This window comes from Dysosmobacter sp., from assembly GCF_052306735.1.
Taxonomy (GTDB): Bacteria; Bacillota; Clostridia; order Oscillospirales; family Oscillospiraceae; genus Oscillibacter.
This window is the reverse complement of the sequence record NZ_DAWBAJ010000001.1, coordinates 1-55,769: the sequence shown is the minus strand read 5'-3', so window position 1 is coordinate 55,769 and position 55,769 is coordinate 1. Positions and strand designations below refer to the sequence as shown.

At 60.5% G+C, this 55,769-nt stretch carries 55 protein-coding genes, 2 tRNA genes and 1 pseudogene (1 of these 58 running past the window's edge); 32 read left to right on the top strand and 26 right to left on the bottom strand.

Annotated features, from left to right (window positions below; genetic code table 11):
* Window positions 1-826: the 3' portion of a type I glyceraldehyde-3-phosphate dehydrogenase gene (gene gap, locus ACT67G_RS00290; RefSeq protein ID WP_325245051.1), read on the top strand. The gene continues 200 nt to the left of window position 1, outside the view; the window shows 826 of its 1,026 coding nt (coding positions 201-1,026); its start codon lies beyond the left edge, outside the window; its stop codon occupies window positions 824-826.
* A 123-nt stretch (window positions 827-949) separates the two neighbouring features.
* Here gap and ACT67G_RS00285 read toward each other — a convergent pair whose 3' ends face one another.
* The 18 genes and pseudogenes from ACT67G_RS00285 to recJ all read right to left on the bottom strand — a co-directional run bounded on the left by ACT67G_RS00285 (window position 950) and on the right by recJ (window position 16,949).
* Complete coding sequence (locus ACT67G_RS00285; RefSeq protein ID WP_443662592.1) at window positions 950-1,648, bottom strand: PIN domain-containing protein; 699 nt, start codon at window positions 1,646-1,648, stop codon at window positions 950-952.
* A 164-nt stretch (window positions 1,649-1,812) separates the two neighbouring features.
* Entirely contained in the window at window positions 1,813-2,361 is a 549-nt protein-coding gene (gene hpf, locus ACT67G_RS00280; protein ID WP_325245055.1) for a ribosome hibernation-promoting factor, HPF/YfiA family, read from the bottom strand.
* A gap of 316 nt (window positions 2,362-2,677) precedes the next feature.
* Window positions 2,678-3,151, bottom strand: a complete 474-nt coding sequence (locus ACT67G_RS00275; RefSeq protein WP_325245057.1) for a S1 RNA-binding domain-containing protein — start codon at window positions 3,149-3,151, stop codon at window positions 2,678-2,680.
* Window positions 3,152-3,271: 120 nt separating this feature from the next.
* Window positions 3,272-3,577 (bottom strand): FtsB family cell division protein, encoded by a 306-nt coding sequence (locus ACT67G_RS00270; RefSeq protein ID WP_443662591.1) that lies wholly within the window; start codon window positions 3,575-3,577, stop codon window positions 3,272-3,274.
* 217 nt (window positions 3,578-3,794) lie between these two features.
* Window positions 3,795-4,040 (bottom strand): annotated as a pseudogene (gene yabQ / locus ACT67G_RS00265) (spore cortex biosynthesis protein YabQ); the annotation flags it as partial.
* A gap of 5 nt (window positions 4,041-4,045) precedes the next feature.
* Entirely contained in the window at window positions 4,046-4,327 is a 282-nt protein-coding gene (locus ACT67G_RS00260) for a YabP/YqfC family sporulation protein (protein WP_325245061.1), read from the bottom strand.
* 48 nt (window positions 4,328-4,375) lie between these two features.
* The gene (locus ACT67G_RS00255; protein ID WP_325245063.1) at window positions 4,376-4,621 is read right to left on the bottom strand and encodes an RNA-binding S4 domain-containing protein; all 246 of its coding nucleotides are present in this window, start codon (window positions 4,619-4,621) and stop codon (window positions 4,376-4,378) included.
* Window positions 4,622-4,686: 65 nt separating this feature from the next.
* On the bottom strand, window positions 4,687-4,962 hold the full coding sequence (locus tag ACT67G_RS00250; protein WP_325245064.1) for an HU family DNA-binding protein: 276 nt from the start codon (window positions 4,960-4,962) through the stop codon (window positions 4,687-4,689).
* A gap of 60 nt (window positions 4,963-5,022) precedes the next feature.
* Window positions 5,023-5,829, bottom strand: coding sequence for a nucleoside triphosphate pyrophosphohydrolase (mazG, locus tag ACT67G_RS00245; RefSeq protein ID WP_325245066.1), 807 nt, complete (start codon window positions 5,827-5,829; stop codon window positions 5,023-5,025).
* A 91-nt stretch (window positions 5,830-5,920) separates the two neighbouring features.
* Window positions 5,921-7,537, bottom strand: coding sequence for a putative polysaccharide biosynthesis protein (locus ACT67G_RS00240; protein WP_443662590.1), 1,617 nt, complete (start codon window positions 7,535-7,537; stop codon window positions 5,921-5,923).
* A gap of 84 nt (window positions 7,538-7,621) precedes the next feature.
* Window positions 7,622-8,446, bottom strand: coding sequence for a purine-nucleoside phosphorylase (locus ACT67G_RS00235; RefSeq protein WP_443662589.1), 825 nt, complete (start codon window positions 8,444-8,446; stop codon window positions 7,622-7,624).
* A gap of 12 nt (window positions 8,447-8,458) precedes the next feature.
* On the bottom strand, window positions 8,459-8,860 hold the full coding sequence (locus tag ACT67G_RS00230) for a hypothetical protein (protein WP_443662588.1): 402 nt from the start codon (window positions 8,858-8,860) through the stop codon (window positions 8,459-8,461).
* A 24-nt stretch (window positions 8,861-8,884) separates the two neighbouring features.
* Entirely contained in the window at window positions 8,885-9,817 is a 933-nt protein-coding gene (locus tag ACT67G_RS00225) for a uridine kinase family protein (protein WP_325245074.1), read from the bottom strand.
* Window positions 9,818-9,832: 15 nt separating this feature from the next.
* The gene (gene hemZ / locus ACT67G_RS00220) at window positions 9,833-11,302 is read right to left on the bottom strand and encodes a coproporphyrinogen dehydrogenase HemZ (RefSeq protein WP_443662587.1); all 1,470 of its coding nucleotides are present in this window, start codon (window positions 11,300-11,302) and stop codon (window positions 9,833-9,835) included.
* A 16-nt stretch (window positions 11,303-11,318) separates the two neighbouring features.
* Complete coding sequence (locus tag ACT67G_RS00215) at window positions 11,319-11,933, bottom strand: MBL fold metallo-hydrolase (RefSeq protein WP_325247031.1); 615 nt, start codon at window positions 11,931-11,933, stop codon at window positions 11,319-11,321.
* Between the two features lie 10 nt (window positions 11,934-11,943).
* Window positions 11,944-12,390, bottom strand: coding sequence for a D-aminoacyl-tRNA deacylase (gene dtd / locus ACT67G_RS00210; RefSeq protein ID WP_325247030.1), 447 nt, complete (start codon window positions 12,388-12,390; stop codon window positions 11,944-11,946).
* A gap of 258 nt (window positions 12,391-12,648) precedes the next feature.
* Entirely contained in the window at window positions 12,649-14,853 is a 2,205-nt protein-coding gene (locus ACT67G_RS00205) for a RelA/SpoT family protein (protein WP_325247029.1), read from the bottom strand.
* On the bottom strand, window positions 14,850-16,949 hold the full coding sequence (gene recJ, locus ACT67G_RS00200; RefSeq protein WP_325247028.1) for a single-stranded-DNA-specific exonuclease RecJ: 2,100 nt from the start codon (window positions 16,947-16,949) through the stop codon (window positions 14,850-14,852). Before recJ ends, ACT67G_RS00205 begins: the two co-directional genes overlap by 4 nt.
* A 273-nt stretch (window positions 16,950-17,222) precedes the next feature.
* Between recJ and ACT67G_RS00195 the strand changes: the two genes are divergently transcribed.
* A complete protein-coding gene (locus ACT67G_RS00195; RefSeq protein ID WP_443662586.1) occupies window positions 17,223-18,725 on the top strand; it encodes an S-layer homology domain-containing protein in 1,503 nt (500 codons plus the stop codon).
* A gap of 70 nt (window positions 18,726-18,795) precedes the next feature.
* Here the strand turns inward: ACT67G_RS00195 and ACT67G_RS00190 are convergent, their stop codons facing one another.
* From ACT67G_RS00190 to ACT67G_RS00180, 3 genes are all read right to left on the bottom strand, one after another.
* Window positions 18,796-19,206 carry a hypothetical protein gene (locus ACT67G_RS00190; protein WP_443662585.1) on the bottom strand — a complete coding sequence of 137 codons (411 nt, stop codon included), beginning with the start codon at window positions 19,204-19,206 and terminating at the stop codon, window positions 18,796-18,798.
* Window positions 19,207-19,397: 191 nt separating this feature from the next.
* Window positions 19,398-20,732 (bottom strand): glucose-6-phosphate isomerase, encoded by a 1,335-nt coding sequence (locus ACT67G_RS00185; RefSeq protein ID WP_325245700.1) that lies wholly within the window; start codon window positions 20,730-20,732, stop codon window positions 19,398-19,400.
* A gap of 146 nt (window positions 20,733-20,878) precedes the next feature.
* The gene (locus tag ACT67G_RS00180) at window positions 20,879-22,018 is read right to left on the bottom strand and encodes a D-alanyl-D-alanine carboxypeptidase family protein (RefSeq protein ID WP_443662584.1); all 1,140 of its coding nucleotides are present in this window, start codon (window positions 22,016-22,018) and stop codon (window positions 20,879-20,881) included.
* 145 nt (window positions 22,019-22,163) lie between these two features.
* Here ACT67G_RS00180 and ACT67G_RS00175 point away from each other — a divergent pair.
* The 6 genes from ACT67G_RS00175 (at window position 22,164) to ACT67G_RS00150 (ending at window position 24,612) form a co-directional block, all read left to right on the top strand.
* Window positions 22,164-22,237, top strand: a tRNA-Gly gene (locus tag ACT67G_RS00175).
* A gap of 244 nt (window positions 22,238-22,481) precedes the next feature.
* On the top strand, window positions 22,482-22,940 hold the full coding sequence (locus ACT67G_RS00170; RefSeq protein WP_443662583.1) for a hypothetical protein: 459 nt from the start codon (window positions 22,482-22,484) through the stop codon (window positions 22,938-22,940).
* Complete coding sequence (locus tag ACT67G_RS00165; protein ID WP_443662582.1) at window positions 22,933-23,427, top strand: hypothetical protein; 495 nt, start codon at window positions 22,933-22,935, stop codon at window positions 23,425-23,427. Before ACT67G_RS00170 ends, ACT67G_RS00165 begins: the two co-directional genes overlap by 8 nt.
* Entirely contained in the window at window positions 23,427-23,645 is a 219-nt protein-coding gene (locus ACT67G_RS00160; protein WP_325245756.1) for a hypothetical protein, read from the top strand. Before ACT67G_RS00165 ends, ACT67G_RS00160 begins: the two co-directional genes overlap by 1 nt.
* Window positions 23,646-23,666: 21 nt before the next feature.
* Window positions 23,667-23,873, top strand: coding sequence for a holin (locus tag ACT67G_RS00155; RefSeq protein ID WP_325245708.1), 207 nt, complete (start codon window positions 23,667-23,669; stop codon window positions 23,871-23,873).
* Window positions 23,866-24,612: a peptidoglycan recognition protein family protein gene (locus ACT67G_RS00150; RefSeq protein WP_325245710.1), complete on the top strand. Its 747-nt coding sequence runs from the start codon at window positions 23,866-23,868 to the stop codon at window positions 24,610-24,612. Before ACT67G_RS00155 ends, ACT67G_RS00150 begins: the two co-directional genes overlap by 8 nt.
* A 118-nt stretch (window positions 24,613-24,730) precedes the next feature.
* Here ACT67G_RS00150 and ACT67G_RS00145 read toward each other — a convergent pair.
* Window positions 24,731-24,807: transfer RNA gene (locus ACT67G_RS00145), tRNA-Val, on the bottom strand.
* 113 nt (window positions 24,808-24,920) lie between these two features.
* Between ACT67G_RS00145 and ymfI the strand changes: the two genes are divergently transcribed.
* Entirely contained in the window at window positions 24,921-25,655 is a 735-nt protein-coding gene (gene ymfI / locus ACT67G_RS00140) for an elongation factor P 5-aminopentanone reductase (RefSeq protein ID WP_443662581.1), read from the top strand.
* Between the two features lie 142 nt (window positions 25,656-25,797).
* Here the strand turns inward: ymfI and ACT67G_RS00135 are convergent, their stop codons facing one another.
* Complete coding sequence (locus tag ACT67G_RS00135; RefSeq protein WP_443662580.1) at window positions 25,798-28,857, bottom strand: S-layer homology domain-containing protein; 3,060 nt, start codon at window positions 28,855-28,857, stop codon at window positions 25,798-25,800.
* Between the two features lie 218 nt (window positions 28,858-29,075).
* Here ACT67G_RS00135 and ACT67G_RS00130 point away from each other — a divergent pair, with 218 nt between their 5' ends.
* Together ACT67G_RS00130 and ACT67G_RS00125 are read left to right on the top strand one after the other, a co-directional pair.
* Window positions 29,076-29,288: a zinc ribbon domain-containing protein gene (locus tag ACT67G_RS00130; protein ID WP_325245716.1), complete on the top strand. Its 213-nt coding sequence runs from the start codon at window positions 29,076-29,078 to the stop codon at window positions 29,286-29,288.
* Between the two features lie 18 nt (window positions 29,289-29,306).
* Window positions 29,307-29,492, top strand: a complete 186-nt coding sequence (locus tag ACT67G_RS00125) for a ferredoxin (RefSeq protein ID WP_443662579.1) — start codon at window positions 29,307-29,309, stop codon at window positions 29,490-29,492.
* A gap of 74 nt (window positions 29,493-29,566) precedes the next feature.
* Here the strand turns inward: ACT67G_RS00125 and hemW are convergent, their stop codons facing one another.
* Window positions 29,567-30,775 carry a radical SAM family heme chaperone HemW gene (gene hemW / locus ACT67G_RS00120; RefSeq protein ID WP_443662578.1) on the bottom strand — a complete coding sequence of 403 codons (1,209 nt, stop codon included), beginning with the start codon at window positions 30,773-30,775 and terminating at the stop codon, window positions 29,567-29,569.
* 127 nt (window positions 30,776-30,902) lie between these two features.
* Here hemW and spoVAC point away from each other — a divergent pair, with 127 nt between their 5' ends.
* Entirely contained in the window at window positions 30,903-31,346 is a 444-nt protein-coding gene (spoVAC, locus tag ACT67G_RS00115; protein WP_325245722.1) for a stage V sporulation protein AC, read from the top strand.
* A gap of 65 nt (window positions 31,347-31,411) precedes the next feature.
* Here the strand turns inward: spoVAC and ACT67G_RS00110 are convergent, their stop codons facing one another.
* Window positions 31,412-32,089: a FadR/GntR family transcriptional regulator gene (locus ACT67G_RS00110; RefSeq protein WP_325245724.1), complete on the bottom strand. Its 678-nt coding sequence runs from the start codon at window positions 32,087-32,089 to the stop codon at window positions 31,412-31,414.
* Window positions 32,090-32,426: 337 nt separating this feature from the next.
* On the opposite strand from ACT67G_RS00110, the gene ACT67G_RS00105 reads away from it, so the two are divergent.
* The 13 genes from ACT67G_RS00105 (at window position 32,427) to dctP (ending at window position 45,415) form a co-directional block, all read left to right on the top strand.
* On the top strand, window positions 32,427-33,194 hold the full coding sequence (locus tag ACT67G_RS00105; RefSeq protein WP_325245726.1) for an MBL fold metallo-hydrolase: 768 nt from the start codon (window positions 32,427-32,429) through the stop codon (window positions 33,192-33,194).
* Between the two features lie 29 nt (window positions 33,195-33,223).
* Entirely contained in the window at window positions 33,224-33,700 is a 477-nt protein-coding gene (locus ACT67G_RS00100) for a PPC domain-containing DNA-binding protein (protein WP_325245728.1), read from the top strand.
* Window positions 33,701-33,795: 95 nt separating this feature from the next.
* Window positions 33,796-34,764, top strand: a complete 969-nt coding sequence (locus ACT67G_RS00095) for a thiamine pyrophosphate-dependent dehydrogenase E1 component subunit alpha (RefSeq protein ID WP_443662631.1) — start codon at window positions 33,796-33,798, stop codon at window positions 34,762-34,764.
* The gene (locus ACT67G_RS00090) at window positions 34,761-35,741 is read left to right on the top strand and encodes an alpha-ketoacid dehydrogenase subunit beta (RefSeq protein WP_443662577.1); all 981 of its coding nucleotides are present in this window, start codon (window positions 34,761-34,763) and stop codon (window positions 35,739-35,741) included. The genes ACT67G_RS00095 and ACT67G_RS00090 overlap by 4 nt, the downstream gene beginning before the upstream one ends.
* Window positions 35,742-35,755: 14 nt before the next feature.
* Window positions 35,756-37,012 (top strand): dihydrolipoamide acetyltransferase family protein, encoded by a 1,257-nt coding sequence (locus ACT67G_RS00085; protein WP_443662576.1) that lies wholly within the window; start codon window positions 35,756-35,758, stop codon window positions 37,010-37,012.
* A gap of 16 nt (window positions 37,013-37,028) precedes the next feature.
* Window positions 37,029-38,756: a dihydrolipoyl dehydrogenase gene (gene lpdA / locus ACT67G_RS00080; protein WP_325245733.1), complete on the top strand. Its 1,728-nt coding sequence runs from the start codon at window positions 37,029-37,031 to the stop codon at window positions 38,754-38,756.
* Window positions 38,757-38,899: 143 nt separating this feature from the next.
* Entirely contained in the window at window positions 38,900-39,484 is a 585-nt protein-coding gene (locus ACT67G_RS00075) for a LysE family transporter (protein ID WP_325245735.1), read from the top strand.
* A gap of 66 nt (window positions 39,485-39,550) precedes the next feature.
* Window positions 39,551-40,276, top strand: coding sequence for an SdpI family protein (locus ACT67G_RS00070; protein ID WP_325245737.1), 726 nt, complete (start codon window positions 39,551-39,553; stop codon window positions 40,274-40,276).
* Between the two features lie 180 nt (window positions 40,277-40,456).
* Window positions 40,457-41,107, top strand: coding sequence for a FadR/GntR family transcriptional regulator (locus tag ACT67G_RS00065; protein WP_325245739.1), 651 nt, complete (start codon window positions 40,457-40,459; stop codon window positions 41,105-41,107).
* A 121-nt stretch (window positions 41,108-41,228) separates the two neighbouring features.
* Window positions 41,229-42,239 carry a lipoate--protein ligase gene (locus tag ACT67G_RS00060; protein WP_443662575.1) on the top strand — a complete coding sequence of 337 codons (1,011 nt, stop codon included), beginning with the start codon at window positions 41,229-41,231 and terminating at the stop codon, window positions 42,237-42,239.
* A gap of 237 nt (window positions 42,240-42,476) precedes the next feature.
* Complete coding sequence (locus tag ACT67G_RS00055; protein ID WP_326215673.1) at window positions 42,477-42,989, top strand: TRAP transporter small permease; 513 nt, start codon at window positions 42,477-42,479, stop codon at window positions 42,987-42,989.
* Window positions 42,989-44,296, top strand: a complete 1,308-nt coding sequence (locus ACT67G_RS00050; protein ID WP_443662574.1) for a TRAP transporter large permease — start codon at window positions 42,989-42,991, stop codon at window positions 44,294-44,296. The genes ACT67G_RS00055 and ACT67G_RS00050 overlap by 1 nt, the downstream gene beginning before the upstream one ends.
* A gap of 81 nt (window positions 44,297-44,377) precedes the next feature.
* On the top strand, window positions 44,378-45,415 hold the full coding sequence (gene dctP / locus ACT67G_RS00045; RefSeq protein ID WP_443662573.1) for a TRAP transporter substrate-binding protein DctP: 1,038 nt from the start codon (window positions 44,378-44,380) through the stop codon (window positions 45,413-45,415).
* A gap of 123 nt (window positions 45,416-45,538) precedes the next feature.
* Here dctP and ACT67G_RS00040 read toward each other — a convergent pair whose 3' ends face one another.
* Window positions 45,539-46,258, bottom strand: a complete 720-nt coding sequence (locus tag ACT67G_RS00040) for a GntR family transcriptional regulator (RefSeq protein WP_443662572.1) — start codon at window positions 46,256-46,258, stop codon at window positions 45,539-45,541.
* Between the two features lie 314 nt (window positions 46,259-46,572).
* Here ACT67G_RS00040 and ACT67G_RS00035 point away from each other — a divergent pair, with 314 nt between their 5' ends.
* The 7 genes from ACT67G_RS00035 to ACT67G_RS00005 form a co-directional block, all read left to right on the top strand.
* On the top strand, window positions 46,573-47,541 hold the full coding sequence (locus ACT67G_RS00035) for a thiamine pyrophosphate-dependent dehydrogenase E1 component subunit alpha (RefSeq protein WP_325245750.1): 969 nt from the start codon (window positions 46,573-46,575) through the stop codon (window positions 47,539-47,541).
* A 20-nt stretch (window positions 47,542-47,561) separates the two neighbouring features.
* Window positions 47,562-48,542 carry an alpha-ketoacid dehydrogenase subunit beta gene (locus ACT67G_RS00030; RefSeq protein WP_443662571.1) on the top strand — a complete coding sequence of 327 codons (981 nt, stop codon included), beginning with the start codon at window positions 47,562-47,564 and terminating at the stop codon, window positions 48,540-48,542.
* 68 nt (window positions 48,543-48,610) lie between these two features.
* Window positions 48,611-50,152, top strand: coding sequence for a 2-oxo acid dehydrogenase subunit E2 (locus ACT67G_RS00025; RefSeq protein ID WP_443662570.1), 1,542 nt, complete (start codon window positions 48,611-48,613; stop codon window positions 50,150-50,152).
* Window positions 50,153-50,361: 209 nt separating this feature from the next.
* A complete protein-coding gene (locus ACT67G_RS00020; protein ID WP_443662569.1) occupies window positions 50,362-51,675 on the top strand; it encodes an alpha-amylase family glycosyl hydrolase in 1,314 nt (437 codons plus the stop codon).
* A 335-nt stretch (window positions 51,676-52,010) separates the two neighbouring features.
* A complete protein-coding gene (locus ACT67G_RS00015; protein ID WP_326215666.1) occupies window positions 52,011-54,005 on the top strand; it encodes a DNA gyrase/topoisomerase IV subunit B in 1,995 nt (664 codons plus the stop codon).
* A gap of 21 nt (window positions 54,006-54,026) precedes the next feature.
* A complete protein-coding gene (locus ACT67G_RS00010; RefSeq protein WP_443662568.1) occupies window positions 54,027-54,413 on the top strand; it encodes a hypothetical protein in 387 nt (128 codons plus the stop codon).
* Between the two features lie 38 nt (window positions 54,414-54,451).
* Window positions 54,452-55,769, top strand: a 1,318-nt coding sequence (locus tag ACT67G_RS00005; RefSeq protein ID WP_443662567.1) for a DNA gyrase subunit A, incomplete at its 3' end; no start/stop codon positions are given.

Sequence of the window (55,769 nt, the reverse complement as noted above, 5' to 3'; positions counted from 1 at the left end):
CCTCATCATCAACGGCAAGAAGATCCGGGTCTACAGCTATGACGACGCCTCCCAGATTCCCTGGGATGACTGCGGCGCCGAGTACATCATCGAATCCACCGGTGCTTACTGCACCGTGGAAAAGGCCTCCGCCCACTTCAACCACGGGGCCAAGAAGGTCATCATTTCCGCACCTGCCAAGGACGATGTGACCCCCACTTTCGTCATGGGCGTCAACCACAAGCTCTACACGCCGGATATGGATGTGGTGTCCAACGCCTCCTGCACCACCAACTGCCTGGCTCCCATGACCAAGGTCATCAACGACACGTTCGGCATCTCCCAGGCTCTGATGTCCACCATCCACGCCGCCACCGCCAAGCAGAAGGCCGTGGACTCCCGGGCAGGCCGTGACTGGCGCACCGGCCGCAGCGTCATGGGCAACATCATCCCCTCCACCACCGGCGCCGCCAAGGCGGTGGGCGTGGTAATCCCTGAGCTCAAGGGAAAGATGACGGGCATGAGCTTCCGGGTGCCCACCAACGACGTCTCTGTGGTGGATCTCACCGCCCGGCTGATCCAGCCTGCCAGCTACCACGATGTGTGCGTGGCCATGGAGAACGCCGCCCGCAATTCCATGAAGGGCATCATCACCTGCACCACCGACCAGGTGGTCTCCTCCGATCTGACGGGCTTTTCCGAGACCTGCATCTTCGATGAGACTGCCGGCATCATGCTGGACGACAACTTCGTCAAGCTCATCGCCTGGTACGACAATGAATGGGGCTATTCCAACAAGATCCTGGATCTCATGGCCCACATGTACGCCGTGGATCACGCAGATTAAACCACCAAGCAAAGCACCCGCTCTTTGAGCGGGTGCTTTGCTTTTCTCAAACGGGCACCGGCAGCGTGGACGGCAAAATAGGAAAAAGCGTGCCCGTTCCATGGGGCACGCTTTTTTGCATCTTCAGCCTGCGGGGGACTCCGCGGGTTTCTTCCGGCGCCGCCCGCCCCGGTGGGTGCGGGTGGTTTTGACGGTTTTTTCTGCCGGGACGTCAGGCTCCGCGGCAGACTCCTGGGGGGCTGCCTCCACAGCGGGAGCCTGGGCCGTCTGACCGCCCTTGCCGCTGGAACGCTTGCGGCGGCGGGGGGCGGCGGGCTTCTCCTCCGCCGGAGGCGGGGCGAAGAGCGTTTGCAGGTGGGCATAGGCCAGGGCGCCCTGCACCGGGCCATACTCCCGGGTCAGGGAGGCGGAGAGCTCCTCCAGCGTGGCGGAGCGCAGCAAAAACGCCGCCTGCAGGCAGCTCTGGATGGAGGGGCGCAGGGCCACCTCCTGGAAGGTGTCGGCGTAGCGGGCCCGCAGGGCGCTCATGGCGGCCTCATACCCCTTGTCCTGGCTGATGACGTAGGCAAAGTCCGCCTCGCCCCGGCCCACCAGCACGCCCAACTCCGTGATGATCTGGAAGTCAATGGAGTTTTTCCCGCCCTTGACGCTCTCCAGATACTGGACCTGGGCCCGGGTGCTGCCGCAGAGCTTTTTGACACTGGCCAGGGACTGGCCCTTTCCGTAAAAAATCAGGACGGTATCCTCGGCAGTGAGGGCTTCAATGCCCTGAAGCCCGGTACCGATGTTGTTGTCTCCGTCCACTAAAAAAATCATTTTCATGAATCTAAATTCTTTCTTTTTCAAAATTCAGCGCCCGCGGAGGCGGACGCTGGTATTAGTATAACAAATGCGGCGAAAAAACGCAACCCTTTCCGAAAAACACGGCTTTTTTCAACCGAAAGGGACAAAAAAGGAGGGGCCTGAGGCCCCTCCTGATTGTGCGGTTATTCCTCGTCGTCGGTGACGATGAGACCGTAGCCGCCATTCTTGCGGCAGTAGACGATGCACAGGCTGTCGTCGGCACTGTTGCGGAAGACGAAGAAGCTGTGATCCAGCAGGTTCATCTGCAAAATGGCCTCCTCCGTGCTCATGGGCTTGACGGAGAAGCGCTTGGTGCGGACGATGTTGAACTCCTTCTCCTCTGCCACCTCGAAGTCGTCGGTGGGAGCCGGAGGCGGGAAGCCCTCGCTGCGCAGGCGCTTGGCAAGGCGGGTCTTGTTCTTGAGGATCTGGCGCTCGATATAACCCACAGCGGCGTCGATGGCGCCGCGCATATCACCGTCGGGGGCCTCCGTCTGGGCGCGGAGCAGCGTGCCGCCGCCGCGGATCGTGACTTCCACGGAGCAAAGATGCTCTTTCTCCACAGAGAACGTGACATATGCGGTGGTGTCCTCCTCCCGGAAGTAGCGCTGCAGCTTGTTGATTTTCTTTTCAGCGTACTCCTTGATGGAGTCATTGAGGGTCACTTTCTTGCAGGTAAAGGCGTACTTCATCGAAATCGCTCCTTTCGTATGAAAGAGAGGACGAGAGTGTTCTCTCTTTTATACAGTATAACATACCATCACATCTTTGCAAAGGGGAAATCCGGCTGCATCCGCAAATTGTTTCCGCCTGAGCGGATTCGCCAAAAGAAGTGGGGATTCGGCAAAAGCTCCTGTTTACACAGCAGGGGACGGGGGTGTATCATAATACAGGAAGCTTTCCAATATCCCACCCGTTTGGGCCGCACGGTGTTTGACGCCGGGCGGCTCCTTTTTATCTATCTCCGGATAGAAAATGCCCGCCGGAATTTCCGGCGGGCATTTGCAATTATCTTCTTCTGCGGCCGCCGCCCCGCTTGCCGTCGATGCTGCGGTTGAGATCGGCCATCTTCCCCTCGGAAGAGGAGAGGAACTGCTTGAGCTTATCCTCGAAGGACTGATCTCCGGAGGGAGGCAGAGGCTGCTGAGCGCCCCGGGAAAAAGAACGGGACTGCGGAGCAGGGCGGGGCGCACCTTCCGGCCGGGGACGCATGGGGGGACGGGGGCCCCGGGAGGCAGGACGCTCCGGGGGAGGCAGGGTCTTCTTGATGGAAAGATTAATCTTTCCGTTGTCTGTGGACAGGACCATGACCTTGACAGTCTGTCCCTCCTGTAAAAAGTCGTGGACGTCGTTGACAAAGCTGTTGGCGATCTCCGAGATATGTACCAAACCGGACCGGCCGCCCTCCAGTGCGACAAACGCGCCGAATTTGGTGATGGAGGTCACCTTGCCCTCCAAAATGCTCCCAACCTGAAGCTCCATATGGTTTTTTGTTTCTCCTTCCGGTGATATGACGGGCAATGCCCGCGCTGAGTTAAAAAGACCGGTTCCAGATCCGGCAGGGAGAGCACGGGACCGCCTCTCCTCGCCGCCCGGCACCGGTCAGTTGCTCACATCGTAAAACACACGCTCATTGGGGGAGACCACGCCCAGTTTCTCCCGGGCCAGGTCTTCCATCTTTTCCTGGGTGGCACCCTCGGCGATGTCTGCCTCCAGGGTGTCGTTTTCCTCCTGCAGGGCGTTGACCTGCTGTTCCAGTGCGGCCCGCTGTCCCTGGGCCTGCTCCACCTGACCTTTGAGCTGCAGCAGCTGCCAGCCCAGACCGGCCAACAGGGCCAGAATCACGAACTTGGTCAGGACACCGGCGCGGACGTGCTGCTTTTTGTTTCTGCCGCGTTTTTGTGCCATAGCCGGCGCCTCCTTTGTGATAATGGCCGGAATCTCCGCCTTTTGTTATTGTATAACACTTTCCTGCAAAATAAAAGAGGTTTTTTCCCCGAATAAATATTTTTTTGCATAGATGTCCGGCAGAGAGGACCGGCTGCCAAAGGAGGTGCAGCAAAAACAGGACACTTCCGCACCAGAAATCCCACACCGGGCGCAAAAAGGGGGCCGGCAGCGTGAAATAGAGGACGGCGCCGCCGGCGGATCCCAGCAGCACATAGCCCCGCAGCTGTCCCTGGGCCTGGTGCAGTACGAATAAAAACACCGACACGATCAGCAGCAGGCAAAAGCATACGTCCAGCGCGGCGGTCAGGCGCGGGATCCGCACCCGGAAAGCCCGCAGCAGATCATACACCAGGGCTGCGGCCACGCCCAGCAGGATGGACTGGCCGAACAGGGTCAGCTGCTGGGAGATGTTGATTCCCATGGAGCTCACCCCAGGAGCCGGCGGAAAAAGCCCGGGCGCTCCGCCTCTCCCTCTTCATAGGCAATGGAGTCGATGCGTCCGTCCACATGCAGCTCCCCGCCGTCCAGGGACAGCTTGTCGATGTGCAGGTTCTCTCCGGTGACCACCAGAACCCCGGCGGCGGTGGACATGATGATGCCGGTCTCGTCAAAGCGTTCCACATCCTCCACGCCGGAGACCGTGAGGTGTTCCCGGCCCGTCAGCTCCAGGCGGTGCGCCGCCTGGGGGACCGTGTTGTAGTCGTTCATGCGCGTCCCTCCCCTTGTGTCCACTATATGGGGAGGAGCAGGGAAATATTACCGGCCGACTTCCCGGTACAGCGCCGCCGCGTCCGCCTGGCGGACGGTCTCCTGGACGGAGAGCACCTCCACCGTGACGGAGCGCACGCCGAACTGCATGGAAATCCGGTCCCCCACCTGCACCTCATAGGAGGCCCGGGCAGGTTTGCCGTTGACGGTCACCAGACCGTTGTCGCAGGCCTCGTTGGCTACAGTCCGGCGCTTGATGAGGCGGGAGACCTTGAGATATTTGTCAAGACGCATGGGTTACCTCCAAAACAGGACTGCCGGCACCCCGGTGCCGGCAGTCGTTGATCCAAAAGGGAAACTTACTTGGCCACGGCGTCCTTCAGGGCCTTGCCGGCCTTGAACACGGGCACCACGGAAGCGGGAATCTGGATGGACTCCTTGGTCTTGGGGTTGCGGCCGATGCGCTCGGCGCGCTTCTTCACCTCAAAGGAGCCGAAGCCCACCAGCTGCACCTTCTCGCCCTGGGTCAGGGCCTCGGTGATGGCGTTGAAAGTAGCGGTAACGACAGCCTCGGCGTCCTTCTTGGAGACCTCGGCAGAAGCGGCCACGGCGTTGATGAGTTCAGCTTTGTTCATGGATGAGTTCCTCCTATAAAATGTTGTCAACAAATTTATTCTTAACGCGCTTGTCGGCGTTTAAGACCGTTGGGCTTTGGCGGCTTTCCACAGTGCCACCAGTTCCTCCTCCGTATATTCGGCAAGGGGCTTGTCCGCCAGCGTTTCCACTTTGCGGAAGGTGTCCGCGTATTTGTCGCAGGCCCGATGGAGGGCATCCTCCGGATCGGCGCCGGTCATCTGGCAGACCTTGGCTGCGGCAAAGAGGGTGTCCCCCAGCTCTTCCCGGACGCCGTGGGGAGCGTCCATGTCCCGCTGGGCTTCCAATGCCTCCCGCAGCTCCCGGACCTCCTCCTCCAGCTTGGTGAGGGCCCCCAGGGCGTTGTCCCAGTCGAATCCGGCCTTGGCGGTTTTGCTCTGCACCTTCTCCGCCCGCCAAAGGGCGGGCAGGGTGTGGGGAACGGATTCCACCGCATCGGCAGTGGAGGCCTGTCCCTTTTCCTTGCGCTTGAGGATCTCCCAGTTTACCAGAACCTGATCGCTGGTGTCCGCCTGCATGGTGCCGCCGAAGACGTGGGGGTGCCGGTAGACCAGCTTCTTGGCCACACCGTCCACCACGTCCGCCATGGTGAAGCGGCCCCGCTCCTCCTCCATAATGGCGTGGAACACCACCTGCATCAAAACGTCTCCCAGCTCCTCACACATGGCAGCGGGGTCGTCCCGGTCGATGGCGTCCAGGGTCTCGTACGTTTCTTCCAGAAAATTCCGTCGAATGGAGGCGTGGGTCTGCTGCGCGTCCCAGGGGCAGCCCCCGGGCGAGCGCAGCAGGCGCATGATCTCCAGAAAGTCCTCGTAGTCATAGCATTCCTTACATTGAAAATCTACCATAAGACATCTGCCTTTGCAAGAAAATTCATCGTGAAACCGCCTGATTTTTTGGCTTTTTCGGGGTTCAGGCGGCCTCATCAATGGGTGTACCTTACTTTAAGTGTAAAAGTTTTATAATCCTGGCGCCGTAGGGGACGGATTTGAGATCCTCCGCCCGGAGGATCCGCAGGGCGATCACCAGGATGAAGTACACCACCACGCCGGCGCAGATGCCCACCAGGGTAGCCAGGGCGTTGGCGCTGTATGCGGAATGGCCGCCGGAGAGGGCCCGATCCACAAAGCCGTAGACCGCCCAGGCGGCGCCGCCCATGAGAACGGAGGCGATGACGGGTTTGGTGAACAGCTGGAGGTAGTGGGGCTTTTCCGGAGAGTATTTCCACACAAAGAAGAGGTTCAACCCGGAGATCACCAGGTAGCAGCACAAGGTGGAGATGGGGGCGCCGTGGATGTTGATATCCGGGTTGCCCACCAGAACGTAGTTCATGACAATCTTTACCACGCCGCCTGCAATCATGGTGCAGATGGGGATGCGCTCATGGCCGCAGGACTGCAAAATGGCATTGGTGAGGGTCATAAGGCAGATGAAGATGCAGGCAATGCCCAGCACCTGCAGGTGGGGGCCTGCGGCAATGGCGGCGTCCTGCTGGGCGGGATAGAGCATCAGCAAGATGGGACCGGAGAGGACGCTGAGCCCCACGCCTGCCGGGATGGCCAGAATGGCAATGAGCCGGAAGGCGGAGGAGATGATGCGGTTGGCTCCGGCACTGTCCTTCCGGGCCATGGCCGCCGCCGCAAAGGGGATCAGGCTCATGGTGACGGGATAGACAAAGGAGGGGGGCAGATTGATCAGGTCCATGCCGAAGGTGTACTGCCCGTACAAGGCGGTGGGAGTTTCCGTCAGCAGGGAGGAGATGGTCTCCAGCCGGCCCAGGACGATCTTGGAGTCAATGAGGGTGATGATGCTCATGGCGGAGTTGCTCAATGTGATGGGCACGCCGATCATCAAGACTTTCTTCATCAGTGTGCTGCTGCTCTCCGGTACGTCCAGAGATTCCGTCCGGTCCCGGTGGCGCAGCAGGTAGAAGATCAAAAACACCATGGAGAGCACCGTGCCCACGGTGACACCCAGGATGGCACCGGCGGCGCTGATCTCCACGCCCTTGCCCAGCTGCAGGAAGTACCAGGCCAGGGACAAGCCGATGCCCAGCTTGCACAAAGCCTCCAGGATCTGGCTGACGGCGGTGGGGGTCATGTTCCCCTGACCTTGGGTGTAGCCCCGCATGCAGGCCAGAAGGCACACGCAGAACACTGCCGGAGACAGGGCCCGGATAGACCAGAAGGCCAGGTCGTCGTTCATGAAGGACGCCAGCTGGGCGGAGCCAAAGAACATAAACAGGGAGAACACCAGCCCCAGGCCGAAGAACAGCCAGATGGCAGTGCGGAAGATCTTGCGCTTTTCGTTCTCCCGGCCCAGGGCATGGGCCTCGCTGGTGAGCTTGGAGATGGCCAGAGGCAGTCCGGCAGTGGAAATGGTCAAAAGCAGGTTGTAGATGTTGTAGGCAACGGTGAAATGGGCCTTGCCCTCGTCGCCAATGATGTTGCCCAGGGGAATCTTATAAATGGCGCCGATGATTTTCACAATGGCCACAGCGGCGGCCAGAATGGCGGCGCCGCCCAGGAAAGACTGCTTTTTTTCACGATTTGACATGGGGAGTTTACCTCGAAATCATCAAAAGAATACGCAAAGAGAGACGCAGGGCCCTCTCTTTGAACTTATGCGGCCGGGTACGCTTTATAACCGCTCCAGGCACGCCTTCACCAGGGCGGTGAACCGGGGGCCGGCTGCCGCAGCCGCGGCAATGACCTCCTCCCCGGAAAGAGGTTGGTCCAGCACCCCGGCGGCCATGTTGGTGCACAGGGTGAAGCCCAGCACATCCATGCCGCAGTGGGCGGCGGCGATGGCCTCCGGTACGGTGGACATGCCCACCGCGTCCGCTCCCAGGATCCGGGCGGCACGCACCTCGGCAGGCGTTTCGTATTGGGGGCCGGGGAAGAACATGTACACGCCCTGGCGCAGGGGGATATGCAGCGTCTGGGCCGCCTGCCGGGCAGTTTGCTGGAGGGCCGGGGTATAGACATGGCTCATGTCCGGGAACCGGGGGCCCAGCTCCTCGATGTTGGGCCCCGTCAGGGGGCTGGCGCCGAAGAGCTTGATATGGTCGGTGATGAGCATGATGTCCCCGGCGGAGAAGGTGGTGTTCACTGCCCCGGCAGCGTTGGTGACCACCAGGGTGTCCGCCCCCAGCAGGCGCATGAGCCCCACGGGATAGGCCACGTCGGCAAAAGACCAGCCCTCATAGGTGTGGAGCCGGCCCTGCATGACGGCCACGTCCTGCCCGGCAAGGCGGCCGAAGACGAAGCGGCCCGCGTGATCCGGTGCGGTGGAGATCTTCATGTGGGGTACATCCGCATAGGGCACCATGACCGGGGATTCCACCTCGTCCGCCAGAGCGCCCAGGCCGGAGCCCAGAATCACCAGGCAGCGGGGAGAAAAGTTCCCCAGGTGCCGGCGCAGAACGTCCGCACTCTCCTGGTACTGCTGCAGGGTATATGCCATGGTGTGCCCTCCTTACAGCTTGCCGCCGCAGGTGCGGCAGTAGAGGTCGCCTTCCTGGCTGGGAGCGCCGCAGGTGGGGCACACGGGGGTGGATTCCTTTCCCCGCAGACGGGCCTCCTCCTCCCGCAGCGCCTGGATCTGGGCCTTGAGGCCGTCGATCTCCTCCAGCTTGGCAAGCAGGACTTCCGAGTCGGTGGGGGTACCGGTGTGGGTGGCGTAGAGCAGTCCCCCCGCGTCCTGGAGGCATCCGCGCACATCCCCCTCCAGTCCCGCGATCTTGGCCCGCACCCGGGCCACGCTCAAAAGCTCCTCCGCCTTTTTGCCTGCGCCGTAAGCGGCGTCGGCGGCGGTATCCCCCGCCTGCCGGGCAGTCCGGCGGACCAGATTCAAAACTTCCCGCAGCTGTTCGTCCATAGGTGCCTCCTTTATGACGGATGGTCAGTAGCTGTATGTGCTGCCGCCGATAAACTCCCGCACCAGGGAGTCCGGGGCGATGCAGCTCTCGTCCATGGCCTCGATGCGGTCATAGGCCTTGAGGATCTCGTCCACCTCCTGGTACTTGCCCCGGGGGATGGCCTCCAGCAGGGGCACCACGAAAGGCTTGAGCACCGCAACTTCGCAGGCCAGGGAGGAGTCGAACATCAGATTGGCGTTTTCCTTGTAGGGAGAGATGTAGAGCTTCTCGCCCCGGCGGACGTTGGACCACATCTTCAGGGTAAAGGCGGCGTCACTGCCCCGGAACTTGTAGTCCCGGACGATGCGCCGGCAAAGCCGCAGCCAGGGATGCTGGAAGACCACACTGCCGTCGTCGTCCACCACGTTGGACCGGGCGGCGATGTAGAGCTTGAAGGCGTGGGGGTTCTTGCCCACAATGATGTCGTTGAGGGCGTGGATGCCCTCGAAAATGGCCATCTCATCGGGCCCTAGGTGCAGCGGCTGGGACAAAATGTCCGAGCGCATCTGCCGGGAGAATTCGTACTTGGGCACATGGATGGTCTCCCCCCGGTCCAGCATGGAGAAGTGGCGGTTCAAAAGCTCGATATCCAGGCAGAAGGGGGACTCATAGTCGATGTTGCCCTCCCGGTTCCGGGGAGCCGTCTCCGGGTCGATGGTGTTGAAGTAATTGTCCATGGAGATGGTATGGGTCTCAATGCCCATATGCTCCAGAGCCTCTTCAATTTTCAGGGCCGTGGTGGTCTTGCCGGATCCGGAGGGGCCGGAGAGCAGGATCACGTGGGATTCGGTACGGTGTTCGGCGATCTTGCGGGCGGCGTTTTCCACCTTCTGGTGGAAAATCTCATCGCACTCCTGGGCAAAGGCCTTGGGGTCAGAGCGGACGGCTTCGTTGATCTGTGTCAGAGAATACGGCATGTTGAAAGACTCCTTTCACAGTGTTTCATAAAAAGCGGCAAAGGCGGCCTGGTTGGCAAGGCACTTCTCCGGCCGCTCGATGTACTCCTTGGGATACTTCACGTTGAACACCCGCTGGATATGGTTGGTGCCGAATTCCACCATCTTGGTGGAACCGCCGGCCCCGAAAGACAAAATGGAGCACAGCTCCGACATGATGTCCACGTTGTACCAGCACTCCGCTCCGGGACGGCACCAGCCGGTGTTTTCAAAGCTGCCGGACATGTATTTTTGCCGGTAGAGGTAATAGGGATGATACCCGGCCCCGCGCAGGACGGGAGCAGCGTAGTCCAGCATTTCCGTCACCGTCTCCGGTCCGGGGACCCGCAGCCCCTCCGTCAGGATGCGGCTGCCCTTTTTCAGAGCCAGGGTGTGGACGGTGATATTATCGGCTCCCATGGTGAGGCAGCCGTCCAGGGAGCGGCGGAAGCCCTCCGCCGTGTCCTCCGGCAGCCCCGCGATGAGATCCATGTTCACATGGGCGAAGCCGTACCGGCCCACCAGGTCCATGGCCCGGCGGATATCCTCCGCCGTGTGGCGGCGGCCGATGGCCGCCAGCACCCGATCCTCCAGCGTCTGGGGGTTCACCGACACCCGGTCCACCCCGTGGGAGCGGAGCACTGCCAGTTTTTCCGGCGTGATGGTGTCCGGCCGGCCGGCCTCCACCGTTCGCTCCGTGCAGTCCGTAAGGTCGAAGGATGATTCAAAGGCGGTGAGCACCGTGTCCATCTGCTCCGCCGTCAAGGTGGTGGGGGTGCCGCCGCCCATGTAGAAGCTGCGCACCCGCAGCCCCGCCCGGCGGACCATCTCGCCGCCGGCGCGCAGTTCCGCCGCCAGAGCTTCCACATAGGGGGGTACCAGGGCAAAGCTTTTTTCCACAGACTGGCTCACAAAGGAGCAGTACACGCAGCGGGTGGGGCAGAAGGGAATGCCCACATAGATGTCGATGTCCCGGGGGGAGAGCCGCCGGATGGCCCGCAGGGCCGTCTCCCCGGTCTCCAGGGCCAGGGCGGAGCGCTCCGGTGTGACGAAATACTCCTTCTCCAGCATTTTCCGGGCTTCCTCCGGGGATTTTCCCTCCGCCAGAGCCCAGGTCACCGGTTTGTCGGGCCGGACGCCGGTGAGCATGCCCCAGGGAGGCGTGGCGCCGGTGACGTCCCGGGCCGCCAGGAAAAAGCAGCGGGCCATGGCGTGGCGGCGCTGGCCCTCCTTTTCAAAGTCCGTGCCGGAAAGGGGCGCGGTCAGGGTGCGGGCGGCGGACTTGCCGCCCAAGGCCAGTTCCACCGTGATGCGGCAGCCTTCCGTCTCCTCCGCCAGAGTGACCACAGCCCAGTCGTCATCTCCGGGACAGATGGGCTCATAGACGGGCAGTTCGCCGGGGAACAGGGCCATGAGGCTCTGCTCCACAACATATCGCTCATCGTGGCCGTTGAGTACCAATTTCATAATAATTCCTCAAATATCATGCCCGCAGGGCCTGCATGAGATAGGGGTTCCACTTGCGCTCCGAGTCCAGGTCGGAGGGTTCCATATGGCCGGGGAGAACTTTCAGATTCCCCTCCAACCGGCCCAGACGGCGCAGGGAAGCCAGGATGGTAGTCATGCTGCCGCCCAGGAAGTCTGTCCGGCCGCAGGAACCGGCGAACAGGGTGTCGCCGCAGAAGAGCACATCACCGCAGCGCAGCGTCACAGATCCCTCCGAGTGGCCGGGTGTGGCCAGGACGGAGACCGTCAGGGTTCCCACGGTGAGGGTGTCCCCCTCCCCGTAGTCCACAGTATTGGGAATAGTGGGGAAGAGCTGCATGGCGTAAGCATCATCCGTGTACTGGTCCTTGTGGTTCAGATATACGGGGATGTCCGGCCACTTCTCCCGCAGGGCGGCTACGGCGCCGGTGTGGTCATAGTGGCCGTGGGTCAGGAAAATGGCGCAGGGGGTGCAGCCGGTCTCCGCCACTGCGGCGGCCACCCGGGATGCTTCCCCGCCGGGATCGATGACGGCGCAGACCTTGGCGGTCTCGTCGCACAAAAGGTAGCAGTTGGTGCCGATGGGGCCCACCTGCAGGGATCTGATCTCCATGATATGCTCCTTACTTGGTCTGTTCCGTGTCAAAGAGGATGGTAACGGGGCCGTGGTTCAGGGATTCCACTTCCATTTTGGCGCCGAATTCCCCGTGTTCCACGGTGAAGCCCCGCTCCCGGCAGTGGGCCATAAACCGCTCGTAGAGGGGAATGGCCACATCCGGCTTGGCGGCCCCGGTGAAGCCGGGGCGGCGGGAGGAGGTGTCGGCGTAGAGGGTGAACTGGGAGACCACCAAGAGGCTGCCGCCCACCTGCTCCAGGTTCCGGTTCATTTTCTCATTTTCGTCTTCAAAGATCCGCAGGTTACAGATCTTGTCCGCCAGTTTGTCGGCGGTTTCCGCCGTGTCGTTGGGGCCCACCCCCAGGAGGACCAGGAAGCCCTCCCCAATCTGGCCGTTGATTTTCCCGTCAATGGTGACGGAGGCATGGTGCACCCGGGTGACCACTGCGCGCATACGCGGTACTCCTCTCATAGAAAGAATAGCATTGGAAACAAAGGACCTGGCAGTTGGTTTCCCTGGGGGAAACCAAAGAAATCCAATCATTTTCGCCGCGGCACCCTCCAGAGGGGCTTCTCTTGCTCCTGCGGGGCAATTCACCTTCTGTACGTGGCGAAAATTCCCCGACTTCAGCCGCCTTGGGCGGCGTTCCCCAGTGACCGATGTCACTGGGGAGGGGGGAGATCGAGGGGGGACAGCGTCCCCCTTCGAGGTTTATCCTGCCGGCCGGTTCACTTTCAGCACGCCGGAGATCTGGTTGAGCTTGTTCATGACGGTCTTGAGATGGGCGTCGTCCCGGACTTTGATCTCCAGGCGGATCATGGCAAAGTTGTCCTCAGTGCTGCGGGAGTTGACCCCCAGCACAAACGTATTGGTGGTGGAGAGGGCGGCGGAGACATCCAGCAGCAGGTTGCTGCGGTCCTTGCACACCACTTCCAATGTGGTGGGATAGCTGTCCAGGGTGTCGGAGCCCCAGGTGACCTTGATCCAGCGGCCCTCCTGCCCCGGGGCGCTGCGCCGCTCCGGCGAGGCATTGGGGCAGTCCGCCCGGTGGACGGAGACCCCGTAGCCCCGGGTGATGAAGCCGATGATCTCGTCTCCGGGGACGGGAGTGCAGCACTTGGAGAACTTCACCAGGCAGTTGTCCAATCCCTCCACAATGATGCCCTGCTCGCTCTTGACCCGCTTGGGGGCAGGCGTTTTGGCGGGCTCGTGCTTGGCGGGGGGCTCCTCGATGACCTTTTCCGCCTGCTGCTGCTTCTGCACCCGGTTGAGCTCGCCCTGCATCCGGCTCACCGCTTTTTGCGCGGTGAAGCCGCCGTAGCCGATGGCGGCGTACATATCGTCCAGTGTGGGATAGGAGACCCGCTTCAAAAGGGTGGGGAGGATATCGCTCTCCGTCACCATGCGGATGGTGAGGCCGCAGTGCTTGAGCTCCGCCTCAAAGGCGGCCCGGCCGTTGGCAATATTTTCCTCTTTCTTTTCCTTTTTGAACCACTGGCGGATCTTGCTGCGAGCCTCGCTGGACCGGGCAATCTTCATCCAGTCCCGGCTGGGTCCCTTGGCGCTCTTGGAGGTGAGGATCTCCACCACGTCGCCGTTTTTCAGCACGTGATCCAATGTGACGATGCGGTTATTGACCTTGGCGCCGATCATGTGGTTGCCCACGGCGGAGTGGATGGCGTAGGCGAAGTCGATGGGGGTGGCGCCGCTGGGAAGGTTCTGCACGTCGCCGCCGGGCGTAAAGACGAACACCTCGTCGGCAAACATGTCGATCTTCAGGGAGTGGATATAGTCCTCGGCGTCGGCGCCCTCCTGGTTTTCCAGCAGCCGGCGCACCCACTCGTACTTCCCTTCGGTGCCGGCGCCCTGCCCGCCCTGCTTATACTTCCAGTGGGCTGCAACGCCGTACTCGGCCACCTCGTGCATCTCCTTGGTGCGGATCTGTACCTCAAAGGGGATGGCGTCGGTGCCCATGACGGTGGTGTGCAGAGACTGGTAGCCGTTGGGCTTGGGCGTGCCGATATAATCCTTGAACCGGCCCAGAATGGGCTTGTAGAGATCGTGGATCACACCCAGCACGTTATAGCAGTCGCCCACATTCTCCACAATCACCCGGAAGGCAAAGAGGTCGAAGATCTCGTCCAGGGATTTGTTCTGGTTGAACATCTTGCGGTAAATGGAATAGGGGTGCTTCATACGGCCGTAGACGATGTGCTGGATGCCCAGTTCGTTGAGGCGGTCGTCAATCTGGATCTGGGTGCGGTGCATGAAGTCCTCGTACTCCTGGTGCTTGGCCTCCAGCTTGGAGACGATCTCCTCATATCCCACGGGATCCAGGTATTTCAGGGACAGATCCTCCAGCTCCCACTTGATGCGCTGCATGCCCAGACGGTGGGAGATGGGGGCATAGATCTCCATGGTCTCCAGGGACTTCTGCTTTTGCTTCATGGGAGTCTGGTACTCCATGGTGCGCATGTTGTGGAGCCGGTCTGCAATTTTGATGAGGATGACCCGGATGTCCTTGGACATGGCGATGAGCATTTTGCGCAGGTTCTCCATCTGCTCATCTTCCTTGGTGGCGTACTGGATCCGGGTCAGTTTGCTGACGCCTTCCACCAGGTCGGCAATGGTGGGAGAGAAAATGCGGGCCACATCCTCATGGGTGGCGCCGGTATCCTCGATGACGTCGTGGAGCAGGGCGGCCATAATGGACTCCGAGTCCAGACGCAGTTCCTCCGCCACGATCTGAGCCACCGCCAGAGGATGGATGATATAGGGCTCTCCGCTTTTGCGCTTTTGATCTTTATGGGCCTCCTGGGCAAATTCAAAGGCGGCCCGGATCTGGGCAAAGTCCGCCGAAGGGTTGTAGCTGCGGACGGTCTTTTCCAGATTGTCGTATTGTTCCAAAACGGTCATGGCGTTTCACCTCGATTCCGATTGGCTGCCCCCGGCAGCCGGGACAAATAGGGGGAGGCAAACAGATCCACCTTCTGGCGGGTCTGCCGCAGTTTGACCAGCAGGGTGCCGTTCTCCCGGGTCAGGGACAGCAGCCCCCGCTCGCTGAAGACGGCCAGAGCCAGGGCGGCCCGCAAAAAGCTCTCACAGCCGCCGCCGTCCGCCGCCAGCTGACGCAGGAAGGGAAGCTCCGCCTGGGGGCCGCAGCAGCCTTGGCGCAGCCGCCGCTCCAGCGCCAGATAGAAGGCGCCGAACTGGTCCCGGGAGGCACCCAGCCGGGTGGCCTCCTGAGGCGTGACGGGGTCACCCTCCACCAGCCGGTCCAGCAGGGCCAGGGCCTCCGCCTCGTGGCGGCTGGGGGTCAGGGAGGGGCGGATGTCGATGAGCTGGAGCTGCAGCGTGGTGTTCCCCCGGAAGGTGTTGGCCTGCAGGTGGAAAGCAACATCCACCCGGCTTCCGGCGCTGATGCCGCACTCCTCGGCTGTGACGGAGAAGAAAATAGCGTCGAACCGGCTGACGCCCTTGGAAAGGCGCAGCTTGAGGTGCTTGCCCTGGCCCACGGACTGCACCGCGTCCACCGTGGCTCCCAGCAGGGCAAACACGGGACGGGGGTTGCCGGCGCCGTAGGGTTCCAGATACTCCAGCAGCTGAGCCTGTTGGAGCGTCATCTCCCCGGGGGAGGTGATGGGGGCGTCAATGGCCAGGGAACTCACCGGCAGCACTCCGCCGGAGGCGGAGCGGACATAGCGGTTCATCCTGGCCCGGAAGGCGGGGATATTGGACTCCTGGATGGTGAAGCCCGCGGCCAGCTCGTGGCCGCCAAAGCCCTCCAGCAGATCCGAGCAGGACTCCAGCGCCGTGAAAAGGTTGAAGCCGCCGTAAGAGCGGCAGGAGCCCTTGCCAATACCGTCTTTCAGGTGGATCATGAAGCTGGGACAGGCGTATTTTTCACTGAGACGGGAGGCCACGATGCCCACGACACCCTGATGCCAGTCCTCGCTGGCCAGGACCAGGGCGCTGCGCTCCTCCGGGCCCAGGGAGTCGATCTGGTGAATGGCGTCGGCACAGATGGCCTGTTCCACCGCCTGACGTTCCCGGTTGAGGTCGCACAGCTCCCGGGCCAGTTCCTCCGCCCGGGCGGGATCATCCGTCTCCAGCAGGTCGGCGGCCAGATCCGCGGCCCCCATGCGCCCGGCGGCGTTGATGCGGGGGGAGAGGACAAAGCCGATCTGAATGGAGGAGATGGGCTTGCCGGCAAGCCCGGCCTCTTTGAGCAGGGCGTGAACGCCCACGAAGTCTGTGTGGGGCAGAGCCTCCAGCCCGCAGTAGACGATGGTGCGGTTTTCCCCCTCCATCCGCATGACATCGGCAATGGTGCCGATGGCGGCCAGGGTGCAGTACCGGGCGAACAGGGCGTCCTCCCGGCTCTCTCCTCCCAGGGCCAGCACCAGCTTCAGTGCCACGCCCACGCCTGCCAGGTGCTTGAAGGGGTAGGGGCAGTCCGGCCGGTGAGGGTCTACCACTGCCACCGCATGGGGCAGGTCCTCCTTGCACTCATGATGGTCCGTTACCACCACATCCATACCCAAAGAGGCGGCGTATTCCACCTCGTCATTACCGGTGATGCCGCAGTCCACCGTCACCATCAGCGTGGCGCCCTGGTCATAGAGCCCCCGGATGGCGTCCCGGCTGAGGCCGTAGCCGTCCTCGATGCGGCGGGGGATATACCGCAGGCACCGGGCGCCGCAGCGGCGCAGATAGTCGGTTAAAAGGCAGGTGGAGGTGATGCCGTCCACGTCATAATCACCGAAAACGGCGATGGTCTCCCCCTGGCTGATGGCCCGCTGGATGCGGGCGACGGCCTTGTCCATGTCCCGCATCAGCATGGGGGAGAGGGTCAAAGAGCGCTCCCGATCCAAAAACGCGGCGGCGGCCTCCGGCGTGGTGACACCCCGGGCGGCCAGCACCGTGGAGAGCAGATATGGGTATCCCGCACTGCGCAGGAGGGCCACGTCCTGTTCTGCGGGCTGGGTGATGTTCCATTTTTTGAACTTCATGGGACGCTGCCTCCTTTCCGGCGCAAAATGCGTATAAGAAACCATAATAACTAAATGATTATAGCAGATACTCCCACAAAGGTAAAGAAAAAATGTGTGTTGACAGGGGCGGCGACAGGAACCGACGGCTCTCATTTGACGGGAGAGCATTTATTTGGTACAATAGCCCGAGATTTCCGGCAGATTTTACCGCGTTTTCCGGATGTTGGAGCGCTTTGACGCCCCCGGAAATGCCGCCGGAGGTCAAATCACACAAAAGGAGTTGCAATGCGCATGAAGATGCAGATTCAGCGGATCGCCGTCTGGGCGCTTTTGGTGTGCCTGCTGAGCGGCGTGGCGCCGGTGCCTGCGGCGGCCGCTTCTTTCCGGGATGTGCCGGCTGCCAGTTGGGCAGCGCCTTCCATCCAGCGCTGCGTCCAGCAGGGCTGGTTCCAGGGAGAGAGCGCCACCACCTTCGGTATGGGGCATCCCATGACCCGGGCTGCTTTCGCAGTGGTGCTGTGCCGCTTTTTCGACTGGGAGATGGTGACACCCCAGAAGGGCACCTATGAGGATGTGCAGGACCCTGACGCCTGGTATTTCAGCGCGGTGGAGACTGCCTACGCCAACGGGGCCATTACCCGCCAGACCGATACCTTCCGCCCCGCGGATTCCATCACCCGGGAGGAGATGGCGGCCATGCTGGTGCGGGCCCTGGGCTACGGAACTATTGCGGGCCTCGCCCAGGCGGTGTCTGCCCCCTTTACGGATACCACCACCAATGCCGGGTATATCGCTATGGCTTATGAGCTGGGGATCGTCAACGGCACGTCGGGCACTACCTTTGCGCCGGACCGGGCAGCGACCCGGGAACAGGTGGCGGTGATCCTGGATCGCCTGGATCAAAAGCTCTCCGGTACCACGCTGTCCCAGCTGGGCATCGTGTCCTCCGTAGAGGATGCGGCAGCCCTGGAGGATCTGGATGTGGTGGCGGTGTCCGCCGCCAGATTCACCTACAGCGGCCAGACCCAGGTGAATGTTGTCATGGAGGAGGAGACGCTCTCCCGGATCCGCGCTGCCGTGGAGCAGTCCGGCGCCACGGAGCTGCTGCGGGTCTCCGGCGGAAGCCTGGCCCTGAAGGGAACGCCGGCTACCACCGCAGAGGCTCTGGCAGCCGCTGTGCGGCAGGGCAATTATGACGGGATCCTGCTGGATATTTCCAGCTTGCAGGATAACCAGCAGACTCAGTTGACCAAACTGGTACAGCAGACCGCCGCCAAACTGGGAGATAAGCTCCTCTATGTCATGGCGGACGCGCCTGCCGGGGACACCGGTGACACAGGTGCCTATGATCTGGCGGCGCTGGGCCGTGCCGCGGACAAGCTGGTGCTGCGGGTAGAAGCATACGAAAAGACCGGAGAGGAGCTGGCAGTGGCACCGCTGGAGCCCATGGAGGAGCTCTACAGCGTTCTGGCCCGCCTGGACGGTGTGGTGGCGCCGGAAAAGCTCAGTGTGTGCATCTCCACCCGGGGCGTGTGCTGGACAGGAGAAAAGCGCAGCGGCACCATGGACGCCCAGGAGATCCGCGCCCAGGCGGAGGACGGTGCCGAGGGCTATTACTCCAGCCGCTATGAGGCCGCGTACCTTACCTGGGAGAAGGGCGGCAAGCAGGCGGTGGTATGGTATCTGGACAGCCGGGCCATGGAGGTTCGGGAGCAGCTGCTGAGGCTGTTCGGCGTGGGTCAGGTGTGCTTCCAGAACGTGACGGAGCGTACCACACAGCTGCCGGAATTCTGAATTCGGGCAAAGTCCGAAAGACGCCAAAAAGGGGAGAGGCCGGAGGCCTCTCCCCTGGTATTTTCAAATCTTACAGATAGCGCTGCATCCCGTCGGTGGCAACGGACTTGTCCGCGCTGATGGTGACGGTGAACTTGATGCCGTTCTTTTCGCCGAAGGCATCCAGCCAGTTGAGGAAGCTCTCGGTATCCTTGCCGACCTCGGCACCCACGGTTTTGCACAGATTGTCGATGAACACGTGGGAGATATCATAATTGCCTGCATACAGGCCGCTGATGAAGCCGCGGAAGAGATCGTAGCTGTTGAGCTTGTACTCCTGGGCGTCGATCAGGCGGATGTGGTAGTGGATGTCATACGTCATATTGCGGTTGGCCTCGATGCAAACCACGTTGCCGGGCTCGTCCTTCGCCGCATTGTTGATCAGTTCGATGAGCTGCTTGGTCTTGCCGGAACCCTTGACGCCCATAATTAATCTGACCATATTGAATCACTCCTGTTCTTTTAAATTGCTGGGGGAGGGGGAGTTTGCTGATTAAATCTTATCATACAATCCTGTAAAATACAATGCAAAAATGAACTTTCAAACTTTGTTCATATTGGTCATTGACAGTTTTTGGAGACCGGAAAAACAAGACTGCCTGCCGGAGGAAATCCTCCGGCAGGCAGTGCTGTTTATTGTGCCAGCTTGGCCTCCAGCTCGGCCTTGCGGTCCTCGTAGCCGGGCTTGCCCAGCAGGGCAAACATGTTCTTCTTGTAGGCCTCCACACCGGGCTGGTCAAAGGGGTTCACATCCAGCAGATATCCGGACAGGCCGCAGGAATACTCAAAGAAGTAGATGAGCTCGCCCAGATCACCGGCGGACTTGCCGTCGGTCTCCACGATGACATTGGGAACGCCGCCCTCGGTGTGGGCCAGAAGGGTGCCCTCCATGGCGCGGTCCCGGATGAAGTCCATGTCCGCCCCAGCCAGGAAGTTCAGGCCGTCGCCGTCGGCTTCGTCCCGGGGCACAGCCAGCCGGCACCTGGAAGCACCCAGGCGCACCACCGTCTCAAACATCAGACGCTTGCCCTGCTGGATGTACTGGCCCATGGAGTGCAGATCCGCGGTAAATTCCACGCTGGCAGGGAACAGGCCCTTGCCGTCCTTGCCCTCGCTCTCGCCGTAGAGCTGCTTCCACCACTCGGCCATGAAGCGGAAAGCGGGATCGTAGCAGGCCAGCAGTTCCACAGAACGGCCGGAGCGGTAGAGCTCATAGCGAATGGCGGCGTACTGCCAGGCGGGGCAGTCGAAGCCCGTGACGCCGCAGCGCTCCATCATCCGGGCGGCTCCGGCCATCAGCTCGTCGATGTCCACGCCGGCCACGGCGATGGGCAGCAGGCCCACGGCGGTGAGCACGCTGTACCGCCCGCCCACGTCGTCGGGCACCACGAAGGTCTCCCACCCCTCGGCGTCGGCCAGGGATTTGAGGGCGCCCCGGGCCTTATCCGTGGTGGCGATAATGCGCTGCCGGGCACCGTCCTTGCCGTACTTCTTCTCCAGGGCTTCCCGGAAGAAGCGGAAGGCCACGGCGGGCTCGGTGGTGGTGCCGGACTTGGAGATGACGTTTACGGTAAAGTCCACGCCTTCCAGCAGATCCAACACCTCCTGCATGGAGTCAGCAGAGAGGCCGTTGCCCACGAAGTAGATGTTGGGGGTGTTCTTCTTCTTAAGGTTATAGTTGGGGGAGCACAGGCACTCGATGACGCCCCGGGCGCCCAGATAGGATCCGCCGATGCCGATGACCACCAACGCCTGGGAGTTGGACTGGATCCGGGCAGCGGCCGCCTTGATGCGGGCAAACTCCTCCTTGTCGTAGTCCCTGGGCAGGTGAACCCATCCGGTGAAGTCGCCGCCGGCGCCGCTGCCGTTTTGCAGCTTGTCGTGGGCAATCTTCAGACGGGGAGCCAGCGCCTCCTCATAGGGCATGGGCAGGAAGGACTTCATATGAAAAAGCTTGACGTTCAGCATAAGAGATCGTCCCTTCTTTTGTATTGGGCGGCTTCAGGCCGCCCGGAAATTTTTTCTGCGACAACAGTATAGCATCCCGCCGCCCGGTGGGCAAGAGAAAAGCGTCGCTCCGGGATGGAAAGCGGAAAAAGTTTCCAGAAAGGCACTCACTGCTGGCTTGGCGCGCCGGCGCAGAGAAAGGCGGTGCGCAGTACCCGGGAGAACATCTCGCGGTATGTGATCCGGGGGACGTCTTCCCCTGCCAGCAGAGGAAGTTCCGCCACGGGGGTCTCCCCGCTGAAAAGCTGCAGGGTGCCCAGCTGGTCTCCGGCGGCCACCGGGGCTTCCACGGACTCCGCCAGGGTGATGGTTTGGGTGAGCCCCGCTGCCAGGGCCTTTTCCAGCACCAGGGTACCGCCCTCACCCACCACCGGCTGCACGGTGGCCTGAGTGCCCAGAGACACCGGCACCGGCGCCAGAGGGGTCTCCGGAACGGCGTGGATCAGGGTGTAGGTGGAAAAGCCCATGTTCAAAAGCGCCTGGGCATCCTCAAAGCGCTGGGCGGAGGTGGGGGCCTTGAGGATCACGGAGATGAGCTCCATGCCATCCCGCTCCGCCGTGCCGGAGAGGCAGTAGAGGGCGGAGTCGGTGGAGCCGGTCTTCAGGCCTGTTGCGCCGTTGTAGAAGCGGATGAGCCGGTTGGTGTTCGCCAGCTGGGAGGCGCCGTCCCGCAGCGTATCCATCCAGATGGTGGTGTACTGGCGGATGTCCGGGTGATGCAAAATCAGCTCCCGGCTCATGAGGGCGATGTCATAGGCGGAGGTGACATGGCCCTGGGCGGGCAGCCCGGTGGCATTTTTGAAGGTGGTGTCGTTCATGCCCAGCTCCGACGCCCGCTGGTTCATCCGCTCCACGAAAGCCTCCTCACTGCCGGCCACCGCCTCCGCCAGTGCCACGGCGCAGTCGTTGGCGGAGACTACACACACGGCTTTGAGCATATCCGAGACCGTCATCTGTTCGTTTTCCTTCAGCCAGATCTGGGAGCCGCCCATGGAACAGGCGTGGGCCGAGGCGGTGATCACGTCGTCGTAGTGGAGCTGTCCGGAGTCAATGGCTTCCATGGTCAAAAGCAGCGTCATAATTTTCGTGACGCTGGCCGGTTCCAGCTTTTCGTGTTCGTTTTTGGCAAAGAGTACGGTGCCCGTCTCCTTTTCCATCAGCAGCGCCGAGGGCGCCGAAAGGTCCAGCGCTCCCACGTTGACGGTGAGACACAGCACCGCGCACACCAGGGCCAACAGTTTTTTCATGGCGATCCTCCTTTTCCCGTTGGCTCATCTTATGAGAGAAATGGGACGTTCATGCCCCTGCGGGAAGCCCCACAGAAGAGTTCGCCATTTTTCTTGTTGCAAAAGCGGAAAAGTTTTGCTATAATACACTTCGACTTCAAAAGATGCGGCTGTAGTTCATCGGTAGAACGGCAGCTTCCCAAGCTGCATAGGTGGGTTCGACTCCCATCAGCCGCTCCAGCTCGTCGCAGGCGATCATTCGCCTGCGACGATTTTTTTGTTTTGGCAGAAAGCTGCGAGACCTTTGCGGGAGAAAAACGGACATCCTCAGGGATGTCCGTTTTTTATATAAAAATTTTGCCTCTGCTTGCACGAATCTGTGCAAGAGAGGCGGCTCGGGGCCGTTTATCAGGAGCGGCCCCGCCCTGGGACCATCGGGACCCGGCGGGAGCTCCCAATCATGATCATGAGAGGAGGAACAATCATGAGTCTTTACGGACAGACCTGGAGGATCAACGGCGTCACGGCCGGACTGATTCTGCGGGGAAGTGCCAACGGCCGCTACAAAGTGGTCATTGAGCGGGAGTTTGCAGAACTCCCCCAGATCGAGGCCATCTCCTGGGAAAAGCCCGCGGTGGAGCATCTGCGCTCGGACCGCCCAGAGGAGACAGGCCTGCCGGAGGGGTACAGCTTTGATGTGGTGCGCATCACCTATGACAGCGCCACCCGCAGCTATACCGTGGAACTGCAGGTGCAGTCTCAATATCTGGGAGACGTCAGCGGCTACCAGACTCAGATGGCCCAGCTGCAGGCCCAGGCGGATACCCTGGCCCAGCAGGCAGAGGCGGCCCAGGCGCAGGCAGCCCAGGTAGAACTGGAGGCCCAGGAGAAAGAGGACGGCCTGATGGCCGCCTATCGGGAGGGGGTGGAGAGCGGTGAGTGAAGTGTATGAGCTGGCCAATGAGGCCATGCGGGCCAAGGGCGCCGCAGACGCTGCCAGTCTGCGCAGCCAGGCAGCTTCCCTGGATGGTACGGCGCTCATTGCCCGGGAGGAGGCCATCCCCCAATATGACCCACAGAAGGATTACTCCCTCTGGCCGGTGGGTGCGCCTGTCTGGGAGGAAGTGGACGGGGAGCGCCAGGTCTTTACCCTGATTACCCCCCACAACGCGGCCAATTATCCCGGGGAGCTCCCCTCCAACACACCGGCTCTTTGGAGCATTACCCACACCAAGGATCCCGCGGCTGCCAAGCAGTATACGGCGCCCAACGGCACCAGCGGTCTTTGGATGAGCGGCGAGGTGTGCTTGAAGAATGGACATCTGTGGAAGTCCACACAGGACAACAATCCCTATCCGCCTGGAGAAACGGGCACCGAAACCTTCTGGGAGGATCTGGGCGCGGCGCCGGAGGAAGATGACGGGCTGTGATGGAGAATATCCTGACGGCACTGCTCTCCGGCGGCGTGACGCTGCTGGGAGTCATTATTTCCAACAATCGCCATCAGGCGGTGACGGACACCAAGGTGGAGGAGCTGACCCGGGAGGTGCGGGAGCACAACCATTTCGCCCAGCGTGTCCCGGTGGTGGAGGAGCAGATCAAGGTCATCAACCACCGGATCTCCGACCTGGAGGCATATCACAAATAAAAATCATGGAGGAGGGCTGATATGAGCGGAAAGACCAGAACGTGGATCAAGGCCGCGGCAGTCCGGGCCGTCAAAACGGTGGCTCAAACGGCGGCAGCCACCATCGGCACCGCGGCGGCGCTGGGAGAGGTGAACTGGATCATGGTGATCTCCGCCTCTGCTTTGGCGGGCCTGCTGTCCCTGCTGACCAGTGTGGCCGGCTTGCCGGAAGTCAAGGACAATGTATAAGCTGATTGAGCAGCTGGCCAACCCCGGGAACTATGGCGGATCCCGGAAAGCCAGCCAGATCAAATATCTGGTGTATCACTACACCGGAAACGACGGGGATCGGGCGGCCAGCAATGCCGCCTATTTCCAGACCCATGTGGTGCAGGCCAGCGCCCACTATTTTGTGGATGATACCTGCGTGTACCGCTCCGTGCCGGAGCTGCGTGCGGCCTGGGCGGTAGGCGGCAAAAAATACGCCAATGCGGATCTGACCGGCGGGGGGACCATGTATGGCAGGATCACCAATACCAACTCGTTGTCCATTGAACTGTGCGACACCGTCCGCAACGGGGTGTATCAGGCCAGCGAGGCCACCCTGGCCAATGGGGCGGCCCTGGGCCGGGAGCTGATGGAGCGGTATCACATCCCCCTGGAAAATGTGTACCGTCACTTCGATGTGACGGGCAAGCACTGCCCCAGCTATCTTATCTCCGCTGACAAGTGGGCGGAATTCAAGGCAAGATTGGAGGAACCGGATGTGCGGTATCAATATTTGAAGGAAGTGCCGGAGACGTTCCGGCCCACGGTGGAGCTGCTGATGAACGCGGGGATCATCCAGGGGGACGGCAGCGATCCCACCGGAAACGGCGACGTCATCGACCTGGGCCATGACCAGGTGCGGACGCTGGTGTTCTGCTACCGGGGCGGCGCCTTTGACAGTGCCCTCCGGGCGGCGGGACTTCCTCCAGCGGTGAAATAAGAGGCTCGGAGAGCGCATAAACACAGGGAGGGCCGGCAGTTCTGCCGGCCCTCCCTGCTGTTTTCTATTCCCGAAAAAAAGAAAATAAAAAAGCACCCGCTATTGCAGGCGCTCTTTTTGGTGGACGATACAGGACTCGAACCTGTGACCCCCTGCACGTCAAGCAGGTGCTCTAGCCAGCTGAGCTAATCGTCCGAAGCGAACAAATATAAGATACACGAAGAAAACGGTTTTGTCAACACTTTTCTTGCATCCGTCCAAAAATTTTGTTACACTGGCGTAAAACATCCGAAGAGGGGGAACGGCACATGAGAAAAGCGGCACTGGTGACCGGGGCATCCCGGGGGATCGGACGTGCCATCGCCTGGGAGCTTGCCCGGGAGGGGTGGTGCGTGGGGATCAATTACCACACCCATGGCCGGGAGGCGGAAGAGCTGGCGGCCGCCATCCGGGAGGCAGGGTGCGACGCTGTGGCCGTAGCCGGCGATGTGGCGGATCGGGCCCAGGCAGCAAAGATGGTCCGGGCCGCGGAGGCGGAGTTGGGCCCCATCTCTTTGCTGGTGAACAATGCGGGCATCTCCTACCAGGGGCTGTTTCAGGATCTGACGGACGCGCAGTGGGAGCGGAGCTTTGCCGTCAATGTGGGAGGCGCCCGCAATGCCATTTTGGCGGTGCTGCCCCGGATGATCTCCCAGCAGCGGGGATGCATCGTGAACATTTCCTCCATGTGGGGGCTGCGGGGTGCCTCCTGCGAGGTGGCCTACGCCTGCACCAAGGCGGCCATTGTGGGCCTCACCCGCTCCCTGGCACTGGAACTGGCACCCTCCGGCATCCGGGTCAATGCCGTGGCTCCGGGGTGTATCCAGACGGACATGCTCAAAGAGCTGGGAGAGGAGACCTGCTCCATGCTGGCTCAGGAGACCCCTTTGGGACGGCTGGGAACGCCGGAGGATGTGGCCCAGGCAGTGGTATTTTTGGCCTCAGAGAAGGCCTCTTTCATCACAGGGCAGATCCTCACCGCCGACGGCGGCTTTACGGTCTGAGAGCGGGGAAAGTTACACACCCGGCACTTTTTTGCGAGCCATTGTTTTTAATGCGTGCATGGTTCGGCGTGTGGCATATAGAAAAGACAGGGATCGGCAATTTGCCGATCCCTGTCTTTTTGTGCCCGGGGAGCGCCCGATCTCACATGAGGTTGTAGAGGATCTTGGCCATCTGGCCCCGGGTGATGTAGGCGTTGGGCAGGAACGTGCCGTCCGTATAGCCGCTGATGACTCCCTGGGCCACCATAGTCTGGATGTAGTAGGTGGCGTAGGCGGGGATGGAGGCGGCATCGGTGAAGGTCAGGGCCGCTGTGGCATAGCCCTTCTGCTGGGTGCGGCCGATCATGGTGGCGGCCTGGGCCCGGGTGAGGCTGGCGCCGGGATTGAAGTAGAGCCGACCGTCAGAGCCGGTGGAGCCGTTGATGATGCCCTCGCTGTACAGTGCCTGGATGGCAGGTACCGCGTACGCCGGGATAGAGGCGTTGTCCGCAAAGGGAAGGGTGACGCCGGCATAGTCGGCCTCATTGAGCCCCAGATACCGGAAGAGCATCACGGAGAACTGGGCCCGGGTGATGTTCTGGTTGGGGCGGAAGGTGCCGTCGTCATAGCCGGTGGTGATACCGGCGGTGTAGAGGTAATCCACGTAGGTGGCGCCCCAGTAGTTCTGGGTATCCGTGAAGGAGGGCTTCCAGTCGGCACCGGCAGGCACGTCATAGGAGGCGCGGCCGATGTTGCCGGAGGCGTCCCGGGCGGTGACGGTGAGGCGGTGGGGCTTGCCGTCGGAAATGATGGGGGTGGAGAGGACGCCGGTCTGGGCATTGTAGTTGAAGGACTGGGCCTTGCCGTCCCAGGTCACCGTAATGGAGGACTGGGGCAGCACGCCGTCCACCGCATCGGAGATGGTGGCGGTGAGGGCGGTGCCGTCGGCCTTGACGGTAACAGAGGGCACGGTGGTGTCCACGGTGTTGTTGAAGGAGGCCACGATATGGTCAATGTAGATGGTGCCCTTGGTGGGAGTGGTAGGCACGCCGGAGAGGGTGCCGCCCAGGCCGTCATCCACCTGCGTGGTGGAGCCGGCGCTGACATTCAGGCCCTGGATCTCAAAATGCTCCGAGGTGATGGGGACGGAGATCTGCTTCCAGCCGGTGAAGTCCAGCTTGGTGATGAGCTGGCTCAGCCAGGTCTTGGTGCCGTTGCTGTAGAAGAAATAGAGGTTATTGCCGGAGCCGTCGCCGTAGACCCACATATTCAAACTGGTGTACATGGTGGGGATGTCCGTTTCGGCAAAAGCACGCCACTCGGCGCCGTAATTCAGGGATTCCAGCAGGGTGTAATCCAGCTTGGCGGCGCTGCGGCCCAGCTTCACATAGTCGCTGGCGGAAGTCAGGCTCAGATCGGCACCGTTGCCGGTTCCCTGGAAGATGGTGGGGGAGCCTTCAAAGTCCTCCACGGTCTGCAGTGCCAGGTTGGAGACGGTGATGGTGACGGAGGTGCTCTTGCCGCCGGCGGAGACCGTCAGCGTTCCGGTGCCGGGGGCGGTAGCAGTGAACACGCCGTTTTCACTGACGGTGCCGATTCCGCCTGAGACCTTCCAGGTAAAGGCCTCAGGGTCGGCCTTGAGGGCCAGGTGGTTGTACATGGCGGAGGCAGTGAGGGTCACGGAGGCACCGGGAGCCACGGACAGTGAGGTGACGGCGGAGGAGCCGTTCTTCACGGAGATGGAATCCGGCTCCGTGATGGCATAGACCGTGGTGGAGCCCTTTTTGCCGCCGCCGCTGGCGGTGACGGTGATTTCGCCGCCCCGGTGAGGCGTGGTGAGGACGTTGCCGTCCATCTCGCCGTCGGAGGCATCCAGGTCGTAGTCGTGATCCATGGGGATGTAGTTGGTGTCCACGGCGGAGGCGGTGATGTTCACCTTGCTGCCGGCCAGGACATAGGCATTGTCCGCCTTGACATAGTAGTGGCTCAGGCGTCCGGTGGATTCATTGGTGGCCACCAGGAACACCTGGTTGGTGACGGCCCGCTCGCCCCCGTCGGAGGGGACGTTGATGGTCTTGGCGGAGGTGGTGTCCGGCGCGGTGACGGTCATGGCCGTGGAGCCGCCGCCGTCCAGGCACAGTGCGCTGACGCAGCCCAGCTCCACCATGCGCTGGGCCACCTGGGTCATGGTAGCTCCGATGGAGTGGCCGGACTTGCGGCCGTCGATGGTGTAGAATACCACCGTCCCGTCGGCCTTCTGGCCGATGGCGGTGCGGGGGTTGGCGCCGGCGGCCAGGCCGGAGACCACGGAGCCGTTCTCCACCAGGGAGTACAGGGCGCCCACAGCGTATTCCACGTCATTCCACTCCTCGCTGGAAGCACTGACATCCAGGGTGATGGTGGAGCCCACGGGGATCTGGCGCAGGGCATTGACATAGTAGTCGCCGGAGAGCAGGTTGGCGGACAAGACGATCTGTCCCGGCTGGATGGTTGTGGCGGAGGTGGCCTCCACTACCCGCTCCACCGTGACCGTCAATGTGTCGCCGATGGAGAGGGCACCGTCCTCAATGTTGCACACCACATCCACACCGGCCTCGGTATTGCCGGTGGTGTGGCGGTCGTTGAAGTCATATGTATAAAGGTAGATGCCGCCGGTGGAGACACGGGCCTTGTTGACACCTGTCACCGAACGGATTACCTCCGTGGGGGTGCCGTAGTCGTTGAGCAGCTCATAGCCCAGATCCGCGGAGACCTTGACTGCGGGCTTTCCGATGACGGCGGTGCCGTCGGCCCGGAAGCCGATGGCATAGTATCCGCCGTCGCTGCTGCGCAGCTCACCCTCGGTGATGACAATACCGATGGGAAGACCGGTGGAGGTATTGTAAAAATCGCCGTTGATGCCGGCCACCACCCGGTAGCTCTGGGCCTCCAGCTTGGCAGCCATGGAGGAGGGAGTATTGCGGGAGGTAAGGACATTGCCGTAAGTCACGATGGGGGTGACATCCTTGTTGGGGGTGTAGGTGACCACGTTTTCCGTCCGCAGGTCGGAGTAGGCTGTGCTCCAGAAGACGTTGGTGGAGAGCTCGGTTTCCTCGTTGAGCAGGGTGTTCTGGGCGGTGAGATCCTCTCCCAGGGCATCCGATGCCGCCGCCGGCAGCATCAGCGAGCAGGCCAGCACCGGAACCAGCAGCAAAGAAAGGAGCTTTTGCGGAATGTGTTTCATATCGTGCCTCCTATCAGTTATCAAGTCTACATAACGCCTTTCAGCATAGCACAGATCCGAAAAAAAGTAAATGACATTTCCGTGACAATTCATGCCGGAGTGAGACTGTTTCCTGATAAGACGGACTGTGCGGCCAAAAGGTTCCTCCGCCGAAAGAGGTTGCAAAAGGGGCATATACATATTAAAATAACTCCAGATACCAAAAAGGAGGCGCTTCCATGGATCAGATCCAATACGTTTGCCCCAAGTGCGGCTGCCGTCACTATGACCACGACCAGTTCCAGGCTACCGGCGGAAACTTCGCCAAACTGTTTGATATTCAGAACAAGCGCTTTATCACCGTCTCCTGTACCAACTGCGGCTATACGGAGCTCTACCGGGCCAGCGGGGACGGGGTCATGGATGTGCTGGACTTCCTGATCGGCGGATGAGAGGACGGTGAGGGCGATATGACCATTCAGATCGACGAGACGCGCTGTATCGGCTGCGGTATGTGCGCGGCGGCGGCGCCGGAGGTGTTCCGGATCCAGGGCAGCGTGTCCAAGGTGGTGGGAGAGCCCGCCCCGGAGCGGCGCAGCCGGGTGACGGACGCGGCCAACGGCTGCCCGGTGAATGCCATCGATGTCCGTGGGTAACGACAGACGGCAAAAGCAGAAAGCCCGCCCTGAAAGGGGCGGGCTTTTCTTGTTTTTCCAAGGAACAGGTGCATTTACAAATCGATCCGGAAGTCTCCGCGGGCGGCGGCCTCCGCCCGGCGGCGCTTGTCCTCCGCCAGAGCGTCCAGCATCCCGCCGATGACCTGGTTGGATACCAGGAACCCCCGGGGCGTCAGGTGCCAGCGGCCTGCCTCCTCCATGGCGTAGCCCGCTGCCCGGCACTGCTCCAAAAAGGGCAGGAAGCACTGGAAGCGGCGGCGGAAGCGGCTTTCAAATTCTTTGGGGTCCAGGCCCTGAACCGTCCGCAGGCCCAGCATCACCCACTCCGTGTCCCGGTCCCTGGGAGGGATCCGCTCGCTTTCCGAAAGCATGGGCGCATGGCTGCTCACACCCTGGATGTAGGCGTTCAGATCCCGCTCGTAGGCGTAGCGCACGCCGCCGAAATCCGAGTGGGCACCGGGGCCGAAGCCCGCATACTCTCCCAGAGTCCAATATTTGAGATTGTGGCGGGAGGCGAAGCCGGGCTTTGCAAAGTTGGAGATCTCATACTGGGCATAGCCCAGGCGGGAGAGGAAATCCACCGTATAGAGGTACATGTCCGCCTGGGCCTCGTCTCCCGGGAGGTTGGTCTCCGCCCGCCGGGCATAAAGGGGCGTTCCCTCCTCCACCTTGAGCTCGTAACAGGACAGGTGCTCCGGGTCCAGGGCGGCGGCAGCGGAGAGCGTTTCCTGCCAGCGCTCCATCGTCTGATCCGGCAGGCCGTAGATGAGGTCCAGAGAGAGATTTTCAAACTTTGCCTTCCGGGCGGCCTCCACCGCGGCCCGGACCTGCTCCATGGTGTGGATGCGGCCGATGGCCCGCAGTTCCTGGTCGTCGGCGGACTGCATCCCCAGGGACAGACGGTTGAATCCCGCCCGGCGCAGGGAGCGCAGCATCTTCCAGTCCCCGGCGGAGTCGGGGTTGGCCTCCAGGGTGATCTCCGCATCTTTGGCTACGTGGTATTTTTTCCGGATCAGTTTCAGGATCCGCACCAGCCGCTTTTCCCCCAGATAGCTGGGCGTGCCGCCGCCGAAGTACACGGTGTCCACCAGATGCCCGGAGGCAAAGGGGGCGGTCTCAGACAGGTGGGCGCACAGGGCGTCGGTGTATGCGTCCATGCGGTCTTCCCGGCCGGACAGGGAGTAGAAATCGCAGTAGCAGCACTTTTGCTTGCAGAATGGAATGTGGATATACAGCCCCAACGGCTTGAGGGGGGTTTTCATGGCGGGATCCTCCTAAACGGCTTAAAAGCATTTCCACCAGTGTACCGCCTTCGCCACGGGATTGCAAGAGCGCATACTTTTCCACCGGATGGGAAGACTGTGGGAAACTGCCAAAGGAGGGGTCATAATGGATATGACGCCAAAGGAGTATCAGGCCTATGTGGCCCGAAAGGCCCGGAAATCCCCGGTGATCCGGGACACGGCGATGGCCTTTGCCATCGGTGGGGCCATCTGCGTGGTGGGACAGCTGATCCGAAACGGATGGATGGCCGCGGGCCTTTCCCAGGAGGACGCCGGCACAGCCACCTCCTGCACCCTGGTGGCCATTTCGGCGCTGCTAACGGGCCTGAATCTCTATAACAAGCTGGCCCGCTTCGGCGGAGCGGGGACGCTGGTGCCCATCACCGGATTCGCCAATGCCGTGGTCTCCCCGGCACTGGATTTCCGCAGCGAGGGCTTTGTCACCGGTATGGCTGCCCGGATGTTCCTGGTGGCGGGGCCGGTGATCGTCTTCGGCACCACCGCAAGTGTCCTCTACGGCGTGATCTTGATGCTCTCCCGCATGGCGTAGTGCACGGGGAATCATCAATAAAAAAGGAGTGCCGGCAAACTGCCGGCACTCCTTTTGCGTTTGCTTCAGTCCACCCGCAGATTGGAGATCTGATAGGCGTGGAAGATATGCAGCTCCATGCTGGATCGGGCGGCTTTGGCGTTGCCTGCCTGAATGAACCGGACGATTTCCCGGTGATCCTGCAGGGAGTAGGTAATGCTCTCTTCAAAGTAGGTGATGTCCGTGTAGATGGCCTTGCTGATGATGGGCATCAGCTTGGTCATGAACTGGTTGTGGCTGGCCAGGGCGATGGCGTTGTGAAAGTCCTGCTCTGTTTTCAGGGGGTTCTGGCCGTGGGCCACCTGTTCTTCGATCTTTGCACGCAGGTCGTCGATGGTCCTGATCTCCTCCTGAGAGGCACGCAGCGCCGCGTAATAGGCGGCGGAGGGCTCCACCATCATGCGGATCTCCAGAAGATCCCGGTGGCTGGCCGCCACGGCGCCCAGGGGGGAGAGATCCGCACTGGAGACCGGCGCTTCATAGGCGGTGACGTAGGTGCCCCGGCCCCGCTTGATCTCCACAAGGCCCCGGGTACATAGGATCCGGATGGCCTCCCGCAGCGTCACACGGCTGATCCCCAGTTCCTGGGCCAGCTGCAGCTCGTTGGGAAGCTTATCTCCGGTTTGAAAGCGGCGCTCCACCAGGATCATGTCCATAATCTGGCTGGCAGCCTGCTCGGACAGGGAAGAGGGAAATCCGTTCAATGTGATCACCCGATTCGCACAAAATTGAGTTGTGTCCTACAGACATCTTACGACAGCTGATATGGAAAATCAACTGAAATTTACAGAATCCGAACGGCATTAGAATAGTGCACAAAAAACCGTCGCAAATCCATGAAAAACACCGAAATTGCAAGATAGGAATATTTCGAGTTGACATTTGGAATGTGGGTGAATAAGATAATAAACAGACAAAGGAGCTTCGGACATAAGATGACTAATGGGAGGCGAAGGCTGCGGGCGATTTTCCGGGCGCAGCGGCGCACGGACTCCTTTTTGCGCGAAAGAAATCAGAATCGAAGAGGAGATTTCAGCCCATATGGAAACCACCTTGCGCGTCACGCTCATTGCCAACGCGGGACTGCTGCTGCAGTACCAAGGCTGCACGCTGATGCTGGACGGCATCTACGGCGGAGAGGGACATCCTTTCAGCTGCCTGAGTCCCTCTGTGTGGCAGGAGATGCTCCGGGGGGAGCCCCCCTTTGAGAAGATCGATTACCTGCTCTTTTCCCACGCCCATCCGGATCATTTTTCCCCCGGCATGGTGCGGGAGTTCCTGGAACACCGGCCTGTGAAAGGCCTGTTTATGCCGGACGGACGCACGGTGGAAAAGAGTGGCTTGGTGGAATATTTAAAGGAGACCGGCACCCAGTGTGTGCTCCTCTCCAAGGAGACGGATCACGCCGCCTACCGCATTGAGCCGGACATCACCGTCCAGGCTTTTTCTACCCGCCATTTGGACAAGAAGTTCCAGAATGTCCATCATGTGTGCTATCTCATTACCTTCGGCGACAAGAAGATCCTCTTTACCGCCGATGTGGATTACACCCAGGAGACCTTTGACGCCATCCGGCAGATCCCGCTGCGGGCGGTATTTGTCAACCCGCTGTTTTTCAGCGTGTTGCGGCGGGGACGGTTTTTCCGGGGGACGCTCAATACCAAGAGCATCTGTATTTATCATGTTCCGTTTTCAGGGGACGACAAGATGAGGATGCGCCCGGTTCTGGCCCACGACCTTGTGGAGTGGCCTCCGGACAGATCCGAGACTTTCGTTCTCTGTGATGCATTCCAGCACATTGACTTATAGCGGAAAATTTGAAAGCTAAGGAGGCTGGCATGGAAGATATCATGGAAATGGCCCAGGGCAACCTGAAGCGGGTGGTGGCGATCCGCCTGAAACCCGGAACGGATGTCCTGCTGGGGCTGGAGGAGGCCTGCAGGCGGAGCGGCATCAACAACGGCGTGATCCTCAGCGCCATCGGAAGCCTCAACGGCGTGCAGTTCTGCAATCCGGTGGAGCTGCCGGACAAAAAGGCGGGTTACGGCTACGGCGAGACGCTGCACCTGACGGGCCCCATCGAGCTCACCAGTGCCGCCGGCATCATCTGCCACGACGACGAGGGGAACACGAACCTGCATGTGCACATCAGCCTGAGTGACCGGCACGGCAACGCCCACGGCGGCCATCTGGTGGAAGGCACCAAGGTGCTTTTGACGGTGGACGTGGTGATCGCGGAGATCGAGGGGATGGTCATGGGCCGGAAGTTCGACGACGAGCTGGAAGTTCCCCTGTTTGCCCCCAGACAGGCATAACAAGTTGTCCTCACATATTTATGGATCATGAATAGAAAGGCGTGAATACATTGGCAACTAAGAAGAAAACCTCCGAAGAGACTTGCTCCAAGGAAATGCTGCTGGGATTCTACCGCACGATGGTGCGGATCCGCGCGTTTGAGGAGCACGCGGCGGAATGCTTCACCAAAGGCATGCTGGCCGGCAACATCCATCTGAGCATCGGTCAGGAAGCCGCTGAGGCGGGCGCGTTTGCTGCTATCCAGCCCCAGGACTACTTCACCTCCACCCACCGGGGCCACGGCCATGTCATCGCCCGCGGCGGCGATCCCAAGCTGGCCATGGCCGAGCTGTTCGGCAAGAAGACCGGCTATTGCAAGGGCAAGGGCGGTTCCATGCACATTGCCGATATGGCCAAGATGAACCATCTGGGCGCCAACGGCATCGTGGGCGCCGGCCAGCCCATCTCCGCCGGCAGCGCCCTGGCCTCCAAGATCATGGGCGACAACTCCGTGACGGTGGGCTGCTTCGGCGACGGCTCCACCAACGAGGGCACCTTCCATGAGGCCCTGAACATGGCCGCCACCTGGAAGCTGCCCCTGGTGTGGTTCATTGAGAACAACTGCTACGGTGTTTCCACCGAGATCCACCGGGTCACCAACACCCCGGATCTGGCTCCCCGTGCTGCCGCTTACGGCGTTCCCTACGCGGTGGTGGACGGTACCGATCCCGAGGCTGTGTATGCTGCCATGACCAAGGCCATGGAGCACGCCCGCAGCGGTGAGGGCCCCTATGTTGTGGAGGCCAAGGTGTACCGTTATCAGGGCCACTACTGCGGCGATCCCGCCGTGTACCGCCCCGCTGAGTACATGGAGCACGCTCTGGCCAACGACGGCATCGAGAAGCTGGGCAAGAAGCTCATGGACATGGGCGTCGCCGCCGAAGAGCTGGAGAAAATGAAGGCGGACGCCAAGGAAGAGATGGACGAGGCTGTGAAGTTCGCTGACGAGTCTCCCTATCCCGATCCCTCTGAAGTAACTGACGATATGTACGCGACTGACAACGAAAGGTGTGTGGCAAGATGAGCAAGAAAATTACGGTCAGCAAAGCCATCCGTGAAGGCCTGCACGAGGAAATGGTCCGGGATGACAAGGTCTTCATCATGGGCGAGGATATGGCTGTGATGGGCAACGTGTTTGCCATCACCACCGGTTTTCTGGATGAGTTCGGCCCCAACCGCGTGATCGATACCCCGATCTCCGAAGAGGGCTTCTGCGGCATGGCCGTGGGTGCGGCTATGCGTGGTATGCGTCCCGTTGTGGAGCTGATGTATGACGACTTCGCCACCGTGGCGGCAGATCCTCTGCTGAACCAGGCGGCCAAGATGCGCTACATGACCGGCGGCCAGGCCTCTGTGCCCATGGTGCTGCGTGCTCCTATGGGTTCCGGCCGCCGCAATGCCGGCCAGCACTCCCAGTCCCTGGAGAACTTCTTCTGCCACTTCCCCGGCCTGAAGGTTGTGGCTCCCTGCTCCGCTGAGGATGCCAAGGGCCTCATCAAGTCCGCCATCCGGGACGACGACCCCGTCATCGTGCTGGAGCACAAGCTGCTCTATGCCAAGAAGGAGGAGATCCCCGAGGAGGAGTATCTCACCCCCATCGGCAAGGCCAAGGTCAAGCGCGAGGGCAAGGACCTGACCATCATCACCTGGAGCCGTGAGGTGAACTTCTCCATGGAGGCCGCTGAGAAGCTGGCCGCTGAGGGCATTGATGTGGAAGTCCTGGATCTGCGCACCCTGGTGCCCATCGACTGGGAAGCCATTAAGGCCTCTGTGTCCAAGACCCACAACGTCATCGTGGTGTCCGAGGAAGTCAAGCGCGGCAGCTATGCCGGCGAGATCTCCGCTCAGATCGCCGAGGAGCTCTTCGACGAGCTGGACGCTCCCGCGGAGCGCGTGTGCGGCCTGAACATCGTCTCTCCCTTCAGCCCCGTGCTGGAAGATCAGAACTTCCCCCATCCTGACGACATTGTCAAGGCCGTCAAGCGTGTTCTGAACAAGTGAGGAGGTAACAATAAATGGCTTATGAAGTATTGATGCCTCAGCTGGGCCTGACCATGGAGGAGGGCACGGTTTCTCAGTGGATCAAGCACGAGGGAGACGAGGTCAAGACCGGTGATGTGATCCTGGAGATCACCACCGACAAGCTCACCAACGAAGTGGTCAGCGAGCATGACGGCGTTCTTTTGAAGATCGTTGCCCAGGAGGGGGAGGATGTCCCCGTCAAGGGCCTGCTTGCTTACATCGGTCAGCCCGGCGAGGCTGTGGGCGATGCGGCTCCTGCTGCCGCCCCCGCCGCTCCCGCTGCTGAGGCTGCCCCTGCTGCCGCTGCTCCTGCCGCGGCTGCTCCCGCTCCCGTGGCTGCCGCCAACGGCGCCCGGATCCGCATTTCTCCCCTGGCCCGCAAGACCGCGGCCAGCCTGGGGATCGACTATTCCAACATCGTGGGCAGCGGTCCCTCCGGCCGGATCGTCCTCAAGGACATCCTGGCTGCCAAGGATGCCGCTCCCGCTGTTGCTCCTGCCGCCGCTCCCGCTGCCGCGCCTGCTGAGAAGAAGGCACCTTCTGCCGGAGTGGAGCTGATGGAGGGCGACACGGTTGTGAAGCTCACCGGTATGCGCAAGGTGGTTGCCGAGCGGATGCTGCAGTCTCACACCGAGATCCCCTGCGTCACCCAGAACATCAAGGTGGACGTCACCGAGCTGATGAAGTTCCGCAAGATGCTGCTGGAGGAGACCGGCAAGAAGTACTCTGTCAACGATCTGGTGCTTAAGGCCACTGCCAAGTGCCTGCGCAGCCATCCGGAGATGCTGGTGAGCTTCGACGAGGCCAACAAGCAGATCATCCAGCGCGCTCATGTCAACATCGGCATGGCCGTGGCTCTGGACGCCGGCCTGATCACTCCCGTGATCCGGGATGCCGACAAGATGGGCCTGGATCAGCTCTCCGCTACGGCCAAGGATCTGGCTTCCCGCGCCAAGGAGAACAAGCTCCTTCCCGACGAGTACAAGGGTTCTACCATCACCGTGTCCAACCTGGGCATGTTCGGCATCGAGACCTTCACCCCCATCATCAACCAGCCGGATTCCTGCATCATCGGCGTGTGCGCCATTGAGGATGAGCTGGCTCTGAATGCCGAGGGCGGCGTGGAGGCCCGGAAGGTCATGCGCCTGTCCGTCACCCTGGATCACCGCACGCTGGACGGCGCTGTGGTTGCCAAGTTTGAGATGGATCTGCGTGACCTGCTGCAGAACCCCATGAGCATCTTGCTGTAACGGGAGGAACATACCAATGGCTTATGAATTGAAGATGCCCCAGCTTGGCCTGACTATGGAAGAGGGCACCGTTTCCAAGTGGATGAAGAAGGAAGGCGACGCCGTCAAGGTTGGCGACGTGGTCCTGGAGATCACCACCGACAAGCTGACCAACGAGGTCACCAGCGAGGTGGAGGGCACCATGCTGAAGATCGTGGCCCAGGAGGGCGACGATGTGCCCGTGAAGGGCACCCTGGCCTGGATCGGCCAGCCCGGTGAGGCGATTCCCGGCGCTGCCGCTCCCGCCGCTGCGCCTGCTGCCGCTCCCGCACCTGCTGCTGCTCCTGCCAAGCCCGCCGGCGACACCAGCATCATCGTCATCGGCGGCGGCCCCGGCGGCTATGTGGCCGCCATCCGTGCCGCTCAGCTGGGCGCAAAGGTCACCCTTATTGAGAAGCAGTATGTGGGCGGCACCTGCCTGAACGTGGGCTGCATCCCCACCAAGTGCCTGCTCCACAGCGCTGAGCTGATGGAGGACATCAAGAACCAGGGCAAGGAGATCGGCGTGGAAGTGGAGGGCGTGAAGCTCAACTTCGCCCAGGTCATTGCCCATAAGAACGCCATTTCCAAGCAGCTGACCAACGGCGTCACCGGCCTGCTGAAGATGAACAAGGTCAAGAAGATCGACGGCGAGGCTACCTTCGTGGCACCCAAGAAGCTCTCTGTGAAGAAGGCGGACGGCACCACCGAGGAGATGACTGCCGATGCCATCATCGTGGCTACCGGTTCCGTCAACTCCCAGCCTCCCATCCCCGGCCTGAAGGAGAACCCCAACTGCATCGACTCCACCGGCGCCCTCTCTTTGGAGAAGCTGCCCAAGACCATGGTGGTCATCGGCGGCGGCGTCATTGGCCTGGAGCTGGCCTGCGCCTACGCGGCCTTCGGCACCAAGATCACCGTGGTGGAGGCTCTGGACCACATGCTGCCCATGCTGGACGGCGACCTGACCAAGATCGGCGTTGCCCACATGAAGAAGATGGGCATGGAGTTCAACCTGGAGTGCCCCGTGCAGTCTGTTGAGGAGTCCCCTGTGGGCGCCAAGGTGGTCTGCAAGAACAAGGCCGGCGAGACCGTCAGCTTTGAGGCCGAGAAGGTCCTGGTTGCCATCGGCCGCAAGGCCAACACCGCCAGCCTGAATCTGGAGGCTGCCGGCCTCAACAACGACCGCGGCCGGATCATCGTCAACGACAAGATGGAGACCAATGTCCCCGGCGTGTATGCCATCGGCGACTGCGTCTTCGGCCGTGCTCAGCTGGCTCACACCGCTTCCGCCATGGGCGAAGTGGCTGCCGAGAATATCATGGGCATCCCCGCCGTGTACGACGAGAAGACCAATCCCACCTGCGTGTACATCGAGCCCGAGGCTGCTTCCGTGGGTCTCACCGAGGAGCAGTGCAAGGCTCAGGGTCTGGAGTACAAGGTTGGCAAGTTCCCCATGAGCGCCAACGGCAAGGCTCTGATCCTCAACGGCGGCGAAGGCATCGTGAAGATTATCGCCGGCAAGGAGTATGGCGAGATCCTGGGTATGCACATCATCGGGCCCCGTGCCACCGACCTCATCGCGGAGGGCGCTCTGGCCATCGGCGAGGAGATGACCCTGGACGAGATCATCGCCACCATCCATTCTCACCCCACGGTCACCGAGACTATGCGTGAGGCGGCCCTGCAGGCTGAGAAGCGCGCCATTCACACGTCCAACAAGTAAGAAACTCCTGTCTACGCGCTATGCGCGGCATGGAGCGGTCCTCAGCAATGTGAAAGAGGCCCGAAGTTGTTCTTCGGGCCTCTTTTTTCAAAGCGGAGATGCGTCTACCTGCGCACATACCACAAAAGAGAGAGGCGAATACGATGACCCTGTATCTGGAACTGGCAGCCTATGCCTGTGCAACGACGTTTTCCCCCGGCCCCAATAACATCCTGCTGCTGAGCAGCACCAGCAAATACGGACTGAAAAAGTGCTTTCCCCTGATTTTCGGCATTTGGTCCGGCCTGCTGTGCATTATGCTGATCTGCGGCTTTGGATGTGCCGGCCTGGGCGAACTGGTGCCGCAGATCGTGCCGGTGGCCAAGTATGTGGGTGCGGCGTATATCCTCTATCTTGCCTATAAGATGCTGTTCAAAAAGGTCACCGACACCCAGACTCAGGATCAGCCCCTTTCCTATGGCAATGGGTTTTTGCTGCAATTCCTGAATGTGAAGATCCTGATGCTGGGGATTGCGGCCTATTCCGGCTATATCCTGCCGGGGGGATTCCGCTTTTCCGCCGTGCTGGCGTTTGCCGTCATCATGGCAGCCTGCGCAGGAACCGGAAACCTCATCTGGGCAACCGTAGGGTCGCTGCTGTTCCCCATTTACAGCCGCTTCAACAAGCCCATCAACCTGGTGATGGCCCTTCTTTTGGTGTGGTGCGCCTGGAAGATCGTGAACATTTGACGGTGCGGCGGTTCTGCCGCCGGCAGAACCAGTTGTAATATTTCACTAGGAGGATTCTGTCCCGCAATGAGCAAACGTCAGAAGAAAACTGCCGAAGAACGGCAGGTGGAAATTGAGAGTGCCCGGATCTTTGGCAAGCACGTCTCCAGAGAAAAGGGGTATCTGCTGCTGGCGGTTACGCTGGTGGCTTGCGCTTTGCCCATGGTGCTGGGCGTGCGCATGTGGGATCAGATCCCGGAGATCGTGCCCAGCGGACTCATCGGCGCCAATGGGGAGGACGATTCCCTGCCCCGCTGGGTGGTGGTATTTGGCCTGCCGGGCCTGATGTGCCTGCTGGATCTCATTACCCATGTGCAGCTGATGATCAACCAAAAGCGCATGACCATGCCATCGCCTCAAGTGCGTCTTCTGGGCCGGTGGGGCTTTCCCATCATTTCTGTGATCTTTTGCAGCGGTATGATTATGGAAGCCTCCGGCGCGGAAAAGGTTTTGCCTCTGACGTTTGTAACGCCCTGCATCCTGGGCCTGGCACTGCTGATCCTGGGAGGCCATATGTGGGATTGTCCCAAGGACGCCCGAGTGGCCCTGCGGTTTTCTTTCTGCCTGAGCGATGCGGCCTGGCGGTCTGTGCACCGCTTTGCCGGTTGGCTGTGGCTGGCTGTGGGGCTGCTCCTGATTGCCCAGTCCATGATCACCGCCACCTCCACACCGGTCATCGCTGTGGTGGTTTTGCTGGCTTTGATGGCTCCCGCCGCTTACGGTTACCTCTTTGTCAGACGGTTAAACCAGTAAGAAACAGAACCTGACCCCCTTCTCCCAAAACGCACAAAAAATTGAAAAATTTTTGTGAACATGTCGTTGTTGACGCACGAACGGCAGGATGGTAATATGGTAATACCAACATGGAGAGGGGGCAGTTCCATGCGGCTGGAGAAAATTCAGTACGTTTCTCCTAAGATACCGGAGCTTGTGATGCAGGCACTGATCAGCGCCATTGAGAGCGGTCAGATCCGGGTGGGGGAGGAGCTGCCTTCGGAACGGGATTTGGCGGAGCACCTAGGCGTGGGCCGGGGTTCTCTGCGGGAATGCCTGGCGATCCTGGAATTTCTGGGTGCCATTGAAAACAGAGGCAGCCGCAAGAAGGTGGCCCGGGATGCGGATTATATCCGCCGGGCGGCTTCTTTTGTGCGGATCTCCAACCAGCTGGACTCCATGGAGGATTTCAATGAATTCCGCCGGGTCAACGAGGTGGCCATTGCCGGTATGGCTTGTCAGCGGGCCACCAAAGAGGATCTGGCGGAGATTGCTGCGGCTATGGCGCGGCTGGAGGCCAATCCGGAGGATCCCGTAGGGGATGTGCTTTTTCACGATGCACTGGCAGTGGCCAGCCATAACATGATGCTGGCAGCCACCATCCACCTGGTCAACAGCATGATCGCCGATGTGCGCAGGCGGTTTTTCAAGAAGCCGGATTACATCCGGCGCTCCCAGGAGTCCCACAGGGCGATCTTTGAAGCAATCAAGAGCGGCGATGTGGAGCTGGCCAAGCGGGAGATGAATCTGCACCTGGATATCGTGGTGGAGTTTTCCGGCCGGTATCCGGAGCTGCGGGAAGAGGAATGAGCCGTTTGCCTGCAGGGGAGAGCGCTTCTTTTTTTGCCCTTCGGGTTTGCTCCAAAGCCGCAAAACTTGGTAGGACCAACATGCAAAGCACCGCTTGTCCGAGCGAGAAAGAGACCATTTGATGACAATTACAACGCATTATCTGGAGACTGGTTCCCAGAATCCATTTTATAACCTGGCCTTTGAGGAATATGTTCTCCGTAACCGCCGTGAAGGCGATTATCTGATGCTGTGGCAGAATGACAACACCATTGTTATTGGGCAAAACCAGAATGCCGAGGCAGAGATCAACCGTTCCTTTGTGGAATCCCATGGGATCCGTGTGGTTCGCCGGATGACCGGCGGCGGCGCGGTTTACCACGACCTTGGAAATCTCAACTATTCGTTTATTACAGACGCGGGAGATTCAGCCCAGTTGGCCATGGCGCGGTTTACCCGGCCCGTGGTGGAAGCCCTCCGGGGGCTGGGGCTGCAGGCGGAAGCCTCCGGCAGGAATGACATCCTGGTGGATGGCAAAAAGGTCTCCGGCACGGCTCAGCGGCTTGCCGGGAACCGGATTCTGCATCACGGTACGCTGCTGTTCGACTCCAATCCGGAGATGGTATCCGGGGCACTGAATGTGGATCCCGCCAAGTTCCAGTCCAAAAGTGCCAAGTCCGTGCGCAGCCGGATCGGAAATATCCGCCCGTGTCTTCCCGTGGATATGGATCTTCCGGCATTTTGGGCGTATCTGAAAAAGACACTGTCCGGAAGCGGCTTCCAGCAGGATGCCCTGTCGGAGGAGGAGCTCCGGGCTGTGGAGGAACTCAAGTACAGCAAGTATGACACCTGGGAGTGGAATTTCGGCCGCTCTCCCCAATATGATTTGGTGAATAAGCGCCGTTTTGATGGCGGCAGCCTGGAAGCTGGTGTCCATGTGGAAAAGGGTGTCATCACAAATATTGGTTTCTTCGGGGATTTTCTGGCGGTTTCGCCCCTGGACCCGCTGGTCCAGGCGCTGGAGGGCTGTCCTTTCCGGCGGGAGGATGTGAGCGCCGTACTGGATCGCTTCCCCCTGGGAGAACTCTTCGGCGGCATTACCCGCCAGGAGATTTTGGATACCCTGTTTCATGCGGGAGATTTGGAGCCGTAAGAGCACTGCATCACCGCGCTGTGTGTTGCTTCGGGTGGGATCATCGGGAATTTGGCCTGATTGAAAATAGTCCGAAGTACAATTTATACTTGTCCACGTTAACGGGGAATGTCTCATTTTCCGTGGAGCGGTGAGGATGCAAACGTCTTTGCCGCGTCGGGCTCGAAGGGAGAACGGAGCCTGATGCAAAACAGATGGTTCGCCTTGCCGCAGCAAAACAAGGAAGGGAATGATTTCATGAAAGCCTACAAAAAGATCATGGGAGGCATTGCCGAATTCGAGAATATCGTTACGAGTCTCGTTTTGGTCTTTGTCACCGCGATCACCTTTGCGAACGTAGTCGTTCGTAAAGTCAGCGACAGCCAGTTCGCCTGGACGGAGGAGCTGGTTATCAACCTGTTCGTATTGCTGATTATGATGGGCTGCGCGCTGGGTGCCCGTGAGGGAAGCCTGATCAGCCTGTCCCTGGTCTTCGATCGTCTGAAGATCGGCGGCAAGAAGGTCCTGGTGGTGATTGCCACAGTGGTCAACACCGTGTTCTGGGCTCTGCTGCTGTGGACCGGCTGGGAGAAGGTCCTCTCTCAGATGGAGTCCGGCAAGCACACCTCCTCTCTGGGCTGGCCCGAGTGGGTGTTTACCATCTTCCTGCCCATCGGCTGCATTTTCTTGATTCTGCATACCATTGAGTATCTGGTGGACGTCCTGCATGGGGACGCTGATTGTGTGAAGGAAGAGGGAGGAAACGACTGATGATTAACTTTATTCTGTTTGGCTCCTTCTTTGTGATGCTGTTTTTGAACATCCCCATCTGCGTCAGCCTGGGTATGTCCTCCATTTTCGCCATGCTGTATTCCGGCGATAAGCTCTCCATTGTTCCTACCAACGTCTATAACGGCATGGCAAAGTTCCTGCTTCTGGCCATCCCGTTCTTCGTCCTCTCCGGCAACATCATGGCCAAGGCCGGTATTTCCACCCGTCTGGTTCAGTTCATTGATGACTGCATCGGACACCGCCGCGGCGGCATCGCCATCGTGTGCGTGGTGGTTGCCTGCTTCTTTGGCGCCATCTCCGGTTCCGGCCCGGCCACTGTGGCTGCTCTGGGCATTATCCTGATCCCCGCCATGATCAACCGCGGCGGCTTCTCCGCTCCGTTCTCCTCTGCCATGATGGCCAGCGCTTCTTCCATCGCCATCGTCATCCCGCCCTCTATCGCATTCGTGGTGTACGCCTCCATCACCGGCGTCTCCGTGGGCGATATGTTCATGGGCGGCATCATCCCCGGCATCATGATGGGCCTGGCCCTGGTGGTGGTCATCATGATCGAGGTTCGTAAGAAGGGCCTGACCGCTTCCCGTGAGAAGGCCAGCTGGGGTGCCCGCTGGAAGTCCTTCCGCACTGCCTTCTGGGGCTTCCTGATGCCCGTCATCATCCTGGGCGGCATCTACGGCGGCATCTTCACTCCCACTGAGGCTGCTGCTGTTTCCGTGGTGTACGGCCTGATCGTCGGTCTGTTCATCTATCGCGAGGTCAAGCTCCGTGACCTGTATGATCTGCTGGTGGATTCCACCAAGACCACCGGCGGCATCATGCTCATCATCGGCGCTGCCACCCTGTTCTCCTATGTCTGCACCGTGCACGGCATCTCCGGCGCTGCCCAGGATCTGCTGCTGAGCATTTCCAGCAACAAGTACATCTTCCTGCTGATCGTCAACGTGATCTTCCTGATCGCCGGCTGCTTCGTGGACGCCAACTCCGCCATGTACATCTTCATCCCCATCATGTACCCTGTGGCGACCCAGCTGGGTATTGATCCCATCCACTTCGGCGTGCTGTCTACCGTGAACCTCGCTATCGGCCAGGTCACTCCTCCCGTGGGCGTCAACCTGTTCGTGGCCATCGGCATCAGCAGCAAGCTGGAGAACATCAAGGACAAGACCAAGGTTACCATCGAGACCATTTCCAAGGCCGTGTGGCCCCAGATCGTGGCCTGCGTTGTGGCTCTGCTGCTGGTCACCTACATCGAGCCCCTGTCCACCATTCTGCTGTTCAAGGGCTAAGCGAATGTACAGTTTTTGATCTGCAATCACGCAAGTGATATCAGATAAATCGCACGTATCATATTTTAAGGAGGAAAAACAATGAAAAAGTTTCTTGCATTGCTCCTCGCACTGGGCATGAGCCTTTCTCTGGCTGCTTGCGGTGGCTCTGACACTGGTTCTGAAACCAGCGGCGACGGCGAAGAGAGCGGTTTCGAGGAGCAGACCTGGAAGTTCACCTGCTCTGCTACCGAGAACACTCCCTGGGCTGACATGGGCCGTGACTTCGGCGACATGGTCAGCGAGGCTACCGGCGGTGCTGTCACCGTTGAGGTCTATGCTGCCGACCAGCTGACTGCCGGCAACCAGACCGAGGGCATCCAGGGCGTTATGGACGGCACCATCGAGCTGTCTGCCCACTCCAACATCATCTACTCCAACTTCGATCAGCGCCTGAACGTCGTTTCCATGCCCTTCCTGTTCGACTCCTATGACGATGTCGACACCAAGCTGGACGGCGCTGCCGGCGAGGCCGTGGGCGAGGTCGTTGAGGACCTGGGCCTGCACCTGCTGGGCATTGCTGAGAACGGCTTCCGTCATGTCACCAACAGCGTCCGTCCCATCGAGACCGTGGACGACATGAAGGGCCTGAAGCTGCGTGTTGCCGGTTCCGAGCTGCTCAACGAAGAGTACACCGCTTGGGGCGCCAACTGGACCAACGCCAACTGGTCTGAGGTTTACACCGGCCTGCAGACCGGCACCTACGACGGCCAGGAGAACCCCCTGCCCACCGCTGACGGCGCTTCCATCGCTGAGGTTCAGAAGTATGTCACCTACTGGACCGGCGTGTATGACTGCATCTTCTTCACCATGAACGGCGAGCTGTATGACTCCCTGTCTCCCGAGCTCCAGGCCATCGTTGACGAGTGCGGCCAGAAGGCTGCCCAGAATCAGCGTGAGAAGGAGCGTGCCGAGGATCAGGAGATCCTGGCCAAGTGGGAAGAGGCCGGCGTGACCGTTACCGAGCTGACTCCCGAGGCTGCTGAGGGCTTCAAGGAGGCTTCTGCTTACATCTATGAGGATCCCACCTTCGTGGAGATGATGACTCCCGAGCTGATCGAGGCTTTCACTGCTGAATAAGCAGAGAATCGATCTGCATCTGGCATGAAAGAGGACACGGCTGCCAAGCAGCCGTGTCCTTTTTTTGTCTTCTATTATGCAAAGCCGCTCCAGACAGGCCATAGACATGTCTGGAGCGGTTTTTTATGATGGGGCGGTATCCTTTTTCCTGGGACGCTTTTTGGCGGCATGCTGGGCGGCTTCCTTCTCCGCCAGAAGCTGGGTCAGGCGGCCTTTGAGCGTCTCGATACCGGAGTCCCACAGCGCCTCATATCGCTGGGCATCCCCGTCCATGAGAGCGTTGTACCATTTGCGGTGGTAGGAGAACTCCGGGCCGAAGTCGTAGAAGGACAGATCCACATTGGCAAAGACCATAAAGAGGTAATCCATGCACCAGCTGGAGGAGTAGAGCCGCAGAAACCGCTCGTTATCGCACAGGCGGATAAAGCACAGGTGGAAGTCCCGTTCCAGCTCCAGGGCCTCGTTGAAGGAGATGCCGTCCGTGGCATGGTCAAAGCGATCCAACAGGTCCTCTATATGATGGATGATCTCCGGAAAGCGTTCCCGGTTCTTGATGGCGGGACGGATGGCGAAGATCTCAAACATCTTGCGGATCTCCAATACCTCCGAGAGGTCTTTCAGGGAGAGCTTCACCACCGCGTAGCCGCAGCGGGGGGTCTGCTCCACCAGATGCTCCGCCACCAGGCGGTTGAGAGCGCCCTTAATGGGAGTAGGACTGATGGACAGCTCCCTGGACAGTCGGTCCACCGGCAAACGGCTCCCCGCCGGATAGGTGCCCTGGAGGATCCGGTCCTTGAGGGCCTGGTAAGCATATTCCAGGAGAGATTCAGGAGGAAGAGACACCGCCGTACACCGCCTTTCTGGATATTGGATCTGATTTTGTTATTATAGCAGGAATTTGGGAAAAAGCAATCGGATTCCCATAAAGACGGGATATTTTAAGGCTGCGACATAAGAATGTGTGCAGACCGCCAAAAACTTAGGAAACTTTTCGGAGAAATTGTGTATTGCAACCAGGGAGGAAAGTACGCATAATAGAAGCAAGCTGATACAAAATCAGATTCAATATTCACTTATACCGTATATCAAGAAAAAATATACAGTATGGCGGATAGGGGACCCAGCGGTCCAAAAGGAACGACAAGGAGGACAGAGCAATGGAACATACGGCTGATTTTCTCAAGAACGTGTACCGTGATTTGCTGTCCATCCGGCTTTTCGAAGAAAAGCAGGTGGAGGTCTATGCCCTGGGTAAGGTGCCCGGACATATTCACAGCGGCATTGGTGAAGAGGCGGTAGCCGCCGGCGTGGTGGCTACCCGGAAGCAGGGGGACTATTTCAAGTTTACCCACCGGCCTGTAGGGGCCTCCGTGGCCCTGGGGATTCCCCTGAACACCATGTTTGCCGAGCTGATGGGTAAGGTCACCGGCAATGCCCTGGGCCTGGGCGGCGTGCTGCACATGGTTTCCCGGGAGTACGGCATGGTTGGCTTCTCCGGCACCCTGGGCTGCGACATCGCGGTGTCGGACGGCGCCGCCCTGAGCATCCAGATGGCCGGCACCGACAATGTCTCCTATGTCTTTTACGGTGACGGCACCTCCAACCGCGGCCCTGTCCATGAGGCCATGAACCTGGCGGCGGTGTGGAAGCTGCCGGTGCTGTTTGTGTGCAACAACAACCAGTTCGCCATCTCCACCTTCGCCAAGGACGGCGTCTCTGTGCCCCATCCCGGTGCAGACCGCGCCGCGGCCTACGGCATGCCCACCCGGGCGGTGGACGGCACCGATGTCCTGGCGGTGTATGAGGCTGCCAAGGAGCTGGTGGACGGCATCCGCGCCGGCGGCGGCCCGGCGGTGCTGGACTGCACCACCTATCGCTGGCGGGGCCACTTCGAAGGCGACCAGACCAAGTACCGGGATCCGGCCGTCACCGAGGAGTGGAAGAAGAATAAGGACTGCGTGGCGCAGATGGAACAGCGCCTGCAGGATCAGGGCGTTATGACGGCGGAGGAGATCCAGCAGATGCGCGATGAGATCAACGCCAAGATCGAGGACGCAGTGGCCTACGCCGAGTCCAGCCCCGAGCCCACCCCCGAAGACCTGTTCCGGAATCTGTATGCTGAGTAAGCGGTGAAGGAGGAATTACGATGCAAATGACATATCTCCAGGCCGTTGGTGCCGCGCTGCAGGAAGAGATGCGGCGAGATGATAAAATTGTAATGTTCGGCGAGGATATCGCCCAGTTCGGCAATATCTTCGGCGTGACCCGGGGCATGCTGGAGGAGTTCGGCCCTCAGCGTATCCGCAATACCCCCATTTCCGAGACCGCCATCATCGGAACGGCCCTGGGCGCCGCCGTAACGGGCCTGCGTCCCGTGGCGGAGCTGATGTACGCCGATTTCACCATGGTGGCCTTCAGTGAGATCTTCCACTGCGTGGCCAAGTGGCGGTTCATGCACGGCGCGGCCTACAAGGTCCCCCTGGTGATCCGCTGCGCCATGGGCTCCTCCTTCGGCGCCGGCGCGGAGCACTCCAACTGTGTGGAGAGCCTGTTCATGCACTCTCCCGGCCTGACCATCATCTCTCCCACCACGCCCTATGACGCCAAGGGCCTCCTCAAGAGCGCCATTCGCTCCGACAACCCCATCCTCTTCTGTGAGCACAAGCAGCTCTACCAGACCAAGGGCGAGGTGCCCGAGGGCGATTATACCATCCCCATCGGCGTGGCCGATGTGAAGAAGCCCGGCAAGGACGTGACCGTCATTGCCGTGGGTCTCATGGTGAGCCGGGCTCTGGAAGCTGCCCAGCAGCTGGAGAAAGAGGGAATCAGCGTGGAGGTCATCGATCCCCGGACGCTGGTGCCCTTCGACAAGGAGACGGTGTTCAACTCCCTGCGCAAGACCCACCACGCCGTCATCGTGGAGGAGAGCAACAAGACCGCCGGCATCGGCGCGGAGCTGGCCGCCATGATCCAGGAGGAGATGTACGACGAGCTGGACGGCCCCGTGGGCCGTGTGGCGGCGCTGGATGTGCCCATCCCCTACAACATCGCCCTGGAGAAGTACGTAATCCCCGATGCCGCCCGTATCGCGGAGGCTGTCCGGGCACAGCTGGCACGGGACATTTGAGAGCGGTCATCTGCACAGGAAAGGAGGAACCGCTCCGGTATGGAATATCGAAAGGGCGGATTTGATTTATGAGCGTTGAATTGGTAATGCCCCGGGCGGGGCTGACCATGGTGGAGGGGACCATCAGCTCCTGGACGGTCCCGGAGGGCGCCCAGGTGAAAAAGGGCGACACCATCATGGAATTTGAAAACGAGAAGAACACCATCGAGTTTGCCTGCACCCATGACGGGTACCTGCACATTACGGCCCAGGAGGGCGACGTGGTGGCGGTAGGCGCCCCCATCGGCTGCGTGGCGGAGACGCTGGAGGAGTACCAGGCCCTGTGCGGCGGCGCAGCTCCTGCCGCCGGAGCCGCTGAGACTCCTGCTGCCCCTGCGGCCGCTCCCGGCGGCTGCACGGAGCTGGTAATGCCCCGGGCGGGACTGACCATGGTGGAGGGAACCATCAGCTCGTGGACGGTTCCGGAAGGCGCCCAGGTGAAAAAGGGCGACACCATCATGGAGTTTGAAAACGAGAAGAACACCATCGAGTTTGCCTGCACACATGACGGGTACCTGCACATCACGGCCCAGGAGGGCGACGTGGTGGCGGTAGGCGCTCCCATCGGCTATGTGGCGGACACCAAGGAGGCCTACGACGCCCTGTGCGGCGGCGCGGCTCCCGCGGCCGCCCCTGAGGCCGCTCCGGCAGCCCCTGCTGCGGCTGCGCAGCCTGCTCCGGCTGCTCCCGGCGGCCGGGTGCGCATCACCGGCCTGGCCCGGAAGATGGCAAAGCAGCATCAGATCCCCCTCACCGCCCTGCGGGGCACCGGCCCCAAGGGCCGCATCATCGCCCAGGACGTGAAGGATTATCTGGAACTGGCCAAGTCCGCACCTGCCGCCGCTCCCGCTGCGGCTCCCGCAGCCGTCCAGACGGTGGAGGACAAGGTGACGGAGATCGCCATGACCGGCATCCGCAAGGCCATTGCCAAGAACATGTACAACAGCCTCCAGCAGATGGCCCAGTGCACCGCCGCTGTGGAGGTGGATGTGACGGACCTTTTGGCCTACCGGCAGAAGCTCCTGGCCAAGCAGGACTTCCTGGGCTGCAAGGTCACCGTCAACGATTTGCTGGCCATGGCCACGGTGAAGATGCTCCAAAAGCATCCCACCGCCAACGCCACCTTCGACGGCAAGACGCTGTTCGTCCACTCTGCCGTGAACCTGTCTGTGGCCGTTGCGGCTGAGGCGGGCCTCATGGTACCGGTGGTGAAGAACGCCCAGCGCATGAGCCTGGTGGAGCTGCACAACGCCATGAAGGAGCTGGCGGACAAGGCCCGGGATAAGCGCCTGGCCGGAGACGACCAGAGCGGCGGCACCTTCACCATCTCCAACGTGGGCATGTTCCCCATCGACTGGTCTACCCCCATCATCAATCCGCCTCAGGTGGCCATCATCGGCTTCGGCCGTTCTGTCAAGAAGATGGCAGTGGTGGACGACCAGCCTGCCATCCGCTCCATGATGAACATGTTCCTGACTTTCGACCACCGGGTGTTCGACGGCCTGGAAGTGGGCCGGATCCTCTCGGATCTGAAGGAACTTGTGGAAAATCCCGAACTCATCACCGTGTGATACGGCGCTGCTTTTTCGTATACGGAATAGTAAGGAGGGCCTCCCACCAGGGAGGCCCTCCTTTGCGCGCTCCCAAGATCAGGCGGCAGCGCGTCAGGGAAAATAGAAAACATCTTTTCTTCCGGACGGGGGTATGATAGGATAAACATGCGGTACCCAAAACCGGACGGGCCGGGGAAGGTGCTGCCGGATGAGAAAGGATCAAAACCATGTGGGCAGAAAACAGCGTCTTTTACCAGATCTATCCCCTGGGCTTTTGCGGAGCGCCCAAGGAGAACGACGGCATCACTGTGAACCGTATCGCCAAGGTGGGGCAGTGGGCGGAGCACATCCGCCGTCTGGGAGCGGACGCCGTATACCTCTCGCCGATTTTTGAGAGTGACACCCACGGCTACGATACCCGGGATTTCCGGCAGGTGGACTGCCGCCTGGGTACCAACGAAGACTTTGCCGCTGTGTGTGATACCCTCCACCGGGCAGGTATCCGGGTGGTGATCGATGGTGTGTTCAACCACGTGGGCCGGGGGTTCTGGGCCTTCCGGGATGTACAGGAGAAAAAGTGGGACTCGCCATATAAGGACTGGTTCCACATCAACTTCGACGGGGAGTCCAACTACGGCGACGGTTTCTGGTACGAGGGCTGGGAGGGCCACTACGAGCTGGTGAAGCTGAATCTGCGCAACCCGGCGGTGGTGGACTATCTCCTCTCCTGCGTGCAGTTCTGGCGGGAGGCATTCGGCATCGACGGGCTGCGGCTGGATGTTGCGTACTGTCTGGACCGGGAGTTCCTCACCCGGCTGCGGGCCTTTACAGATTCTCTGGATCCGGAATTCTTCCTGGTGGGGGAGACCCTCCACGGGGATTATAACCAGTGGGTGAATGACCGGATGCTCCACAGCTGCACCAACTACGAGTGCTACAAGGGCCTTTGGTCCAGCCTCAACTCCATGAACCTCTTTGAGATCGTCCACAGTCTCAAGCGCCAGTTCGGGCCGGAGCCCTGGACGCTCTACAAGGGCAAGCACCTTCTGTGCTTCGTGGATAACCACGACGTTACCCGGGCGGCCAGCATCCTGCAAAATCCACGGCACCTGCCCCTGCTCTACGGGCTGATGTTCGGTATGCCCGGCATCCCCTGCGTGTACTACGGCAGCGAGTGGGGCGAGGAGGCTGTGAAGATCCCCGGTACCGACGATAACCTCCGCCCCTGCTTCGATGCGCCCAAGTGGAACGGCCTGACAGACACCATCGCCGCCATGGCCCGGGCCCATCGGGAGAGCCGGGCCCTGTGCCAGGGAGATTTTCAGGAGCTGGTTCTCACCAACCGCCAGACCATTTTCCAGCGGAAGACGGAGGGCGAGCGGGTACTGGTGGCCGTCAATGCCGATGAGACGCCCTATACCGCCCACTTTGACGCCGGCTGCGGCCGGGCGGTGGATCTCATCACCGGGAAGGACCACGATTTCGGCGGCGGCAGTGAATTGCCGCCCTACAGTGTGGCCTTCTGGAAGTGTGAGCGATAACAAATACCAATGGTCAAACGGGACGCGCCCTTTGGTGCGTCCCGTTTGCTGCGTGAAAAGCTCCAGACAGAACGGGAAGTTTTTCATAGATTTTACAGTTGACATAACGGTGTGGAAAAAGGTGTGGAGAATGTGCAAAAGCCTGAAAAATGAACGGTTTATGAAGGTGACATCCCGGTTATGGGAAAAATTACGCAATAACATTTTCCCGAAAGTCATTCCTTTTGGGGGGATCTCCGGGGTTTTTGCCGGAGACTTGAAAGAGAGGACGCCGGTGTGTTACAATACCCAATATAATATGAAGATACAGGCTCAGGCCTGTTTTGGAGGATCGGATGGCAAGTAGGAAAAACGATTATGGAAACGACAGCATTTCATCACTGAAAGGCGCGGACCGGGTTCGGAAACGGCCCGGCGTCATTTTTGGCTCCGATGGGCTGGATGGCTGTGAACACGCGGTGTTTGAGATCCTGTCCAACTCCATCGATGAGGCCCGGGAGGGCCACGGCACGCTCATCACCGTCACCCGGTATGCCGACGGCTCCGTGGAGGTGGAGGATGCCGGCCGGGGCTGCCCGGTGGACTGGAACGAAAAGGAGCAGCGCTACAACTGGGAGCTGGTGTACTGCGAGCTGTACGCCGGTGGCAAGTACAACAATGTGGACGGGGACAACTACGAGTATTCCCTGGGTCTCAACGGCCTGGGTGCCTGCGCCACCCAGTATGCCTCCCGGTATATGGACGTCACCGTCTGGCGGGAGGGGACGGAGTACCGCCTCCACTTTGAGCGGGGCGAGATCGTGGGAGACCTCACCAAGACCCCCCTGCCCAAGTCCCAGGCCAGGAAGACCGGTACCCGCACCCGCTGGCTGCCGGATCTGGACGTGTTCACCGACATCGCCATTCCGGCGGAGTACTTTACTGACGTCATGAAGCGTCAGGCGGTGGTGAATGCCGGCATCACCTTCCGCTTCCGCAACGAGACGGAGGCAGGGAAGTTTGAGACCACGGAGTTCCTCTACGAAAACGGCATCGCCGACTATGTGACGGAGCTGGCCGGGGAGGGGAGCCTCACCGCCCCCGTGTTCTGGCAGACGGAGAAGAAGGGCCGGGACCGGGCGGACAAGCCGGAGTATAAGGTGAAGCTCAGCGTGGCCTGCTGCTTTTCCAACAAGGTGAGCATCATCGAGCACTATCACAACTCCTCCTGGCTGGAGCATGGCGGCAGCCCGGAAAAGGCCACCAAGTCCGCCTTTGTTTCCGCGGTGGACAAGTACCTCAAGGACCAGGGGAAGTACCAGAAGAATGAGAGCAAGGTCACCTGGGCGGATATCGAGGACTGCCTGGTGCTGGTGTCCAACAACTTCTCCACCCAGACCAGCTATGAAAACCAGACCAAAAAGGCCATCACCAACAAGTTCGTCCAGGAGGCCATGACGGAGTTCCTCCGGTCCAACCTGGAGATCTATTTCATCGAAAATCCCTTTGACGCCGAGAAGATCGGCGAACAGGTGCTCATCAACAAGCGCAGCCGGGAAAGCGCCGAGAAGCAGCGGCTCAATATCAAAAAGAAGCTCTCCGGCAATATCGACATTGCCAACCGGGTGCAGAAGTTTGTGGACTGCCGGTCCAAGGACCCCGACAAGCGGGAGATCTACATTGTGGAGGGCGACTCCGCTCTGGGCAGCGTCAAGCTCTCCCGGGACGCGGAGTACCAGGGCATCATGCCTGTCCGGGGCAAGATCTTGAACTGCCTGAAGGCCGACTACGCCCGGATCTTCAAAAGTGAGATCATCACGGATTTGATCAAGGTCCTGGGCTGCGGCGTGGAGGTGCAGAACAAGCACGTCAAGGACATGGCGGCCTTTGATCTGAATAACCTCCGGTGGAACAAGGTGGTTATCTGCACCGATGGCGATGTGGACGGCTTCCAGATCCGCACGTTGATCCTGACCATGCTCTACCGGCTGACGCCCACCCTCATTCGGGAGGGATACGTGTATATCGCCGAGACGCCGCTCTTTGAGATCAACTGCGGGGAGAAGACCTGGTTTGCCTATTCCGACAAGGAGAAAAACGACATCGTGAAAGAGCTGGAGGGGAAGAAGTACAAGATCGACCGCTCCAAGGGACTGGGCGAGAACGACCCGGATATGATGTGGCTGACCACCATGAATCCCGCCACCCGGCGATTGATCCGGGTGATGCCGGAGGATGTGGAGCGCACGGCGGAGGTCTTTGACCTGCTGCTGGGCGACAACCTCCAGGGCCGTAAGGATCACATTGCGGAGAACGGCTACAAATATCTGGAGATGGCAGATATTTCGTAATATTTTAAGGAGGGACCCCTGATGCGCAAACTGGATTCCCTGTTGATTTTCTGCCTGTCGGCCGTGGTGTTTGCCCCCTTCTTTTTGGAGGACTTTCCCTCCATGGCGGCGCTGTACGGCATCATGACCGGCATATCGGTCCTGTACGGTCTGGGCTACCTGCGGGGGCAAACGGAGGCGCGCCCTTGGCGGCAGCGGAACGTGCCGAAGGAGATTCAGCGCCTGTGGTCCGGGCGGATGGGGGTGCTGTATCTGGCAAACGCCGCCCTGTGCCCTCTGGGCTGGCTGCTGACGGTGTTTGTCTCTTTTGACACGGATTTCATCCTGTTTGCCCAGATCATGGGATTCTTGCTGGTATCCCTGCTGGGCTTTGTTCCCCTGCTGGCCGTGGGGAGGCACCCATCCTGACACGTTTAAATTACCTGTAAGATAAGGAATCATAAACCATGCCAAAAAAGAAGCAGCCGGAGGAAAACCGGCCAAAAGTAAATAATCCCAACGTCATGGGGCTCCATGCGGCGGTGGTGGAGCAGCCCATCACCGACACGCTGGAACTCAACTATATGCCCTATGCCATGAGCGTCATCGTTTCCCGGGCCATCCCGGAGATCGACGGCTTCAAACCCTCCCACAGAAAGCTCCTCTACACCATGTACAAGATGGGGCTTTTGACGGGGGCTCGGACCAAGTCCGCCAACATCGTGGGCCAGACCATGCGATTGAACCCCCACGGCGATGCCGCCATCTACGATACCATGGTGCGCCTTTCCAAGGGCTACGGCGCCCTGCTGACCCCCTTTGTGGACTCCAAGGGCAACTTCGGCAAAAGCTACTCCCGGGACATGTCCTGCGCCGCCCCCCGTTATACGGAGGCCAAGCTCACCGCCATCTGCGCGGAGCTCTTCCGGGATATCGACTCCGATACTGTGGACTTCGTGGACAACTACGACAATACCATGAAGGAGCCGGCCCTGCTGCCCACTACCTTCCCCAATATTCTGGTGAGCGCCAACAGCGGCATCGCCGTGGGCATGGCCTCCCAGTTCTGCGGCTTCAATCTCAAAGAGGTCTGCGATACCACCGTGGCCTATCTGAAAAATCCCCAGTGTGACCTGACGCAGACGCTGCTGGCGCCGGACTTCCCCACCGGGGGAGAGCTGCTGGCGGATCCGGCAGCTCTGAGTGAGATCTATGAGACGGGCCGGGGCAGCGTCCGGGTGCGGGCCAAATACCGCTATCTGAAAAGCGAGAACCTCATTGAGATCTATGAGATCCCCTACTCTACTACGGTGGAGGCCATTTTGGACAAGGTGGCGGAGCTCATCAAGGCCGGACGCGCCAAGGAAATCGCCGACATGCGGGATGAGACGGACCTCTCCGGATTGAAGCTGGCCATTGACCTCAAACGGGGCACGGACCCGGACAAGCTCATGGCCAAGCTCTTCAAGCTCACCCCGCTGGAGGATTCCTTTGCCTGCAACTTCAATGTCCTGATCGCCGGCGCCCCCAAAGTGCTGGGCGTGCGGCAGCTGCTGGAGGAGTGGACCGCCTGGCGCACGGAGTCCGTGCGGCGGCGGGTGTACTTCGTCATGAAGAAGAAGCAGGACAAGCTGCACCTTTTGAAGGGCCTTAAGCGGATCCTGCTGGACATCGACAAGGCCATCAAGATCATCCGGGAGACAGAGGAGGAATCCGAGGTCATCCCCAATCTGATGATCGGCTTCGGCATCGACCAGATCCAGGCGGAGTATGTGGCGGAGATCA

Coding starts and splice junctions, on each gene's coding strand:
- ACT67G_RS00285 (WP_443662592.1), bottom strand. CDS start 1,648: ATGAAAATGATTTTTTTAGTGGACGGAGACAACAACATCGGTACCGGG.
- hpf (WP_325245055.1), bottom strand. CDS start 2,361: ATGAAGTACGCCTTTACCTGCAAGAAAGTGACCCTCAATGACTCCATC.
- ACT67G_RS00275 (WP_325245057.1), bottom strand. CDS start 3,151: ATGGAGCTTCAGGTTGGGAGCATTTTGGAGGGCAAGGTGACCTCCATC.
- ACT67G_RS00270 (WP_443662591.1), bottom strand. CDS start 3,577: ATGGCACAAAAACGCGGCAGAAACAAAAAGCAGCACGTCCGCGCCGGT.
- ACT67G_RS00260 (WP_325245061.1), bottom strand. CDS start 4,327: ATGAACGACTACAACACGGTCCCCCAGGCGGCGCACCGCCTGGAGCTG.
- ACT67G_RS00255 (WP_325245063.1), bottom strand. CDS start 4,621: ATGCGTCTTGACAAATATCTCAAGGTCTCCCGCCTCATCAAGCGCCGG.
- ACT67G_RS00250 (WP_325245064.1), bottom strand. CDS start 4,962: ATGAACAAAGCTGAACTCATCAACGCCGTGGCCGCTTCTGCCGAGGTC.
- mazG (WP_325245066.1), bottom strand. CDS start 5,829: ATGGTAGATTTTCAATGTAAGGAATGCTATGACTACGAGGACTTTCTG.
- ACT67G_RS00240 (WP_443662590.1), bottom strand. CDS start 7,537: ATGTCAAATCGTGAAAAAAAGCAGTCTTTCCTGGGCGGCGCCGCCATT.
- ACT67G_RS00235 (WP_443662589.1), bottom strand. CDS start 8,446: ATGGCATATACCCTGCAGCAGTACCAGGAGAGTGCGGACGTTCTGCGC.
- ACT67G_RS00230 (WP_443662588.1), bottom strand. CDS start 8,860: ATGGACGAACAGCTGCGGGAAGTTTTGAATCTGGTCCGCCGGACTGCC.
- ACT67G_RS00225 (WP_325245074.1), bottom strand. CDS start 9,817: ATGCCGTATTCTCTGACACAGATCAACGAAGCCGTCCGCTCTGACCCC.
- hemZ (WP_443662587.1), bottom strand. CDS start 11,302: ATGAAATTGGTACTCAACGGCCACGATGAGCGATATGTTGTGGAGCAG.
- ACT67G_RS00215 (WP_325247031.1), bottom strand. CDS start 11,933: ATGGAGATCAGATCCCTGCAGGTGGGCCCCATCGGCACCAACTGCTAC.
- dtd (WP_325247030.1), bottom strand. CDS start 12,390: ATGCGCGCAGTGGTCACCCGGGTGCACCATGCCTCCGTCACCATTGAC.
- ACT67G_RS00205 (WP_325247029.1), bottom strand. CDS start 14,853: ATGACCGTTTTGGAACAATACGACAATCTGGAAAAGACCGTCCGCAGC.
- recJ (WP_325247028.1), bottom strand. CDS start 16,949: ATGAAGTTCAAAAAATGGAACATCACCCAGCCCGCAGAACAGGACGTG.
- ACT67G_RS00195 (WP_443662586.1), top strand. CDS start 17,223: ATGAAGATGCAGATTCAGCGGATCGCCGTCTGGGCGCTTTTGGTGTGC.
- ACT67G_RS00190 (WP_443662585.1), bottom strand. CDS start 19,206: ATGGTCAGATTAATTATGGGCGTCAAGGGTTCCGGCAAGACCAAGCAG.
- ACT67G_RS00185 (WP_325245700.1), bottom strand. CDS start 20,732: ATGCTGAACGTCAAGCTTTTTCATATGAAGTCCTTCCTGCCCATGCCC.
- ACT67G_RS00180 (WP_443662584.1), bottom strand. CDS start 22,018: ATGAAAAAACTGTTGGCCCTGGTGTGCGCGGTGCTGTGTCTCACCGTC.
- ACT67G_RS00170 (WP_443662583.1), top strand. CDS start 22,482: ATGAGTCTTTACGGACAGACCTGGAGGATCAACGGCGTCACGGCCGGA.
- ACT67G_RS00160 (WP_325245756.1), top strand. CDS start 23,427: ATGGAGAATATCCTGACGGCACTGCTCTCCGGCGGCGTGACGCTGCTG.
- ACT67G_RS00155 (WP_325245708.1), top strand. CDS start 23,667: ATGAGCGGAAAGACCAGAACGTGGATCAAGGCCGCGGCAGTCCGGGCC.
- ACT67G_RS00150 (WP_325245710.1), top strand. CDS start 23,866: ATGTATAAGCTGATTGAGCAGCTGGCCAACCCCGGGAACTATGGCGGA.
- ymfI (WP_443662581.1), top strand. CDS start 24,921: ATGAGAAAAGCGGCACTGGTGACCGGGGCATCCCGGGGGATCGGACGT.
- ACT67G_RS00135 (WP_443662580.1), bottom strand. CDS start 28,857: ATGAAACACATTCCGCAAAAGCTCCTTTCTTTGCTGCTGGTTCCGGTG.
- ACT67G_RS00130 (WP_325245716.1), top strand. CDS start 29,076: ATGGATCAGATCCAATACGTTTGCCCCAAGTGCGGCTGCCGTCACTAT.
- ACT67G_RS00125 (WP_443662579.1), top strand. CDS start 29,307: ATGACCATTCAGATCGACGAGACGCGCTGTATCGGCTGCGGTATGTGC.
- hemW (WP_443662578.1), bottom strand. CDS start 30,775: ATGAAAACCCCCCTCAAGCCGTTGGGGCTGTATATCCACATTCCATTC.
- spoVAC (WP_325245722.1), top strand. CDS start 30,903: ATGGATATGACGCCAAAGGAGTATCAGGCCTATGTGGCCCGAAAGGCC.
- ACT67G_RS00105 (WP_325245726.1), top strand. CDS start 32,427: ATGGAAACCACCTTGCGCGTCACGCTCATTGCCAACGCGGGACTGCTG.
- ACT67G_RS00100 (WP_325245728.1), top strand. CDS start 33,224: ATGGAAGATATCATGGAAATGGCCCAGGGCAACCTGAAGCGGGTGGTG.
- ACT67G_RS00095 (WP_443662631.1), top strand. CDS start 33,796: ATGCTGCTGGGATTCTACCGCACGATGGTGCGGATCCGCGCGTTTGAG.
- ACT67G_RS00090 (WP_443662577.1), top strand. CDS start 34,761: ATGAGCAAGAAAATTACGGTCAGCAAAGCCATCCGTGAAGGCCTGCAC.
- ACT67G_RS00085 (WP_443662576.1), top strand. CDS start 35,756: ATGGCTTATGAAGTATTGATGCCTCAGCTGGGCCTGACCATGGAGGAG.
- lpdA (WP_325245733.1), top strand. CDS start 37,029: ATGGCTTATGAATTGAAGATGCCCCAGCTTGGCCTGACTATGGAAGAG.
- ACT67G_RS00075 (WP_325245735.1), top strand. CDS start 38,900: ATGACCCTGTATCTGGAACTGGCAGCCTATGCCTGTGCAACGACGTTT.
- ACT67G_RS00070 (WP_325245737.1), top strand. CDS start 39,551: ATGAGCAAACGTCAGAAGAAAACTGCCGAAGAACGGCAGGTGGAAATT.
- ACT67G_RS00065 (WP_325245739.1), top strand. CDS start 40,457: ATGCAGGCACTGATCAGCGCCATTGAGAGCGGTCAGATCCGGGTGGGG.
- ACT67G_RS00060 (WP_443662575.1), top strand. CDS start 41,229: ATGACAATTACAACGCATTATCTGGAGACTGGTTCCCAGAATCCATTT.
- ACT67G_RS00055 (WP_326215673.1), top strand. CDS start 42,477: ATGAAAGCCTACAAAAAGATCATGGGAGGCATTGCCGAATTCGAGAAT.
- ACT67G_RS00050 (WP_443662574.1), top strand. CDS start 42,989: ATGATTAACTTTATTCTGTTTGGCTCCTTCTTTGTGATGCTGTTTTTG.
- dctP (WP_443662573.1), top strand. CDS start 44,378: ATGAAAAAGTTTCTTGCATTGCTCCTCGCACTGGGCATGAGCCTTTCT.
- ACT67G_RS00035 (WP_325245750.1), top strand. CDS start 46,573: ATGGAACATACGGCTGATTTTCTCAAGAACGTGTACCGTGATTTGCTG.
- ACT67G_RS00030 (WP_443662571.1), top strand. CDS start 47,562: ATGCAAATGACATATCTCCAGGCCGTTGGTGCCGCGCTGCAGGAAGAG.
- ACT67G_RS00025 (WP_443662570.1), top strand. CDS start 48,611: ATGAGCGTTGAATTGGTAATGCCCCGGGCGGGGCTGACCATGGTGGAG.
- ACT67G_RS00020 (WP_443662569.1), top strand. CDS start 50,362: ATGTGGGCAGAAAACAGCGTCTTTTACCAGATCTATCCCCTGGGCTTT.
- ACT67G_RS00015 (WP_326215666.1), top strand. CDS start 52,011: ATGGCAAGTAGGAAAAACGATTATGGAAACGACAGCATTTCATCACTG.
- ACT67G_RS00010 (WP_443662568.1), top strand. CDS start 54,027: ATGCGCAAACTGGATTCCCTGTTGATTTTCTGCCTGTCGGCCGTGGTG.